This window comes from Pelagibius sp., from assembly GCF_028281305.1.
In the GTDB taxonomy this organism is placed as follows: domain Bacteria; phylum Pseudomonadota; class Alphaproteobacteria; order Kiloniellales; family Kiloniellaceae; genus Pelagibius.
Window position 1 is genome coordinate 57,672 of the sequence record NZ_JANQKD010000015.1, and the last position, 56,871, is coordinate 114,542.

The following is a 56,871-nucleotide window of genomic DNA, read 5'->3' on the forward strand; positions in this document are numbered from 1 at the left end:
CTGCTGTCCGGCAGTCCTGTCATGAACGCCGGCCGCGACTACCTGGCCAATCTGCGCATCGAGGAAGCCGTGTACGAATCCGACCGCCTGGGACGCCGCATCCCGCTTTAGCCCTGCCCGAGAGGCGGCCCGGTGGCGTTCGACCCGGCCGGTGGGCTAGACTCACGGGCGTCGCAGCAATTTGAAGGGGTCAACGCGCGCGAAAGAGATGACCAGTCTGGACAAATCCCGCCCGCCCGCCGCCAAGGCGGGCACCAAGACCGCTGCAGCCGACGGCAACCAGCGCCTCTCCCAGTCGGAGCGCGCCTATCAGGAGCTGAAACGCCGCATTCTCGATAACGAGATGCCGGCTGGGTTCCAGGCGCTGGAGCAGGAACTGGCCGAGCTGCTCGGCATGAGCCGGACCCCGGTGCGCGAAGCCCTGATCCGCCTGGCCAAGGAAGGGATCGTCGAGGTTCGCCCCCGCCATGGCATGCGCATCCTGCCGATTTCGGTCGCCGACATGCGGGAGATCTACGAGATCCTGACGGGCCTGGAATCGACCGCGGCGGAGATCGTCGCGGAGCGTGGGCTTGATCCCGACCGCCTTGCCGTCCTGCGCCAGGCGGTGGACGACATGGACAGCGCCCTGGCCACGGACGACCTGAAGGCCTGGGCCGAGGCCGACGAGCGCTTTCACAATCTGCTGGTGGAATACAGCGGCAATGAGCGGCTGCGCGTCTGGGTGAACACCTGCCGCGATCAGGCCCATCGCGCCCGCATGGCGACGCTGCGGCTCCGGCCCAAGCCGGTGGACTCAAACAAGGATCACGCTGCCGTGGTGGATGCCATTGAGCGGCAGGACGGTGAGGCCGCGCGGCGGCTGCATCATCAGCACCGCCGCCGGGCCGGCGCCATGCTGGTCGAACTGCTGGAACTGCACGGCATCACCCAGCTCTGACGCCGGGGCCGCGCCTTAGGCGGCCCAGTCCAGCACCACCTTGCCGCTCTGGCCGGAGCGCATGACCGTAAAGGCCTCCTGGAAATCGCTCACCGGGAAGCTGTGGGTGACGATGCGGTCGACCGCGAGGCCGGATTCCAACATCGCGATCATCTTGTACCAGGTCTCGAACATCTCCCGGCCGTAGATCGCCTTGATGGTCAGGGCCTTGAAGATCACGGGGTTCCAGTCGAAGGGCCGAGCCTCCGCCGGAATGCCCAGCAACGCGATCCGCCCACCCATCATCATCAGGTCGATCATCTGGTCGAAGGCAGTGGGAACGCCCGACATCTCGAACCCGACGTCGAATCCTTCCTTCATCTTCAGCTCCGCCATGACGTCGCGCAGGTCCTCCTTGGCGACGTTGACGGGCCGCAGGTCGGTGATCTGCTGCGCCAGGGAGAGCCGGTACTCGTTGACATCGGTCAGGACGACGTTGCGAGCGCCGACATGCCGCGCGATGGCAGCGGCCATGATGCCGATGGGCCCGGCGCCGGTGATCAGGACGTCCTCCCCCACCAGGTCGAAGGTCAAAGCCGTGTGTACGGCATTGCCGAGCGGGTCGAGGACGGCGCCGATGTCGTCCGAGAGGTGATCGGGCAGCGGCACCACGTTGAACGCGGGCAACACAAGATACTCGGCAAAGGCGCCCGGCAGGTTCACCCCGACGCCGCGGGTGTCGGGGTCGAGGTGAAAACGCCCGGCCCGGGCATTGCGGCTGCGCCCGCCGATGATGTGGCCTTCGCCGGAAACCCGCTGACCGATCTTGAGGTCGCGCACATTGGCGCCGAGTTCGGCGATCTCGCCGCAGTATTCGTGGCCGATGGTCAGCGGCACCGGTACCGTCTTCGCCGCCCAGGCATCCCAGTTGTAGATATGGACGTCGGTGCCGCAGATTGCGGTCTTGCGGATCTTGATCAGCACCTCGTCGGAGCCGACCTTGGGCTGAGGCTGCTCGCCCAGCCAGATGCCCGGCTCAGGCCTTTCCTTGATCAGGGCTTTCATGGACGCCTCCTTGGGCCGTCTGCTTGAATGGTGCGGCGTCTAGATCACGCCCAGCTCGCGGCCGGTCTGGGTAAAGGCATCGATTGCCCGGTCGAGCTGGTCGTCCGTCAGGCCCGCAGACATCTGGGTGCGGATGCGGGCCTGGCCCTTGGGCACCACCGGATAGAAAAACCCGGTGACGTAGATCCCACGCTCATAGAGCTTCGCCGCCATGTCCTGGGCGAGGCCGGCCTCCCCCAGCATCACCGGGATGATCGGATGCTCCCCCTTCAACAGGCGGAAGCCGGCGGCGGTCAACCCGGCGCGGAAACGCCCGGCGTTGGCGGTCAGCCGCGCCCGTAGGTCGTCGCCCTGGCGCACCAGTTCGATCGCCTTGCGCGCCGCCCCCACGATGGGCGGCGGCAGCGAGTTGGAGAAGAGGTATGGTCGCGAACGTTGGCGCAGCAGATCGACAATCGGCTGCGCGGCAGCGATGTAACCGCCCGCCGAACCGCCGAGGGCTTTGCCGAGCGTGCCGGTCAGAATGTCCACCTCAACCCCGTAGTGGGCGCCGGTGCCCCGGCCCCCCGGACCCAGCACGCCGGTCGAATGGCAGTCGTCCACCAGGACCAGGGCCTCGAACTGGTCGGCCAGGCGGCGGATGGAGGGCAGGTCGGCCAGGTAGCCGTCCATGGAGAAGACGCCGTCGGTGGCGATCAGGATGCGCCGCGCCCCGGCTTCCCGCGCCTCGCGCAGGCGGCTTTCCAGTTCGGTCATGTCGCCGTTGGCGTAGCGGTAACGCTTGGCCTTGCAGAGGCGGATACCATCGATGATGGAGGCATGGTTGAGTGCATCGGAAACCACCGCGTCCTCCGGCCCCAGCAGCGGCTCGAACACACCGCCGTTGGCATCGAAACAGGCGGCATAGAGGATCGCATCGTCATGGCCGAGGAAGGTGGCGATCTCCTGTTCCAGCAACCGGTGCTGGTCCTGGGTACCGCAGATGAAGCGGACCGAGGCCATGCCGAGGCCGTAGTGGTCAAGCGCCTCCTTCGCCGCGGCGATCAGCGCCGGGTGATTGGCCAACCCCAGATAATTGTTGGCACAGAGGTTGATTTCGCTGCGCGCCGCGCCGTTTTCCGCAACCGCGATTTCCGCGCCCTGCGGCGAAGCAATCGGCCGCTCCACCTTGTAGAGGTTGTCGGCCCGAATGGCGTCGAGTTCGGCACGGATATCGTCGAGGATCATGGCTCTGGTCCCTATCTCGCCTCGGTTTCTGGCATCCGGGGCGGCTACGTGATAATGGACATTATTCCGCTATGACGGAATTATCAACCCGATCCTGATGGTGAACAGCCCTAGCCGCTCAACACCACCAGAAGCGCGCTGGCGGGCTTGCCGTCCAGGGCGGCGATCCGGTGCGCCACGTCGGCGCGATAGCGCAGCGTATCGCCGGCTGCTCCCTCCTCCTCGCGCAGGCCGGACTGCACGGCGATGCGCCCGTCCAGAATGGTCAGATGCTCGCGGCAGCCGGGCGCATGGGCATCGCTGATCAGGGCGCCGCCGGCGTCCAGGCGCAGTTCGTACCATTCAACGCTGCCGGCCAGGTTCGGCGGGCTCAGAATCTTCAGACGGCAGCGCTCCCCGCGGCTGTCGATGGTGGGAGTACGCTCCGCCGGCAGACGCTCCACCTGGCCGCTGGCCGGCGCCGCCGCCGGCTGCTTTCCCAACAGGCCTGCGAAATCGACCCCCAAGGCCTGGGTCAGGTTCCACAGGGTTGCCAAGGTCGGATTGCTCTCGCCACGTTCGATCTGGGACAGCATGGAGCGGGACACGCCCGAGCGCTGGGCCAGGTCGTCCAGGGTAAGCTGCTGTTCCTTGCGCACCGCGCGCAACGTCTCGGCGACGCGCGAGACGATGCTTTCCGCATCCAGGGGGGCCGCGTCCAAAGGGCCTGCATCCAGGGGAACCTGATCCGTCATCGCTCCACTATAACGGAGAGATTTCCTCTAATCCAGAGCGACCCAGCGGGCCTCCTCGGCAGAGCGCAGCACGGCGTGCATGACCCGCTCGGTGGCCAGCGCGTCCTCGAAGCTCGGATAGAGCGTCTCCTCGCCCGCAAGCCCGTGCAACAGGTGCGCCACCTCGACGGTCTTCATGTCGTTAAATCCGAGGCTGTGGCCCGGCGCCGGAACGAAGAGGCCGAAGGGCGGATGGGCCGGGCCGCTGAGAATGGTCTTGAACCCCTGCTCGGCTTTCGGGTCCTGGGCCTGATAGAGCTGAAGTTCATTCATGCGCTCCTGGTCGAAGGCAATCATGCCGGCGCTGCCGTGCAGCTCCCAGGCGAAGCGCGACTTGCGGCCCCAGGCAATGCGGCTGGAGGCCAGGCTGCCGGAGAATCCGGCGCGAAAGCGCAGCAGCGCCGACACGGTATCGTCGTTCTCCACCCGCCCGGAGGCCCCCGCCGCGCCGTCCAGCAGCGGCCGCTCGGCATGCATGGTGGTGAGCTCCGCCATGACAGCCTCGATTGGGCCGCAGAGAAACTGCGCCATGTTGATGAGGTGGCTGGCCAGGTCCCCCAGAGTGCCCGATCCGGCCTTGGCCTTTTCCATGCGCCAGCTATGCGGCAGCTCCGGATCGGCCAGGTAATCCTCGTCGAAAACGCCGCGGAAATCGACGAGGCGGCCGATGGCGCCCGCCTCCACCAGGCGCCGGGCATGGGCGACGGCGGGGTTCTTTGTGTAATTGTAGCCGACCAGCGACCGGACCCCGGCATCGCGCACCGCCGCGGCCATGGCCTCGGCTTCCTCCAGGGTCAGCGCCAGAGGCTTCTCGCAGTAGACGTGTTTGCCGTTGCGCGCCGCCTCGATGGCCATGGCGGGATGCAGGGCGTTCGGCGTGGTGATGGAGACCACGTCAACCGCGGGGTCGCTGACCAGGGCGCGCCAGTCGGCGGTTGAACGGGCGAAACCGAAGGCTGCGGCCTTTTCCGCCGCCAGCGCCTCGTCGACCTCGCAGAGCAGTTCCAGGCGCGGTCGCGGCAAGCCGAAAACCGTCGCGACGGCGGTATAGGCAATGGCGTGGCACTTGCCCATGTAGCCCGTGCCGATGAGGCCGACCCCGACTGATTCCAAGCGTGTAATCCCCTGCTGCCGCCCGGACCCGCCCGGATCTGACCGGATCTGGGGGGCGACCTGAAACCCGAGGCCGCCTTCTACCCTAAACCGTGCCGCCCAAGGAAGCGGAAAGCTGCTGCAGTTCCTTGCCGCCGGCCATCAGGTTCTGCAGCTCGTCCATGGTGATCTCGTCCTTGGCGAAATTGCCCAGGGTCTTGCCGCGGTTGAGCACGGTGAAGCGGTCCCCCACCGCCATGGCATGGCGCACATTGTGGGTGATGAAGATCACGCCGAGGCCCTTGGAGCGCACCTGGTCCACGTACTTCAGCACCATGGAGGTCTGCGCCACGCCGAGCGCCGAAGTCGGCTCGTCCAGGATCAGCACCTTGGCGCCGAAGTAGACCGCCCGGGCGATGGCGACGCACTGCCGTTCGCCGCCGGAAAGCGTCCCCACCGCCTGCTGCGGATCGCGCACGTCGATGCCGATGCGGTGCATCTCTTCCCGGGTCACCCGGTCGGCTTCGTCGAAGTTGATGAAGCGGATGGGCCCGAGCTTCCTCACCGGCTCGCGGCCCATGAAGAAGTTGCGGGTCACCGACATCAGCGGGATCATCGCCAGGTCCTGATAGACCGTGGCGATACCGGCATCCAGGGCGTCGCGCGGCGAATCGAAGTCGACGTGCTCACCCTCCACCAGAAACTCGCCGTTGGTGGGCTTGTGCACGCCGGCCAGGGTCTTGATCAGGGTCGACTTGCCGGCCCCGTTATCGCCCAGCAGGCAGAGCACCTGCCCCCGTTTGACCGTCATAGAAACGCCGGCAAGGGCGATCACCGATCCGAAATGCTTCACCACGTTGCGGACATCGATGAGAACGTCAGTGCCATTGCCCGCGCCGTTGGAGCCAGAGCTTGCGCCGTTGGTACTTACGTCTGTCATCTTACCGCTCCCCCGTCGCGCGCTTGCGGATGTAATTGTTGAACAGCACCGCGGTCAGCAGCATGCCGCCCAGGAAGACGAGGTACCAGTCCTGGTCGATGGTGGTGTAGGTCAGGCCGATCAGCACCATGCCAAAGATGACGGCACCGATCGCTGCGCCGATGGCCGAGCCGTAGCCGCCGGTCAGCAGGCAGCCGCCGATGACCGCTGCGATGATCGCCTCGAACTCTTTCTGGAAGCCGCGGCGCGCATCGGTGGAGCCGGCGTCGAGCACGGTGAGAATGGCGACAAGCGCGGCGCAGCAGGCGGTCAGCATGAAGAGGATCGTCTTGACCCGGTTGACCGCGACGCCGGAGTTGCGGGCCGCGTTCGCATCGCCGCCGGAGGCGAAGATCCAGTTGCCGAAGCGGGTGCGCACCAGCACCCAGGTGGCGATCGCAGCGAAGAGGACGAACCAGATGACCTCCACCGGAACGCCCTGAACCTTGGGCAGGCCGTTCTTGAAGGTATCGATCCAGCCCATCGAGGCGAACCAGGCGAAGAGCCCCTCAAAGGCGTCGCCTGAAAACAGCCCGGCAACCCAGGATCCCTCCACTGCGTCCTTGACGCCACGCAATTGTGTCGATCCGCCGGTGGCGAGCTTCAGTCCCACCAGCGTCATGCCGCGCAGAATGAACAGGAAGGCGAGAGTGACAATGAAGGACGGCAAGCCGGTGCGCAGAACGATCTGGCCGTTCAACGCCCCCATGGCAGCCGCCAGAACAAAAGTCACCAGAATGGCGAGCGGCAGCGGCAGGCCCAGGACCACGAGACAGGCCCCGAAAATCAGGCCTGCGAAAGCGACCATGGAGCCGACCGAGAGGTCGAACTCACCGCCGACCATCAGCAGCGCGGCGCCGATCGCCAGGATGCCCAGCTGCGCGGCGGGCGCCATGAAATTCATGATCCCCGCAAGGGTGAACATGTTGGCATTGGCCGTGAAGAGGAAGAAGACGGTGACCAGGATCAGGCCGGCGACGGCGCCCAGCTCGGGCCGCCGCATCAGCTTGGTCATGGCCGACACTTCGCGCAGGCGCTCGTCGCCCTTTGCCGCTGCCGTCTCTGGAGGTTCGGCCGCAGCCTCGCTGCCACCGTCTAGCGTCTTTTCAACCATCTTCGTCCTCCCTCGCGGAACCACTTTCGGGCTTGACCGGTCTTGCGCCGGTTCGCGCTTGCCGCTCGCACAGTCCGCCGAGTGCTAGGTCAAATCGTTCCCTACCTGACGAGCGATTGGAACGGCTGATCCGGGCGCCCGAAGACGCCCGGACCCGCCTGAGATCAACGAATGCCCTGAGCCGAAAGCTCCACCACCTGGGATGCCTTGTCCTGGGTGATCAGGTTGGGTCCGGACGGCACGTTGCCGCCGGGAATCAGCCCGAACTTGGCATGGTTCGCCAGGAATACGACCGGCAGATAGCCCTGCAGATACTGCTGCTGGTCGATGGCGAAGGCCGCTTTTCCGTCGGCAATCGCCTTCAGGAAATCGGAGGAAAGATCGAAGGTGCCGATCATGACCGACTCGCCCTTGCCGGCCTCATCGGCGGCGGCCAGAGCCGGCTCACCCGCCGTGCTGGCACCCAGCGCCATGACCGTATCGACAGAATCGTCGGATTCCAGGGCGGCCTTGACCTTCGCCTTCACTTCGGACGGGTCCTGCGAGACCGGCAGCACCTTGGAAGCGCCACCGAAGCCGTCGGCAAAGCCCTGGCACCGCAGATCCAGCGCCACGTTGCCGACTTCCTGATTGATGCAGATGGCACTGCTGCCGCCAAGGGCGGCCATCTTCTCTCCGGCCGCCTTGCCGGCATCATATTCCTCCTGGCCGACGTGCAGCAGGGCGCCGAGCTTCTTGGACACGTCGGAGCCGGAGTTCATGGAGACCACCGGAATTCCGGCCGCAACAGCCTTCTCGATGGAAGGCCCAAGGGCGTCCGCATCGGGAATGGAGACGACGAGGCCGTCCGGCTCCTGGTTCACCGCCGCATCGATGAGCTGGGACATGACAACCATGTCGAAGGTCTCCGGCGCGCGGTAATCGACACTGACACCCATATCCTGTGCTGCTGCGTCGACGCCGTTCTTTACCACCGACCAGAAGGGATCGTTGGCCTGACCGTGACTGACGACGATGATGTTGACGTCCTGTGCCTGGGCGGCGCCGGCCGCGCCGAGGAACGCGGCGGCTGCCGCAAGACGATGCAAAGCTTTCATTCAATCCTCCCCTTGCAAAGGTTCTGCGCTTTGATCCAGCGACCCTTGGCAATCAGCTGTCGAAAGCGGTCACCACGCGGCAGACTTCGGCCGGCAGAACCGCGCGTCCGCCGGGCGGACCACAGCAAAAGGGAAAGGGCATCCGGGGCCGAGGCCTTCCTGACCCGGCTGCGGCTATGGCTGCTGTGATGTCTTGGGCCCACGGTCCGAAACGGAAATCCGCCGGCCTTCGTCCATCGGGGCATATCGCCTTCCCTAGGCAAGAATCCGGGCTTTGGACCCGGGTTCACTCTGATTGGCTCAGATTGTCGCTGCGCGCAGAATAAACCGACCGATCCGATTTTTCTAGAATTTTTATTCCCCTTTTGCTTCACTGTGAGAATTGGATGGAGTTCCGTGCAGCAAGAAGCGCCGGGCTTTTCGGTGCCCGGGCAGTGCTGGCGTTGCGGAACAAGGCGGGGACATGGTCAAGGTCGACAGCATGACGAAGGGGGAGTCAGGCGTGGGGGCGGAGCCGGAAAGCGACCTCCCTGCACCGCCACGCGACTTCGCCGGCTTGCGCGGTCTGCTGATGGAGCGCCACGCGAACCTGCCCAAGCGTCTCGCCCAGGTGGCCCGCTTTGCGGTTGCGCATCCGGACGAAATGGCCTTTGGCACTGCGGCGAGCATAGCCGAGCAGGCAGCCGTGCAGCCGTCGACCCTGGTGCGCTTCGCTCAGACCATCGGCTATCAGGGTTTCTCGGACCTGCAGGAGATCTTTCGGGCGCGCCTGCGCGAGCGCTGGCCGGACTATGAGGAGCGCCTCGAGAGCCTCAGCCACCAGGAACGTGGGCGGGGCGGCGTGCCGGATCTGCTCGACGGTTTTGCCCAGGCCGGCATGACATCCCTGATGCGCCTGCGCGACAGCATCGATGCGGATCACCTGAACAAGGCTTCCAAGCTTCTGGCTGCCGCCGATACGATCTATCTGCTCGGTCAGCGCCGGGCTTTTCCCATTGCCGCCTACATGGCCTATGCGCTGGGCAAGCTCGGGGTGAAAAGCCTGCTGATCGACAACGTCGGAACGCTGGGCCAAGAGCAGGTGGCCTTCGCCGGGACGGGGGACGCGCTTATATCCATCTCTTTCACTCCCTACGCACCCGCAACCATCGAGCTGACCGGGTCCACAGCCGCGCGGGGCGTCCCCCTGATCGCGATCACAGACAGCCCCTTCAGCCCTCTGACCGAGCAGGCGGAGGTGTGGTTCGAAGTCGTCGAAGCCGACTTCGCCGCCTTTCGCTCCCTCTCCGCCTCTTTCTGTCTGGCAATGGCCCTCTGCGTCTCCATCGCCGAGCAGCGCCGCGGTCGGTAGAGCGGACCGGCGGTCTCTTCCTTTATGAACACTATCCGGCCTGAAGCCGGACAGGACTGCCCGCCCTCCAGGACTCGCTGGCGGCATCGGCGAGCACCTGCGCACGGAAGCCGTCCTCGCCAGACGGCGTCAACGGCCGCCCGTTCGTGACCCCGTCCACGAAGGCGTCGAGTTCGGCCTGGTAGGCTTCCCGGTATCGTTCGAGAAAGAAGTCCAGGGCGGGGTCGCAGCGGTAGCCCTCCGCGGTTGCCGCCTCGACGGTGGTGGCGCGCCGGTTCCCCGCGCGCAGCAGACCCTTCTCGCCGTGCACTTCGATCCGCTGGTCGTAGCCGTAGGTGGCCCGGCGCGAGTTCGAGATCTGGACGATCCGCCCGCCCGCCGTTTTCAAAGTGACCGCCGCCGTATCAACATCGCCGGCCGCGCCGATCGCCGGATCGACAAGGCAGGACGCCGCGGCAAAGACCTCCACCGGTTCCTCATCCAAGAGAAAACGCGCCATGTCGAAGTCATGGATCATCATGTCGCGGAACAGACCGCCGGAGCGCTCGATGTAGGAAACCGGCGGCGGTGCGGGATCGCGGGAGAGGATGGTGATCATCTCAACCGGGCCGATCTCCCCCGCCCCCAGGCGCGCTTTCAAGGCGGCGAAGCTGGGATCGAAGCGTCGGTTGAAGCCTACCATCAACGGCCGGCCGGCCGCCGCGACCACGTCGAGGCAGCCGCGAATACGCCCGGCGTCCAGATCCACAGGCTTCTCGCAGAACACCGCTTTTCCCGCGCGGACCGCCGCTTCGATCAGATCGGCGTGCAGATCAGTCGGCGCCGCGATCACCACGGCATCGATCCCGCGGTCTTCGAGCAAGGCGTCCATCGCCTGCACCGGCGCGCCGGTTTCGGCCGCCAGAGCCTCGGCCGCCGCCGGCAGGGCATCGGCGATGCCCGCCAGTTCGGCGCCCGGGTGCGCGGCGACGTTGCGGCCGTGAATCTGGCCGATGCGGCCCGCGCCGAGCAGTCCGATGCGAAGCATTGCCTCCCCCTTCTCCAGGACCAAAATAGAACTGGAATTCCATATTGACCCATTAATAGATGTTATGTTTCATTCTTCCAAGCGCGGAACAAAGCGCGGCTCTCAATAAAATCTGACCTCGGGTCAGCACCAGGGGAGACGGCCGCATCATGGGCGAGGACTCTTTGGGCAGGGACGCTCTGGATAGCGGCGCTGCGCTCGATCTCATCACCATCGGCCGGTGCTCGGTGGACCTTTACGGGCAGCAGGTCGGTGGACGGCTGGAAGACATGGGCAGCTTCGCCAAGTACATCGGCGGCTGTCCCGCCAACATTGCCGTCGGCTCTGCGCGACTGGGCCTGAAGGCAGGTTTCCTCAGCCGCGTGGGCGACGAGCACATGGGGCGCTTCATCCGCGAAACCCTCATCGCCGAGGGGGTGGACACCAGCCGCCTGATGACGGATCCGGAGCGGCTGACGGCCCTGGTCATTCTCGGTATTCGCAACGAGGACAGCTTTCCGCTGATCTTCTACCGCGAAAACTGCGCCGACATGGCGATCAGCGAAGACGACATCGATGCCGAGTACATTGCTTCGGCCAAGGCCGTCGTCGTGACCGGCACTCATTTCTCCGCACCCGGCGTGGAAGCGGCGTCACGCAAGGCCGCACGGCTGGCGCGGGAGGCCGGGCGCAAGGTGGTGCTCGACATCGACTACCGCCCGGTGCTCTGGGGCCTCACCGGCCACGGCCTGGGCGAAGAGCGCTTTGTCGAGAACGCCGCCGTCTCCAAGCACCTGCAGACCATTCTGCCGCTCTGCGATCTGATCGTAGGCACCGAAGAAGAACTGCACATCGCCGGCGGCACCACAGACACGCTGGAGGCCATCCGCGCTGTGCGCCGCCTGAGCGACGCCACCATCGTCTGCAAACGCGGGCCCATGGGCTGCGTGGTCTTTCCCAGCGCCATTCCCGACTCTCTCGAAGACGGCGTCTCCGGCCCGGGCTTCCCGGTGGAGGTCTACAACGTGCTGGGCGCGGGCGATGCCTTCATGAGTGGCTTCCTGCGCGGCTGGCTGCGCGACGAGCCGCTGGAGACCTGCTGCAAGTTCGCCAACGCCTGCGGCGCCTTCGCCGTCTCCCGTCACGGCTGCGCGCCGGCAGTCCCCTCCTGGACCGAGCTCAGCTACTACTTCGAACACGGCAGCGACCACCACGCCCTACGGCTGGATCCGGATCTGAACCGGGTCCACTGGGCGACCACCCGTCCGCAGCGCTACGACAGTCTCTGCATCCTCGCGGTCGATCACCGCAGTCAGCTCGAAGACATGGCGCGGGACTGCGGCCGGGACCACGCGGCCATCGGGCAGTTCAAGACCCTCGCTCTCCGCGCCGCCCGGCAGGTCGCCGGCGGGCGCGGAGGGTTCGGCTTTCTCATTGACGACCGCCTGGGGCGCGAGGCGCTGCACGCAGCGGCGGAGGGCGACCTCTGGGTCGGCCGGCCCATCGAACTGCCCAGCTCCCGCCCGCTGGCCTTCGAGGAAGGGCCGGACCTGGGCGGCGCGCTCACCGAGTGGCCTCTGACCAACTGCGTGAAATGCCTGGTCTTCTATCATCCCGACGATCCCGAAGACCTGCGTCTCGCCCAGGAGCAGCAGGTGGTGCGGCTGTTCGATGCCTGCCGGCGCAGCGGCCACGAGCTGCTGCTGGAAGTGATCGCCAGCCGCCACGGCGCGGTGGACGAGACCACCCTGGCGCGGGCTATCGCGCGGTTTTATGACCTGGGCGTGGCGCCGGACTGGTGGAAGCTGGAGCCACTGGCCGACGACGCGGCCTGGCGCGCGGTCTGCGAGACCATCGAAAGGCACGATCCCTATTGCCGCGGCATTCTTCTGCTGGGGCTCGAGCGACCGCTGGATGAGCTGACCAGCTCTTTCCTGCTTGCCGCACGCCACCGGCTGGTGAAAGGCTTTGCCGTGGGCCGCAGCATCTTTGCGGAGCCGGCAAAGGCCTGGCTGAACGGCGCAATTGACGACGCGGCAGCGGTTGATGCCATGGCACAGCGCTTCGCCACCCTGGTTGCCGGCTGGCAGCAGGCCGCGGAGGAGCAGGCCGCCTGAGAAAAGCGGCGCTGCAGCGCAGGGATTACTACATAAAGAACGATCTTCGACCGAGTTACCTTAGCGAGCGAGAGCAAGCCCCATGTCCACCCTTCGCTTGACCATGGCCCAGGCGCTGGTCCGCTATCTGGCGGCCCAGAAGATCGAGACGAACGGCGAAGCGGTGCCGTTCTTCGGCGGGGTCTGGGCCATCTTCGGCCACGGCAACGTCGCCGGCCTGGGCGAAGCGCTCTACGGCGTCCAAGACCATCTGCCCACCTACCGCGCCCACAACGAGCAGGCCATGGCCCATAGCGCCATCGCCTATGCGAAGGCCAGTAACCGCCGGCGGGCGATGGTCTGCACCACTTCCATCGGCCCTGGCGCCACCAACATGGTGACCGCCGCCGCGTTGGCCCATGTCAACCGCCTGCCCCTGCTGCTGCTGCCGGGCGATGTCTTCGCCAACCGGCGCCCCGACCCGGTGCTGCAGCAGATCGAGAGCTTCCAGGACGCAACCATCAGCGCCAACGACTGCTTCCGCCCGGTCTCGCGCTTCTGGGATCGCATCACCCGGCCGGAACAGATCTTGACCGCCCTGCCCCGCGCCATGGCGGTGTTGACCGACCCGGCCGACTGCGGCCCCGTCACCCTGGCGCTCTGCCAGGACGTGCAGGCGGAGGCCTACGACTATCCAGAACACTTCTTCGCCGAGACACTCTGGCACTTCCGCCGGCCGCGGCCGGACCAGCAGGAACTGGCGCGCGCTGCCGCCCTTCTCGCCGAAGCCGAAAAGCCGATGATCGTCGCCGGCGGCGGCGTGCACTACAGCCTCGCCGGCGACAGCCTGCGTGGCTTCGCCGAGCGCCACGGCATCCCGGTCGCCGAGACCCAGGCGGGCAAGAGCGCCCTTGCCTGGGACCATCCGCTGAACCTCGGCTCTCTCGGCGTCACCGGCACCTCGGCGGCCAACGAGAGCGCCGAGGAAGCCGACGTCATCCTGGCCGTCGGCACCCGCCTGCAGGACTTCACGACGGGCTCCCGCGCACTCTTCAGGAACCCGGCGCGCCGGCTCATCCAGCTCAACACTGCAACCTTCGATGCCGCCAAGCACCAGGCTGAGCCGCTGGTCGCCGACGCCCGCGAAGGGCTGGAGACCCTGAGCGCCCAGCTCTCCCAGTACCGCAGCCCGTCCGACTGGCTGGACGCCGTCAGCGCACGCATCGGCGCCTGGAACCAGGCCGCCGATGCGGCCCGCGCCAACGAGGGTGTCGGCAACGGGCGCCTCCCCAGCGACGCGCAGGTGATCGGCGCTGTGAATCGAAACACCGATACGGACGCCATCGTTGTCTGCGCCGCCGGCGGCCTGCCGGGCGAACTGCACAAGCTGTGGCGCAGCAGCGCGCCCGGCGGCTATCACCTGGAGTACGGCTATTCCTGCATGGGTTACGAGATCGCCGGCGGGATCGGCGTCAAACTGGCTCAGCCGGACCGCGAGGTCATCGTCATGGTCGGCGACGGCAGCTATCTGATGATGAATTCGGAGATCGCCACGGCCGCCATGCTGGGCCTGCGCCTCACCATCGTGGTGCTGGACAACCGCGGCTTCGGCTGCATCAACCGGCTGCAGCGCGGCACCGGCGGCGAGTCCTTCAACAACCTGCTACAGCATGCCCGCCACGAGAAGCTGCCGGAGATCGACTTCCGCGCCCATGCCGCGAGTCTCGGCGCCCAGGCGGTGAAGGTCGACTCGATCGACGCCCTGGAAGCGGCCCTGCAGATGCATCAGGACATCGAGGGCCCGCGGGCCATCGTCATCGACACCGACCCCATGATCACAACCGAGGCCGGCGGCGCCTGGTGGGACGTGGCGGTGCCGGAGGTTTCCGAGCGCGGCCCGGTGCGCGAGGCCCATGCAGCCTACACCGCGGCCAGAGCCCGGCAGCGCCTGGCGGATTGAGACGGAGCGTGAGGCCATGACGATCAGACTCGGCACCAATCCCATCGCCTGGTCGAACGACGACCTGGAGAGCCTGGGCGGCGAAACGCCGCTGGAGACCTGCCTGCGCGAGGCCCGCGCCGCCGGCTTCGAGGGCATCGAGATGGGCAACAAGTTTCCGCGCGACGCCGCCACGCTGGCGCCCTTGCTGGAAAGCCACGAGCTCTCCCTGGTCTCCGGCTGGTATTCCGGCCACCTGCTGGAGCGGGACGCGGCGGCGGAGTTCGATGCCATGGGCCCGCACCTCGCCCTGCTGAAAGCGATGGGCTGCGAGCAAGTCATTTTCGCCGAAACCAGCAACGCCATCCATGGCCGCCAGGACATCCCGCTGTCCCGGAGCCCGAGCCTCACCCCGGCTGAGATGACGGCCTTCGCCGGCCGGGTCAGCGCGGTGGCGGAGCGCGTGCGCGATGCTGGTCTGCAGCTCGCCTATCACCACCATGCTGGGACGGTGGTCGAGACCGAAGCGGAAACCGATGCCTTCATGGAGGCCGCCGGCGATGCGGTCGGTCTGCTGCTCGATACCGGGCACGCCACCCTGGCGGGCGCCGACCCGGTGGCCCTCGCCCGCCGCTATGCGCCGCGCATCACCCATGTGCACTGCAAGGACCTGCGCCCTGAGGTGCTGGCCGAGGTGCACGCCCAGGATCTGAGCTTCCTGAACGCCGTGATCGCAGGGATCTTCACCGTGCCGGGCGACGGCTGCGTCGACTTCGCCGGCGTGCTCGGCGCCCTGCGCGCACCGCGCTACCAGGGCTGGCTGGTGGTCGAAGCCGAGCAGGACCCGGCCAAGGCCAACCCCGCCGTCTACGCCGCCCTCGGCCACAAGAACCTCGCCCGCTTCGCGGCGGAGGCGGGCCTTGCCCAGAGCCCAGCCTGATGCTCGACAACACGCATCCCTGGTTCAGGCCGCTCTATCGGCGCGTGCTGATCGTCGCGCTCTGTTTCCTCTGGCTGGTGCTGGAGACCATCGGCGAACAACCGCTCTGGCAGATCATCTCCTTCGCCGTGCTGGCCTATGCCATCTGGGCGCTGCTGTGGAAGTACGAGCCGCCGAAAGACAGTTCCTCCGGTTAAGGCAATCGCTAACCCCCTTGAGCACGAGAGACCTGTTATGCCCAATCTTCTGGTGAAACCGCGAACCCCCGATGCCGACGGCGAGGTGCTCTCCGTCTCGCCGGAATCTGCCGGCTGGCGTCATGTCGGCTTCAAGGTGTTCAAGCTGACGCCCGGCCAGAGCCTCACCCGCGAGACCGGCGATCAGGAGGTCTGCCTGGTGCTGGTGACCGGCAAAGCGGACATCGAGGCCGGCGGCCAGAGCTTTGCCGACCTCGGCGAGCGTATGTCGGTTTTCGAGGGCAAGGCCCCTTCCTCCGTCTATGTGCCGAACGGCGAGACCTACAGCGTCACCGCCAGGACCGAAGTCGAGCTTGCCGTCTGCTCGGCCCCCGGCGCCGGCAACCACCCGGTGCGCCTCATCGCGCCGGAGGACGTGGGCTTCGAGGAACGCGGCAGCGGCACCAACCGGCGCCTGATCTACAACATCCTGCCGGAGACCGAGCCCGCCGACAGCCTGCTGGTCGTGGAGGTCATCACCCCCAACGGCAACTGGTCGAGCTATCCCCCGCACAAGCACGACACCGACGACATCCCGACGGAGTCGAGCCTGGAGGAAACCTATTACCACCACCTGAACCCGCCCCAGGGCTTCGCCTTCCAGCGGGTCTACACCGACGACCGCTCCATCGACGAGACCATGGCCGTGGAAGACGGCAATTGCGTGATGGTGCCGCGCGGCTACCACCCCGTCGGCGCTCCCCACGGCTACGATCTTTACTATCTGAACGTTATGGCCGGCCCGGTCAGGCAATGGCACTTCAAGAACGACCCGGCCCACGACTGGATCATGAAGAAGTAGGGCTGGACCGGCTCAATCGTAGTATCCGTCGCGAAAGACGATTGCCGTCTCGATCGGCGCGTCCGGGTCGTCCTTGGCGAGCGACGCCCAGACAGCAACGCCCAGCCGACAGGCCGTCAGGGCATCGACCTCAACAGCCAAGCCGGCATCCAAACCGGTCAGGAATGCCTTGGCTTCCGCAAAGGTCATCTTGAGCAGGTCCCGGCCTTGCAGAACTGCCTGTGCCGGCGCCGCTAGCTCTATCGCTTCGACGACTTCCGCATCGTCATAGTAGGCAAAGGCCCCCACACCAACGAAGAAATCTGTTTCCTTGGGGTCCTGCCCGCGGTGGAACGTCTCCGGCTTCTCATGGAAGCACGTCCGGGCCTCCCCGCGCGTCATCCCAAGACGCAAATCCCCGGCCCCGATTCTGGGATTGATGTCGAACTTCATAGCATTGGGAGGCTAGACCGCAGTCGGTCCGGTGTACAGGATGCTGCCCACAGGATCGCGGGAGCACTGTCCCCATCACCCCAGCCGATCCGGCCCATCGGAAATCGCGATGGGGCGGGCGCTTTCTGGACGGCGGCGGTCGCGCCGGTGCAAATGGGTCCGGGAGAACAGCCCTAGTCTGGAGCCATGGTGCGCTATTCGATCTTTTCCCTGCTCGGCAACGCCTTGACGGGCAACCGCAAATGGCAGCGGGTCTGGCGTTCGCCGGAGCCGAAGCCGGCCTACGACGTGGTCATCGTCGGCGGCGGCGGCCACGGGCTGGCAACGGCCTACTACCTGGCCAAGGAGCACGGCATCACCAACGTGGCGGTGCTGGAAAAGGGCTGGCTCGGCAGCGGCAACATCGGCCGCAACACCACCATCGTGCGCTCCAACTATCTGCTGGAGCCCAACGCCCGCTTCTACGAACACTCCATGAGGCTCTGGGAGGGTCTCTCCCAGGATCTGAACTACAACGTCATGTTCTCCCAGCGCGGGGTGCTGAACCTCGCCCATACGCCGGGCCAGATGGACAGCTACGCCCAGCGCGGTAACGCCATGCGCCTGCACGGCATCGACGCTGAATTGCTGGGCCGTGAAGAGGTCGCAAAGTTCGTCCCCGGACTGGACATGTCCCGCAGCGCACGCTTTCCCATCGAGGGCGGTCTGCTGCAGCCGCGCGGCGGCACCGCGCGCCACGACGCGGTCGCCTGGGGCTACGCTTACGGCGCCGACAGCCGCGGCGTCGACATCATCGAGAACTGCGAGGTCACCGGCTTCCTGCGCGAAGGCGGCGCCATCGTCGGGGTCGAGACCAGCCGCGGCATCATCCGCGCCGGCAAGGTGGGGGTGGCCGTCGCCGGCAACTCCTCGGTGGTGCTGGAAAAGGCGGGGCTCAACGGCCTACCCATCGAGAGCCATGTGCTGCAGGCTTTCGTCTCGGAGCCGCTGAAGCCCCTCATCGACAGCGTCGTCACCTACGGCGCCGGGCACCTCTACATCTCCCAGTCCGACAAGGGCGGGCTGGTCTTCGGCGGCGACATCGACGGCTACAACTCCTACGCCCAGCGCGGCAACCTGCCGATCATCAAGCACGTGGCCGCCGCCGCAGTCACCATGTTCCCCAACCTGGCGCGCCTGCGCCTCGTGCGCCACTGGGGCGGCATCATGGACATGTCCATGGACGGCAGCCCGATCATCTGCAAGGGGCCCATCGAGGGGCTCTATATCAACGCCGGCTGGTGCTACGGCGGCTTCAAGGCGACCCCGGCCTCGGGCTGGTGCTTCGCCTCGACCATCGCCAACGGCCAGGCCCACGCCCTGAACGCGGCCTTCACCCTGGAGCGCTTCTGCCAGGGCCGCGTGATCGACGAGCGCGGCGCCGGCCCACAGCCGCGGCTGCACTGAGGGACAATTGGCGAAAGTCATTACGTCATCCACCCTTCGAGACGGCGCTTCGCGCCTCCTCAGGGTGAGGACTGGAATCCAAGAAACCAACCTCATGGTGAGGAGCCCCGCAGGGGCGTCTCGAACCATGCCGAGGGCCGAAGGAACGAAAAGATGCTGATCCCCTGCCCCCACTGCGGCCCGCGCGACGTGAGCGAGTTCACCTACGGCGGCGACGCCACCAAGGAACGGCCCGATCCGGGAAGCACTTCGGCAGCGGAGTGGTGCGACTATGTCTTCGCGCGGGAAAATCCGCGCGGCCCCCATCTGGAGTACTGGCACCATACCCAGGGCTGCCGGCTTTGGCTGAAGGTGCGCCGAAACACCGCGACTCACACAATCGAAAGCGCAGAGGTGGTCGGCCCCTGGGCCGGGGCGGAGGAGCGTCGGCGCGACAAAGGACAAGACGTGGCATGAGCGGCTACCGCCTGGCCTCCGGCGGCCTGATCGACCGCAGCCGCCCGCTCAGCTTCACCTTCGACGGCAAGCGCTACCAGGGCTTCGCCGGCGACAGCCTGGCCTCGGCGCTGCTGGCCAACGGGGTCGAACTCTACGGCCGCAGCTTCAAGTATCATCGCCCGCGCGGCCTCTTCTCCGCCGGGGTGGAGGAGCCCAACGCGCTGGTCACCCTGCGCAGCGGCGCGCGCAGCGAGCCCAACTGCAAGGCACCCGTCGTGGAACTCTTCGAGGGGCTGGAGGCGCGCAGCCAGAACCGCTGGCCCTCCCTCGGCCTCGACGTGATGGCGGTCAACGGTCTGGCCGGACCGCTGCTCTCCGCCGGCTTCTACTATAAGACCTTCATGGGCCCGACCCGCAAAGCCTGGATGCTTTACGAGCACTTCATCCGCAAGGCCGCCGGTATGGGTGCCGGGACGCTGTTGGCGGACCCGGATCGCTACGAGGACATGAACGCCTTCGCAGACGTGCTGATCGCAGGCGCCGGGCCGGCGGGCCTGATGGCGGCCCTGGCCGCCGCCGGCAGCGGCGCGCGGGTCATCCTCGCCGACGAACAGGCGGAGATGGGCGGCAGCCTGCTCGGCAGCGGCCTTCCGGTCGGCGAGGTCGGGGGCGAGGTCGGGGGCGATGCCTGGTGCCGCTCGGCGCTTGCTGTGCTGGCCGCCCTGCCGAACGTCACCCTGCTGCCGCGCACGACGGTTTACGGCTATTACGACGACAACGCCTTCGGTGCGGTGGAGCGGGTCGCCGACCATCTGGCCGCGCCGCCGGAGGGCGCGCCGCGCCAGCGCCACTGGACCATCCGCGCCCAGCGGCTGGTGATCGCCGCCGGCGCCATCGAGCGCCCCCTGGTCTTCGCCGACAACGACCGCCCGGGGGTGATGCTGGCCGACGCGGCACGGGTCTACATCGAGCGCTACGGCGTCGCGCCGGGCCGCCGGGTCGCCCTCTTCGCCAACCATGACGGCGCCTATCGCACCCTGCACGCCCTTGCCGCCGCCGATGTTCCGGTCGTGGCTGTGATCGACCCGCGCCGGTCCATCGGCACAGCCGCCCGCGCCGCCGCCGAAGCGGCCGGCGCCGAACTGTTGACCGGCCATGTTGTCACGCGGGCCCTCGGCGGACGTCGGCTGACCGGGATCGAACTGGCCGCCTACGACCCCGATGCGGGCGTCAAGGGCCCGGCCGCCCGAACCCTCGCCGTCGACTGCCTGGCGGTCAGCGGCGGCTGGACGCCGACCATCCACCTGGCCAGCCAGGCCAGCGGCCCGGCGCGTTGGGACGACACCCTGGCCGCCTTCCTGCCCGGCGAGCCGGCCCAGCCCTGGATCGCCGCCGGCGCCTGCAACGGCGAGATGGCGACAGCGGCCTGCCTGGCCGCCGGCGCCCGCGCCGGTGCCGAGGCGGCGCGCGCCTGCGGCTTCTCGCCTTCGCCGGTCTCGATCCCGGCGGTGACGGAGCAGTTGGTCTGCGACGGCATCCTGCCGCTCTGGGATGCCCGCCTGCCGAAGGGCGGGGGCAAGGCCTTCGTCGACCTGCAGCACGACGTCACGGCCTCGGATGTCAGCCTCGCCCACCGGGAGGGCTTCCGCTCCGTCGAACACCTGAAGCGCTACACCACCCTCGGCATGGCGACCGACCAGGGCAAAACCTCCAACATGGCGGGCCTGGCGCTGATGGCCCACGAGCGCGGCCTGACCATTCCGGAAGTGGGCACCACCCGCTTCCGCCCGCCCTACACGCCGGTCAGCCTCGGGGCCCTGGCGGGCCAGGCGCGCGGCGCCCACTTCCGCCCGCTGAGGCGCACGCCGCTGCACGACTGGCACGTGGCCGAGGGCGCCGACATGATGGAGGTCGGCCTCTGGCAACGCCCGCGGGTCTACCGCCGCGAAGGCGAGTCCGTGGAGCAGGCCTACATCCGCGAGGCCCGCCAGGTGCGGGAGAGCGTGGGTATCGTGGACGTCTCCACCCTCGGCAAGATCGACGTGCAGGGGCCGGACGCGGCGGAGTTCCTCAACCGCGTCTATTCCAACGGCTTCCTGAAGCTGCCGGAGGGCAAGGCGCGCTATGGCCTGATGCTGCGGGAGGACGGCTTCCTCTGGGACGACGGTACCACCTGGCGCCTCGGCGAACACCGCTTCCTCATGACCACCACAACAGCCAACGCCGCCCCGGTGCTGGCCCAACTCGAATTCCTGCTGGCGGCGGTCTGGCCGGAGCTGAAGGTGGCGGTCACCTCGGTCACCGAGCAGTGGGCCGCCATGGCGGTCTCCGGCCCGCGCACCCGCGACGTTCTGGCGGCCGTCCTCGACGACATCGACATGACCAACGCGGCCTTCCCCTTCATGGGCGTGCGCGCGGGGCACCTGGACGGCATCCCGGTGATCGTGGCGCGGCTCAGCTTCTCCGGCGAGCTGGCCTACGAGGTCTACTGCGGCGCGCACTCTGGCGAGGCTGTCTGGCGGAAAATCCTGGCGGCCGGCCGGGACCACGACATCGTCGCCTACGGCCTCGAGGCGCTGGGAACGCTGCGCATCGAGAAGGGTCACGTGGCCGGCCCGGAACTGGACGGCCGCACCACGGCGGAAGACCTGGGCCTCGCGGCCATGACCTCGCGCAAGAAAGACTACATCGGCAGCGCCATGCTGGACCGCGAAGGCTTGACCGAGCCCAAGCGCCTGAAGCTCGTCGGCTTCGTCTCCCGCGACGGCCAGCCGGTGCGTTCAGGCTCCCATCTCGTCTCCGCGGACGACAGCGAAAGCCCGCCGCGCAGCCTGGGTCACGTCACGTCTTCGACCTACAGCCCGGCGCTGGAGAAGTACATCGCCCTTGGCCTTCTGGAGGACGGGCGCGAGCGCATCGGCCAGGAACTGATCGCCAGCTATCCCCTGAAAGGCCACAGAGTCGAAGTGGAGGTCGTCTCCTCCCACTTCTTCGATCCCGAGGGGAGCCGGATGCATGTCTGATCTGTTGTCTCCCCTGCAGGGCCACAGCGAGCCCCGGGTCGTGGGCGCCGGCCAGGGCGAGGCGGGCGTGGTGCTGACCGAGCGGCGCATCGTCAGCCTGGTGCAGGTCGCCGCCTGGCCGGAGACCCTGGCACAGGTTGAGGATGCGATCGCCTCCCTCACCCACTGCGCCCCGCCGCAGCGCGCCACCGGCTCCAGCGCCCGGGAGGGCACGGTGATCATGGCCATCGGACCCGGTCGCTTCCTGATCGAAAGCACGGACCCGGCACTCGCCGCCAAGCTCGCCGAGGGGGTTCCCGCACCGCTGGGCGCGGTCACCGACCTCAGCCATGCCCGCAGCGTGGTGCGCATCGCCGGGCCGCAGGCGGCCTGGGTGCTCGCCAAGGGTCTCGCCATCGACCTGGACCCGGCGCGATTCCCGCCTCTGGAGGTGGCCCAGTCGGCGATCCACGAAGTGGGCGTGCTGGTGCGGCGGGTTTCGCCAGACAGCTTCGACCTTTATGTCTTCCGCGGCTTCGCGCTATCGTTCTGGGACTGGCTGACCGAGGCGGCGGCCGAGACCGGCTATCGCGTCGATCCGCCCGCCAAGGTCTAGGAGCCAGCGTGTAACCGCATGGCCGCGAAGCGGCGCGAAGACCCGGGAACCGCTTCGACTGTTTTCTCATGGATCTTCCACAAGGCTTTGATCTAAAGGCCATCCGTGTCTTCGTGATGGTGGCGGAAACCGGCGGCATGACGCCGGCGGCCAAGCAGCTTGGCCTGACCCAGTCCACCGTCTCCCAGATCGTCGGCAATCTTGAAGACGCGCTGGGGACTCCGCTCTTCGACCGCGCCGTCCGGCCGCTGGCGCTGACCGCCGCCGGCACCACCTTCTACGAACGCGGGCGGGTGATGCTGGCCGAGGCCGGCGACCTGCTGCGCAGCCTGCGCGCGGGCCAGTCGGAACCGCTCAGCAGCCTCACCCTTGCCATGGCCGACAGCCTCGCCAATGCGGTGGGCCCGGCGCTGGTGGCTGAGCAGCGTGCTCTCGCCAGGCGCTGGCGCATCTGGGCCGGCATCTCGCCCGACAACCACGCAGCACTTATGAACCGCACGGTGGACGCCGTGGTCACCACCACCGACGAGCTGGACGGGATCGAGGGCCTGGAGTCCCTGCCGATCCTGACCGAGCCCTTCGTGCTGGTGCTGCCGGCAAGCTACCAGGGCCCGGTGGAGCCGCTGGAAGCGATGACCGATCTGCCCTTCGTGCGCTACTCCCTGCGCTCGGCCATCGGCCGCCAGATCGAAGGGCAGTTGAACCGCCTGCGTCTTTCCGTGCCCATCGGCGCCGAGTTCGACACGGCGGCGAGCCAGCTCACCGCCGTCGGCGACGGCATGGGCTGGTCACTCTCGACGCCGCTCTGCCTCTTGCAGGAACGCGGCCGGCTGGAGCGCCTGAGGGTCGAGCCCATGACCCGCGGGCGCTTCTCCCGCCCCATTGCGCTGGTCGCCCGGCGCGGCGATCTCGGCACCACCACCGAGGTCCTGGCCGCCGCCATCCGCCGCATCCTGAAAGAGCGCTGCCTGCCGGAGCTCTTCGCCGCCCTGCCCTGGCTGGCCGAGGATATCGTCTGGCCGGAAGAGCCGGCTGCCGCCGCCCAACCGTATTCATAGAGAGACGTAGCAAAGCATGGGAAGCCTAGACGGAAAGCGCGCGATCATCACCGGCGGCGGCAACGGCATCGGCGCGGCGGCTGCGATCCTCTTCGCCCAGGAAGGTGCCGAGGTAGCCATCCTGGAGATTGACCGCGCGGCGGGGGAGCGCAGCGCTGCGGCAGCAGAGGCCGCGGGCGGCACGTGCCTCTTCATCGAATGCGACATCGCCCAGCCGGAGGCGGTCGAAGCGGCGGTCGGGCAGGCGGTGGAGCGCTTCGGCGGGCTGAACGTGCTCTACAACAACGCCGGCGGCGCCACCGCGCACGACGGCAGCCTCGTCGATATGCCGCTGGAGGAGTTCTGGCGCACGATCTCGGTCGATCTCTACGGCAGTTTCCTCACCGGCCGCTTCGCCCTGCCGCACATCAAGGCCTCCGGCGGCGGATCGATCATCAACACGACGTCCATCCGCGCGATGAAGGGCACCTCCGGTGCGGATGCCTACTCCGCCGCCAAGGGCGGGATCGTCGCCCTCACCAAGGCGATGGCCCTGCAGTGGGGACCGCAGGGCATCCGCGTCAACGCCATCGCGCCGGGCCCGGTGCTGACCGAACGCACCCGCGGGCTCGGCATGACCGAGGAACCGGGCGCGCAGTGGGGCGGCGTGCGTCCGGGCCAGCCCGAGGAAGTGGCGGCCATGGCGCTCTTCCTGGCCTCCGACGCCGCCGCCTACGTGAACGGCGCCATCATCCCGGTCGACGGCGGCGCCGCGGCCTTCTGAGGAGCAATACAGGAGCAATCGCCGTGTCCGGTCTTTCCCACCCCACCCCGGTCCTGCGCATCTTCGACGAAGCGAAAGCGCGGGAGTTCTATGTCGATTGGCTGGACTTCGCCGTCGACTGGGAGCATCGCTTCGGCGACGATTTCCCGATCTACCTGCAGGTCTCCCGCGGCGACTGCGTGCTGCATCTTTCGGAGCATCATGGCGATGCGACGCCCGGCAGCCACCTGCGCATCGTCTGCGACGACATCGACGGCTTCGCCGCCGCGCTGCGCGCCAAGGACTACAAATACGGCAAGCCGGGTGCACCGGAGGAAAAGCCCTGGGGCACGCGGGAGATCCTGCTCACCGACCCCTTCGGCAACCGCCTCGCTTTCTCCAGCCCGCCGCAGTAGGGCAATCCGCCTGCACAGTCCGTCGCGCTCGAACCTGTTTCAATGCGATCCGGTTGAGCCTGTTGCCACTTGCCGAAGTGGCGTGCTTTGTAGTGCTCGCGTCAAGGGTTCTGGTGATAGACCGGAAAGCGGAAGTGTAGCGGCGGTCGGCTCGCCGTGGCGACACTGTCACCCCCACCCCAGCCCTCCCCCGTCGAAGGGGGAGGGGGACCTAATTGAAGCCGCATACAAATTCCCCTCCCCCCTTGATGGGGGGAGGTCGGGAGGGGGGTGACATCGTTTCCGCCGGAAGCCGTCTGCCATCAAGGAACGGGCTGCCTTCCACGGCACCGAGCGCAGCCTAAGCGGCCCCATGGATCCCCGTGACGGGCCCGAGGATGACAGCGGGGCTAGGTATCCGGCTCCTCAGCCGCCGCGCAGCTTGGCGATCGCGTTCAGCAGGCCGAGGGTCGAGGCGTCGCGGCCCTCTATGGCGGCCTCGCCTTTGACCATGGGCAGCAGTTCGCCGGCCAGTTGCTTGCCCAGTTCCACGCCCCACTGGTCGAAGGAATTGATGTCCCAGATGCGGCCCTGGACGAAGACCTTGTGTTCGTAGAGGGCAATCAGGCGGCCCAGGGTGCGGGGATCGAGAGTCTTGTAAAGCAGCGTGTTGCTGGGGCGGTTGCCGGGGAAGACCTTGTGGGGCGTGAGCGCCGCAACCGCCTCGGCGGCGAGACCAGCCGCCCTCAGTTCGGCGCCGGCTTCCTCCGCCGTACGGCCGCGCATCATGGCTTCGCTCTGGGCCAGGCAGTTGGCGAGCAGCATGGGGTGATGGACGCCGAAGGTGCCCTCCACCGCCTCCTGCGCCTCGGCCGCCGCCAGGAAGTCGCAGGGGATGATGTCGCTGCCCTGGTGTAGCAGCTGATAGAAGGCGTGCTGTCCGTTGGTGCCGGGCTCGCCCCAGACCACCGGGCCGGTTGCCTGGGCGACCGCCTCCCCGCCCCGGGTCACGCGCTTGCCGTTGGATTCCATGTCGAGCTGCTGCAGGTAGGCGGCAAAGCGTTCCAGGCGCTGGTCGTAGGCCAACACAGCCTGGGCGCCGAAGCCCCAGAGGTTGCGGTACCAGACCCCCAGCAGCGCCATCACCACAGGCAGGTTCTCGGCCAGCGGCGCCCTGCGGAAGTGCTCGTCCATCTCATAAGCGCCCTGCAGAAACTCGGCGAAGCGGGTCGGCCCGATGGCGATCATCACCGGCAGGCCGATGGCCGACCAGACCGAATAGCGCCCGCCGACCCAGTCCCAGAACCCGAAGGCCCGGGCCGGATCGATGCCGAAGGCGGCGACGGCTTCAAGGTTCGTGGAGAGCGCGGCGAAGTGCTGCGCCACGGCCGCTTCGCCGAGATCGGCCACCAGCCAGGCACGCGCCGAGCGGGCGTTGGTCATGGTCTCCTGGGTGGTGAAGGTCTTGGAGGCGACCAGGATCAGGGTACGCCGGGGATCGAGGCCCCGCAGCGTGTCCGCCAGGTGGGCCCCGTCGACGTTGGAGACGAAGTGACAGGTGATGTCCTCGTGGCCGTAGGGCTTGAGCGCCCGGTAGACCATGGCCGGCCCCAGGTCGGAACCGCCGATGCCGATATTGACCACGTCGGTAAAGCGCCCGCCGCCGGCCGGGGCGATGCCGCCGTCGCGAACGCCGTTCGCGAACTCCGCCATGGCGCCCAGCACGGCGCGGACGTCGCCCATCACGTCGCGTCCGTCCACCATCACTGCTCGGTCGCTGCGGTTGCGCAGGGCCGTGTGCAGAACCGCCCGCCCCTCCGTCAGATTGATCTTGTCACCGGCGAACATGGCGTCGCGGGCGGCCTCGATCCCTGCCACTTCCGCCAGTGCCAGCAGTTTCTCCATCGTCGCCGGGACGATGCGGTTCTTGGAATAGTCGAGCAGCAGATCGTCGAGGCGCAGGGAAAAGCGGTCAAAGCGCTCCGGGTCCTCGGCGAAGAGATCGCGCATATGGCGGTCCTTCATCTGCGCCTGATGGCCGCGCAGATCGTCCCAGGCCGCGGCAAGGGCTGCTGTCGTCATGGGGGGATCCTTCTGTTTGGAAGTGTCAGGCCGAGAGGCCGGCAGCGTCGCGCGCCAGGGCTTCGATGGCCGCCCAGTCGCCCGCCGCCACCTTGTCGCCGGGCGCCACCCAGGACCCGCCGACGCAGACCACGTTCGGCAGGGCCAGATAGCTCCCGGCACTGTCCCGCGCGATGCCGCCGGTCGGGCAGAAGCGGATGGCCGACAGCGGCGAAGCCAGGGACTTCAGGTAAGCAACGCCGCCCGCCGGCTCGGCGGGAAAGAACTTCTGAAAGCGATAACCGTGCTCCAGCAGGGCCATGGCTTCGCTGGCCGAGGCCGCGCCCGGCAGCAGAGGGACCTCGCAGTCCGCCGCTGCGGCCAGCAGGCGCGGCGCGGCGCCGGGGGAAACCATGAAGCGGGCACCGGCATCCACCGCCTGGGCCAACTGATCGGCGTTGAGGACGGTCCCCGCACCGACCACCGCGCCTTCGACCTCCTGCGCCACCGCCTTGACCGCATCGACCGCAGCCGGCGTGCGGAAGGTGATCTCGATGGCTTTCAACCCACCGGCCACCAGCGCCCGCGCCAAAGGCACGGCAGAGGCCGCATCGTCGATCACCAGCACCGGCACCACCGGCGCCAGCTTCAGAACCGCCTCGATCCCCCCCTGGTTCCCGGTCATAGGCCCGCTCCAAAAACATGGGCGCCCAGATCGGCCGGGCCCGCGGCCGCGCGGAAAGGCGCAAAGAGTTCCCGGCCCAAGCCGACATGGCTGGCGGAGAGATCCTCGCTCGCCAGCTCGCGCGCGCTCCATTCCTCTGCCGGCACGTCGACCGTCAGGGTCCCGGCCACGGCATCGAGTTTCACGACGTCACCGTCACGCAGCCTTGCGATGGGGCCGCCGGAGGCAGCCTCCGGCGTCACGTGGATCGCCGCCGGCACCTTGCCGGAGGCCCCGGACATGCGCCCGTCTGTCACCAGCGCGACCTTGAAGCCACGGTCCTGCAGGACGCCCAGCGGCGGGGTGAGCTTGTGCAGCTCCGGCATACCGATGGCCTGCGGTCCCTGGAAACGCACCACGGCCACGAAGTCCTTCTCCAGCGCGCCGGCCTTGAAGGCAGCCATGAGGGCGTCCTGGGAATGGAAGATCACTGCCGGTGCCTCGATCACGTGGCGTTCCGGCTTCACCGCGGAGACCTTGATGACGGCCCTTCCAAGATCGCCGTCCAGCACCTTCAGGCCGCCGTTGGGCGAGAAAGCCTTGGCGACCGGCGCCAGGACCGCTTCGTCATGGCTGGCGGTGGCGGCAGGCTGCCAGGTGACGCTGCCGTCGTCGCCGAGCCTGGGCTCCTGGCGGTAGAGATCGAGCCCCTGCCCCCAGACGGTGGTGACATCGCCGTGCAGCAGCCCGGCGTCCAGCAGTTCGGAGATCAGGAAGCCCATCCCGCCCGCGGCGTGGAAGTGATTCACATCGGCCAGGCCGTTGGGGTAGATCCGCGCCATCAGCGGCACGACGTCGGAAAGCTCCGAGAGGTCGTCCCAGGTGAGATCGATGCCCGCCGCAGCCGCCATGGCCACCAGGTGCATGGCGTGATTGGTGGAACCGCCGGTGGCATGCAGACCGACGACGCCGTTCACCACCGCGCGCTCGTCGATCACCTCGCCGGCGGGCGTGTAGGCATTGCCGAGGGCCGTGATGGACAGCGCCCGCTTGGTGGCCTCGGCTGTCAGTGCGTCGCGCAGCGGCGTGTTGGGGTTGACGAAGGAAGCGCCGGGCAGATGGAGCCCCATGATCTCCATCAGCATCTGGTTGGAGTTGGCTGTGCCGTAGAAGGTGCAGGTGCCGGGGCCGTGGTAGGATTTGGACTCCGCTTCCAGCAGCTCGTCGCGGCCGACCTTGCCCTCGGCATAGAGCTGGCGGATACGCGCCTTCTCATCGTTGGGCATGCCGGAGGGCATGGGCCCGGCGGGCACGAAGATCGCCGGCAGATGCCCGAAGGACAGCGCGGCGATCACCAGCCCCGGGACGATCTTGTCGCAGACCCCCAGGAAGACCGCAGCGTCGAACATGTTGTGCGACAGGCCGACGGCGGCGGAGAGTGCGATCACGTCGCGGGAAAACAGCGACAGCTCCATGCCCGGCTGGCCCTGGGTGACGCCGTCGCACATCGCCGGCACGCCGGCGGCCACCTGGGCGACGCCGCCGGCCTCCCGCGCCGCCTCTTTGATCAATTCAGGGAAACGCTCGAAGGGCTGGTGGGCGGAGAGCATGTCGTTGTAGGCGGTGACGATCCCCAGGTTCGGGACGACGTCATCCTTCAGCGCCGCCTTGTCGGACAGGCCGCAGGCGGCAAAGCCGTGGGCCAGGTTGCCGCAGGACAGCGTGGTGCGCCGCGGCCCACCCTCGCCGGCACGGCGGATGCGGTCCAGGTAGGCCGACCGTTTGGGCCTGCTGCGCTTCTGAATGCGCGCGGTCACCGCGGCAACGCGATCGTGCAGGGTCATCGACGCTCTCCTTGTTGTCTCACGAACCGCTCACCGCCGCTTCACCGGCGGCTTCATCAGCGGCTTCAGGGGCACCAGAACACCTCCGGCGCGGCGGCCGGATGGCGCAGCACGGCGCGGACCGGCAGGTCTTCCGCGGGCCCGCTTCCCAGCGCCGTCTCCAGCACCACCGCCTTTTCCGCCCCCTCGATATGAAGATAGACCGCCCGGGCGGCAGCCACCACGGGCAAAGTCAGGGTGATCCGCGGCTCGCCGGCACCTTCGGCCCGCATCGGCAAGACCAGCGCCTTGGTGTCGGGGTCGAGCGCTTCGGCCAGCCGGTCGCCGCCGGGAAAGAAAGAGGCCGTATGCCCGTCGCCGCCCATGCCCAGCACCACGGCATCGAAGGGCAGCGGCAGCGCGGCGATGCGGGCAGCGATGGCGGGCGCGCCGTCCTCCGGCGTGGCGGCTTCGTTCACAAGGCCGATGAAGGCCGCGGCAGCCGCCTTGTTCTGAAGCAAACCGCGGCGCAGAAAACCTTCATTGGAGCGCTCGTGATCCGCCGGCACCCAGCGTTCGTCCACCAGCGTGACCGAGACCCTGGCCCAGTCCAGCTCGGCCCCGGAGAGCGCGGCGAAGAAACGCCCCGGCGTGCGCCCGCCCGAAAGGGCCAGGGACGCGGCCCCACGCGCGTCGATTCCAGATCTCAGCCGCATAGCCACGGCATCGGCCAGAGCGGCGGCCAGGGCCTCCGCATCCGCATAGTCATGGCGCGTGGGGAACGGCTCGGCCACTAGGCTTCCTCGTGCCAGGTGCGCCCGTCGCGCTCGATCAGGGCGACGGAGGCGCTGGGGCCCCAAGTACCCGCGGTATAGGCCTTGGGCTTGTCCCCGGCGGAACGCCAGGCGGCAAGGATGGGATCGACCCAGTGCCAGGCGGCGTCGACCTCGTCGCGGCGCATAAAGAGCGTCGGGTTGCCGCGGATCACATCCATCAACAGGCGCTCGTAGGCATCCGGATTGCGCCCGCCGAAGGCCTGGGCGAAGGACATGTCGAGCGGCACGTGACGCAGGCGCATGCCGCCGGGGCCCGGGTCCTTGATCATCAGCCAGAGCTTCACGCCCTCGTCGGGCTGCAGGCGGATGACCAGGCGGTTGGCCACGATGCCGCCCGCGCCGCCGTCGAAAATCGAATGGGGAATCGGACGAAAGGCGACGACGATCTCCGACACCCGCTCCGCCAACCGCTTCCCGGTACGCAGATAAAATGGCACCCCGGACCAGCGCCAGTTGGCGATCTCGGCCTTTACGGCGACGAAGGTTTCGGTCGCCGAACCCTCGCTGCCGATCTCTTCCGCGTAGGACGGTACGGCCCCGCCGGCGGAGGCGCCGGCGCCGTATTGGCCGCGCACGGTCATGCGGTCGACATTGCCGCCGTCGATGGGCTCCAGCGCCTTCAGCACCTTCAGCTTTTCGTCGCGCACCGCGTCGGCGTCCATGGACATCGGCGGCTCCATGGCGACCAGGCAGAGAAGCTGCAGAATGTGGTTCTGCACCATGTCGCGCAGCGCGCCGGCGGTGTCGTAGTAGCCGCCGCGGCCTTCGACACCGATGCTCTCGGCCACGGTGATCTGTACGTGGTCGATATGGGCGGCATTCCAAAGCGGCTCAAAAAGCGCGTTGGCGAAGCGCAGCGCCATCAGGTTCTGCACCGTCTCCTTGCCCAGGTAGTGGTCGATGCGGAAGATCTGATGTTCGTCGAAGACCGCGCCCACCGCGCCGTTCACCACCTGGGCAGTGTCGAAATTCTTGCCGATGGGTTTTTCGATCACCGCGCGGGTGTTGCCGTGAATCAAACCGGCCTTGCCGATGTTCTGACAGATCGGCCCGAAGAGATCGGGGTTCACCGCCAGGTAGAAGGCCCGCACCAGATCGGAATCGCCGTTCAGGCGCGCCTTGAGGTCGGACCATCCGGCCTCCCCGGTCCCGTCGACCGGGGCATAGGCGACCCGCCCCAGAAAGCGCGCTACCTCGTCTTCCGTGCGGTCTTCCGGGGCAACGAAACGCTCAATGGCCTCCCGGGTCGCCGCCTTGAAGGCCTCGTCGGTCATCTCCCGGCGCGAGACGGCGAGGATGCGGCTCGGGCCGACGATCTGTCCGGCCCGGTCGCGTTGAAAAAGGGCCGGCAGCAATTTGCGGTAAGCCAGGTCGCCGGTGCCGCCGAAGACGATCAGCTCAAAGGGGTCGACGGGGATGGTCTGTGCGGTCAAGGCGCGCTCCCGAGAGGCAGAGAGGCTGAGGATTCCGGTCCTCACCGAGGCATCTGGAGCCGTTGCAGGCGAAACACGGTCGCACAACGCCCAAGCGACTAACTCAACCTAGTTGAGGAATGTGCCGTTCATACCCGATTGGGACCCCGCTTGCCAATGGCCGATTTCCGCGCTGCACAAGAAAACCTGGCCGCAGGGCCGTTGATGCAGCGCGGGTCTGGCCCCATGTCATGCAGCAACAGGCTTTCGCGCGAGCACACAACATAACAGGAGGCAGGCATGCGGCGGATCAAGGCAGCAACGCTTCGGTGGGACGAACTGGCCCTGGTTTCGGCCGGCCTCCTGGCCCTCACGGCAGTAGCGGCGGTCCCAGCTCAGTCCGCCGAGATGACCGAGCAGTCGGAGCAGGCGGACTTCAAGGTCGTCCCGCTGACCGAGGGTCTGGACCATCCCTGGGGCCTCGCCTTCCTGCCCGATGGCGGCATGCTGATCACCGAGCGCAGCGGCGACCTGCGCCTCTTCAAGTACGGCAGGCTGGAATCCGGCCCCGTTGCCGGCGTGCCCGAAGTGGCCGCGCGCGGCCAGGGCGGCCTGCTGGATGTCGCGGTCCACCCGGATTTCGCGGAAAACGGCCTCATCTACCTCTCCTACGCCGGCCCCGGGGAGGGCGGTGCCAGCACCGAAGTCGCGCGCGGGCGGCTCGACGGCATGGCCCTGCAGGATGTCGAGGTGATTTTCCGCGCCACGCCCAAGTCCGGCGGCACCGGCCACTTCGGCTCGCGCCTGGTCTTCGACCGTGACGGCAAGCTGTTCATCAGCCTCGGCGACCGCCGCCAGATCCGGGAATCCCAGAACCTCGAGAATCATATCGGCACCGTCATCCGCCTGAACGACGACGGCAGCGTGCCGGAGGACAACCCCTTCCTCAGCCAGGCGGGTGCGCTCCCGGAGATTTTCTCCTACGGCCACCGCAACGTGCAGGGCATGACCCTGCACCCTGAGAGCGGCGAGATCTGGTCCCATGAGCACGGGCCGCGCGGTGGCGACGAACTGAACCTCGTGAAGGCCGGCGCCAACTACGGCTGGCCGGTGATCACCTACGGCATCGACTACAGCGGCGCCATCATCACCGACAAGACCGAAGCGCCGGGCATGGAGCAGCCGGTCGTCTACTGGGACCCCTCCATCGCCCCCAGCGGCATGGCCTTTTACGACGGCGACAAGTTCCCGCAGTGGCAGGGCGACCTCTTCATCGGCGCCCTGGCGCACCTGCACCTGCGACGCCTGGAAATGGAAGGCGGCCAGGTGGTCGGCCAGGAAAGCCTGCTGACCGGGCTGAACGAGCGCATCCGCGACGTCCGCAACGGTCCGGACGGCTACCTCTATGTCCTGACCGACAGCTCCAACGGACAACTGCTGCGCCTGGAGCCGGCAAGCTGAAGAGCGGTCGACCGTAATCCGGCGACAACGAGGGCGCTGCGCGGACGCCGCAGCGTCCCTTTCCCTCTGCGTCCGTGCACCAAGGCCGCGCTACGCGAAGGCTGCCAGCACCGCGGCCAGGTTTCGGCCGAGCACCGGCGACAGGTAACCGCCCTCCTGCACCAGCACAGTGGGCAGGCCGAGGCCGTCGATGGCGGCGCCGATGCGGGCAAAGCCGTCGGTGGTGATAGCCAGCCCGCCGAAGGGGTCGTCCTCCGACGCATCGAGCCCGAGCGCGACGACAAGGTAGGAGGGGGCGAAACCGTGCAAGGCCTCGGCCGCGACCTCCAACGCGGTCAGGAAACCCTCGTCGCCGGTGCCGAGCGCCAAAGGCAGGTTCAGGTTGGCGCCCTCGCCCTCCCCCGAGCCGCGCTCCCCCGCATAGCCCCAGAAAAAAGGGTAGAACTGCGCCGGGTCGGCATGAACGGAAATGGTCATCACGTCGCCGCGCTGCCAGAAGATGCCCTGCGTGCCGTTGCCGTGATGCAGGTCGACGTCGAGCACCGCCACCCGCTTGCTGTGCCGGCTGAGGTACTGCGCGGCGACGGCCGAGTTGTTGACAAAGCAGAAACCGCCGGCCATGTCGGCATAGGCATGATGACCCGGCGGGCGGCAGAGGGCATAGGCAGCCCGCTCGCCGGACAACACGGCATCGGCCGCGGTCAGGGCGACATCGGCGGCGCTGAGCGCGGCGGCGTAGGTCTCCGGCCCCAGGGGGCAGGCGGTGTCGGCCATGTGCCAGCCGGCCCGTCCGATAATGGAGTCCGGATAGCCGCCGGCCTCATGCCGGTTCGGGTGCACGTTGGAGATGATCTCCGCCGAGGCATCGCCCAAGGCGGCCCAAGCGGCCGGCGCCTCTTCGAGAAAGCGCAGATACTCGGCGGTGTGCACCGCGCGCACCGGATCGAGGCCGAAGCGCCGCGGCGGGCGCAGCTTGTGGCCGGCCTGTTCCAGGCCCTCCCGAAGCTGGTCGGCCCGCGCCGGTACCTCCGTACTGTTGCGCAGCTGGCCGCGCACCAGGAAGAATTGCGGATGATGATCCGCGTGCCGCGGATCGTAAAAAGCCTTCATCGACAGCCCCCCAAAGTCCTCCCCCGGGCGATTCCCCTGATATGATTGCGCCCGGACCGTAGAGACAGTGGTGGGAGCGCTTGGCAAGCGTCAAGCCGAAACCGCCCGGGCAAACGCAAGGGACGCCGCCATGGCAGCATCTTTGGAGATCCGGCCGATCAGCCGGCAGGAGTTCGAAACCGCGGTTTCCTGGGCGCGGGCGGAAGGCTGGAACCCGGGGCTCGCCGACGGCGATTGCTTCTATGCCTGCGATCCCGCGGGCTATCTGATGGCCTTCGAGGACGGCCAGCCCCTCGCCTCCATCTCGGTCGTCGCCTACGGCGAGGCCTTCGGCTTCCTGGGATTCTACATCTGCCGCCCGGAGCGTCGCGGGGAAGGCATCGGCTACCGGCTCTGGCAGGCCGGCCTCGCACGCCTGGGAGAGCGGACCATCGGGCTCGACGGCGTGGTCGACCAGCAGGAGAACTACCGCAAGGAAGGCTTCGTTCTGGAGCATCGCAACGTGCGCTATGGGGGCCGGGTCGACTGCGCAGCCCCGGAAGACCCGCGCCTGCGGACCATCGGGCCCGAAGAGGTCGAGGCCATCATGACCTACGACCAACCCTTCTTCCCGGCACCGCGCGCGGACTTCCTGAGGAACTGGCTTCAGCGCAGTGATGTGCGCTTCGGTTCGGTTCTGGTCGAGGACGGCGCGGTGCGCGGCTACGGCGTGCTGCGCCGTTGCCACGAGGGCTTCAAGGTCGGGCCGCTCTTTGCCGACGACCGGGAACGCGCGGACCTGCTGTTTCGCAGCCTGGCAGCGGAGACCAAGGGAGAACCCGTTTTTCTCGACCCGCCTCAACCCAATGGCGCGGCGGTTCGCCTGGCCGAAAGCTACAGCATGACGCCGGTCTTCGAGACCGCCCGGATGTACCGCGGCCCCGCCCCCAAGCTGCCGCTGGAGCGCACCTTCGGAATCACGACCTTCGAGCTCGGCTGAGGGGGAAGCGGACAACGCGGCCTTCGAGGCGTTTTTCCAGCGCACGGTCCTCCAGCGACGGACTGGCCGCCAGAGCGCGGGCGTAGATCTCCGCCGCCTCGTCCACCCGCCCGAGATCCAGCAGAAGGCGGGCCCGCAGCAGGGCGGCTTCCGGCGTCTCGGTCCCGAAAACCCAGTCGAGCGCGGCCTCGGAACAGCCTTCGTCCAACAGGAATTCGGCCACGAAGACCCGGTCCTCCAGCTTTTCGACCTGTTCGGGGGAAAGCGGCTCCAGGCTGGCGAGGGCCAGCTCGACCTCGCCAAGATCCGCGGCCGCCCGCACCAGGATCAGGCGCAGAGCCGGGTCCTCCGGAGTATCCTGGAGCGCCGTCTGCAAAGCCTTCAGTGTAGCGTGATCCCCGGACATCCTGCCGCCGGCCCCTTCCGGGCCGCCTCGCTAGTGGGATACGGCGTTGACGAGCTGCCCGGGCGTGATGCCGTAGACCCGCTTGAAGTGGCGGGTCAGGGCCGACTGGTCATAGAACCCGGTCATCGCCGCGGTGTCGGCAATGCCGGCGCCCTCCGACAACAGACGCCGGGCTTCCTGCAGGCGCAACTGGGTCAGATAGACATGGGGCGGCAGCCCCATTTCCTTCTTGAAACTGCGCACCAGATGAAAGGCGCTCATCTCCGCCACGACTGCCAACTGTTCCAGCTTCACCGAGTCGCCATAGTTGGCGCGCAGGAACTCCACGACGCGCCCGATCCGGCTGCGCTCGTCGGCGAGCCGCTGCTCCTGCGCAGAGGGACTGCCGTGGCGCCGGTAAAGCGTGGCCATGGCATCGAGCAGGCCGGACTCGCGCTCCAGCACCGAGGCCTCTCCCTCCGAGGCAGCATGGACGCGGCGGAAAGCGGCGAAGAGGTTGCGGTCCTGCAGTTTGTTGGTGAGGAAGGCCGGAAACCTGCCCGGCGCGAGTTCCAGATCCGCGCCGACACGGTCCAGAGCCTGGCGGTTCAGATAGAAGGCCCGGTACCGCCAGCGATCGCTGCGCCCCATACGCCCCGCATGCGGCTCACCCGGATTGAACACCAGCAGCGTTCCCTCCTCCGCCTGATCCGACACGCCACGGCTGTCGAAGACGGCGCCGCCCCGCTCGGTCGCCGCGATGACGAGTTCATCGTGCACATGGGGGGTGAACTCGTGGCTGGTGAAGTCGGCCTGCATCAGCAGCATGCCGGGAACCGCTGCATCGCCCCAGAGGCGGCAACGGTTGGCGTCTGTCCTGCGTGTCCTTGTCCGTGCCATGACTTCCCTACTGTGCCCCTTCGCTAGGCGGAAAGAAAGCCGCCATCAACGCAGAGATTGTGGCCGCAGACGAAGGCCGCCTGCCCGGACGCCAGCCACAGCACCGCCTCGGCCACCTCCTCAGGCCGGCCCAGACGCCCGGCCGGCAGCCCCGCCGCCACCGTCGCCCGGTCGCCGACGCCGGCCGCCAGCATCATCGGCGTCTCGACCCGCCCGGGCGAGACCGCGTTGATGCGGATGCCCTCACCGGCATACTCCATGGCCGCCGAGCGCGTGAGCGAAAGCACCGCCGCCTTGGAGGCACTGTAGAGCGCCAGCCCCGGGTTCGGGTTGCGCAGACCGCTGACCGAGGCGTTGTTGACGATGACGCCGCCGCCCGCGGCCAGCATGATGCGGATTTCCGCCTGCATGGCCAGAAAGACGGCACGCAGGTTAGTGTCGAAAACGGTGTCGTAGGTCTCCGCCGGCTGATCCGCCAGCAGGGCGCGGCGCTCCTGAAAACCAGCATTGTTGAAGGCAATGTCGAGTCCGCCAAGATGGTCGGCAGCCGAGTCCACGAGAGCCGTCACCGCCGCGGCTTCGCTCAGGTCCGCGGCCAGAAAGGTCAGCGCTCCCTCGGCAGCGGCGACGACCTCCGCCCCCCGCGCGGCATCGCGGCCAGAGATCAGCACTGCCGCGCCGGCCCGCGCAAAGGCCAGCGCCGTCGCCCGGCCGATGCCGGAGGTGGCACCGGTGACCAGCACCCGCTTTCCCGAGAATGACCCAGCGGTCATAGATCGGCGAGGCCGAGCTTGACGCGGCGGTTGTGTCGCCCCTTGTTCTCGACCTTCAGGATGCGCAGTGGCCGGGACTCACCGGTCGAAGACAGATGGGTCCCACCACAGGCCTGGCGGTCAAGCCCGGCAATCTCGACGATGCGCACCGTGCCATCCGGCTGGGCGGGGGGTGTCACCGCCTTGGAGCGCAAGGTGCCCGGCTCCTGCGCCGCCTGGGCCATCGGCAGGGAGAAGGTGTTCACCGGCAGGTCCTGGGCGATGATGTCGTTGATGGTCGCCTCCATTTCCCGCAGGCGCTGATTGTCGGCGCCGGGCAGGTCGAGATCGATGCGCGCCGTGCCGCCCCCGCTGACGGGGTCGCCCGTCATGTTTGCGCCGGTGACCAGGGCACCGTCGAAGGCCTGAAACGCCAGGGCGTTGACGATGTGAAGCCCGGTGTGGAGTTGCTGCATCAGAAACCGGAAGTCGGGATCGACCCGCAGTTCCACCGGCCCGCTGATCTCGACCGATTCCGCCAAGAGGTGCCAGAGCCGGCTGCCCTGCTGTTCGACGCCGGTGATGGCCGTCTCTCCGCCCTTCCAGGCGAGCGTTCCGCGGTCGGTCGGCTGCCCGCCGCCACCGGGGTAGAGGGCGGATCGGCTGAGCACGACCGCTCCTGGGCGGCTGTCCACCACCTCGGCCTCATGGGTCAGGAGATCGGGCGCCTCGTGGCAGAGGTAAGCTGCCATATGTTCTTCCTAAGGTGTTGCTGAGCACGACTATGCAGCAGCACACCATGGAGGTCCGCGGCGATCTTGGCGAATCTTGCCGTCCCGATAAATGAGGCCGGCCTGCACAAGGCCTCCATGGTGGAGACCGTTGTCCCAACCATGCTTCGAGACGGGCCCGTCGGCCCTCCTCAGCATGAGGCCTGACCCAATGTCGGACGCTGACCTCATCCTGAGGTGCGCAGCGCAGCGAAGCCCCGAAGGATGCGCCGTGGGCCTCCGGCTGACCGCCCGCCGCTACTCCGCGGCGACGAAGGCCTCGATCTTCTCGACCCTGGCGGCGCAGAACTTGAACTCCGGAATCTTGCCGAAGGGGTCAAGCTGCGGATTGGTCAGCATGTTGGCCGCCGCCTCGTTGAAGCAGAAGGGGATGAAGACCATGCCCTCCGGCACGTCGCGGTCGGCACGCACGGTGAGCGCGATCTCGCCGCGCCGCGTGCTGACCTTCACCGTATCGCCGGCGTTCAGCGCCATGGCCGAAAGCTGGCGCGGGTGCAGGCTGGCCACCGCCTCCGGCTCCAGGCTGTCGAGCACGCTGGCCCGGCGGGTCATGGCGCCGGTGTGCCAGTGCTCCAGCATTCGCCCGGTGGTCAGCACCAGGGGGTAGTCGGCGTCCGGCAGCTCGTCCGGCGGCACCAGCCCCGCCGGCACGATCTTGGCGCGGCCATCGCTGGTCGGGAACCCTTCGGCGAAGAGGATCTCGTTGCCGGGCTTGTCCGGCGCGTCCACCGGATAGGTGACCGCATCCTCGCGCACCAGCCGGTCCCAGGTGATGTTGGCCAGCGACGGCATGACCTCGGTCATCTCGGCGAAGACATCACTCGGGTGCGTGTAGGACCAGTCCAGCCCCAGGCGGGTTGCCAGTTCCTGGATCAGCTCCCAGTCCTGACGCGCTTCGCCCGGCGGCGCTGCGACCGGGCGGGCGACCTGGACCTCACGGTTGGTGTTGGTGAAGCTGCCCCACTTCTCGGCATGGGCCGAGGCCGGCAGGATGACGTCGGCGTGCCAGGCGGTCTCCGTCAGGAAGATGTCCTGCACCACCAGATGCTCCAGCTTGGCGAGGGCCTGGCGGGCATGGGCCTGGTCGGGATCCGACATCGCCGGGTTTTCGCCCATGATGTACATGCCCGTGATCTGATCGGCGATGATGGCATCGACGATTTCCACCACCGTCAGCCCGCGCTTGGGATCGAGCTTTGTGTCCCAGAACGCCTCGTACTCCTTGCGCACCTCCTCCAATTCCACCGACCGATAGTCGGGGTAGACCATGGGGATGAGGCCGGCGTCGGAAGCACCCTGGACGTTGTTCTGGCCACGCAGGGGATGCAGGCCGGTGCCCGGGCGGCCGACATGGCCGGTGATCATGGTAAGCGCGATCAGGCAGCGGGAGTTGTCGGTGCCGTGGACGTGCTGGGAGATGCCCATGCCCCAGAAGATGATGGAGCGCTCGCTGCGGGCGTAGAGCCGCGCCACCTCGCGGATGGTCGCCGCGTCGATGCCGCAGACCTCTGCCATGGCCTCCGGCGAGAAGTCCTGCACCATGGTCTTCAGGTCTTCAAAGCCGCTGGTATGGGCCTGGATGTATTGCTGGTCGGTCAAGCCCTCCTCGATGATGGTGTGGATCATCGCGTTGAGGAGCGCCACGTCCTGTCCGGGCTTGAACTGCAGATGCGTATGGGCGTAGCGGTCGATCTGCTGTTTGCGCGGGTCCATGACGATGATATTGGCACCGCGCCTGGCCGCGTTCTTCAGGAAGGTGGCGGCCACCGGATGGTTCTGCTCCGGCCGCGCCCCGATAATGATCATGCAGTCGCTGTCCTTGGCCGCCGTAAAGGGCGCGGTGACGGCGCCGGAGCCGATGCCCTCCATCAGCGCCGCCACCGAAGAGGCGTGGCAGAGCCGGGTGCAGTGGTCGACGTTGTTGGTATGGAAGGCGGTGCGGATCAGCTTCTGGAAGAGGTAGGCTTCCTCGTTGGAGCCCTTGGCCGAGCCGAAGCCGGCAAGGCCGGACGGGCCCTTCGCCTCATAGACCGTCTTCAAGCCGTCGGCGGCCCGGTCCAGGGCCTCCTCCCAGCTCGCCTCGCGGAAATGAGTCCAGGGGTTCGCCGGATCGACCTGATCGTCCCATTTCTTGGGCACGTCGTCGCGGCGGATCAGCGGCTTGGTCAGGCGGTGCGGGCTGTAGATGTAGTCCCAGCCGAAGCGGCCCTTCACACAGAGCCGGTTCTGGTTGGCCGGCCCGTCGCGCCCGTCGATGTAGAGAATCTTGTCGTCCTTCACGTGGACCTTGGTCTGGCAGCCCACCCCGCAGTAGGGGCAGAGCGTGTCCACCGAGCGGTCCTCGAAGTGGACCCGGGTCCCCTTCTCGTCCAGCAGGCTGGATTCCATCAGCGCGCCGGTGGGGCAGGCCTGAACGCACTCGCCGCAGGCCACACAGGTCGACTCGCCCATGGCGTCGTCGAAGTCGAAGATCACCTTGGAGCCATGGCCGCGGTAGGCCATCCCGATGACGTCGTTGACCTGGACCTCACGGCAGGCGCGCACACAGAGATTACAGTTGATGCAGGCGTCCAGATGCACCGCCATGGCCGGATGGCTGACATCGGGCGCCCAGGTCTCGCGGGCCGGAAAGCGGCTTTCGGTTACGTCCAGGTCGGCGGCCCAGTGCCAGAACTTGCTCTCCGGATCGTGGGAGGTCTCGCGCGCCGGCTGGTCGGCGACCAGCAGCTCGAAGACCATGGCCCGGGCCTTCTCCGCCCGTTCGCTGGCCGAAGTCACCACCATGCCGTCGCGCGGCTCGCGGATGCAGGAGGCTGCGAGGACCCGCTCGCCCTCGATCTCCACCATGCAGGCGCGGCAGTTGCCGTCAGAGCGGTAGCCCGGCTCCGGGCTGTAGCAGAGGTGCGGCAGGCGCGTGCCGGCACGCTCCGCGGCCTGCCAGATGGTCTCCCCGGGAAAGGCCTCGACCTCTCGTCCGTCGAGGGTGAATTGGATGGTCTGGCTCGCTTCCTGCAGGCTCATTTCAGTTCCTCCGGGAAATACTTGAGGACACAGGACAGAGGATTGGGCGCCGCCTGGCCGAGGCCGCAGATGGAGGCATCGCGCATCACCACTGCGAGTTCCTCAAGCAAGGGCACGTCCCAACGCTCCTCGCGCATCAGCTTCACCGCCTTTTCGGTGCCGTTGCGGCAGGGCGTGCACTGACCGCAGGACTCGTCCTCGAAGAAGCGCATGAGGTTCAGCGCTGCTGCTTTCACATCGTCCTTGTCGGAGAGCACGACCACGGCATGGGAACCGACGAAGCAGCCGAATTTGTCCAGCGCCCCGAACTCTAGAGGCGCATCACCCATAGAGGCCGGCAGGATGCCGCCGGACGCACCGCCCGGCAGGTAGGCATGGAAGGCATGCCCCTCCGCCATGCCGTCGCAGAACTCCTCGATCAATTCCTGGACCGAGATCCCGGCGGGCGCCAGCTTCACGCCCGGCGACTTGACTCGGCCGGAAACGGAGTAGGAGCGCAGCCCCTTGCCGCCGTTGCGGCCATGCCCGGCGAACCACTCGGCGCCCTTCTCCACGATGTCCCGCACCCAGTACACGGTCTCGACATTCTGGTTCAGGGTCGGCTTGCCGAAGAGCCCGACCTCGGCGATGTAGGGCGGGCGGTGGCGCGGCAGACCGCGCTTGCCTTCGATGGACTCGATCATCGCCGACTCTTCGCCGCAGATGTAGGCCCCGGCGCCGCGCCGCAGCTCGAGCGGGCAATGCTCGGTGAGACCCGCCGCGTCCAGCTTTGCCATCTCCCGCCGCAGGATCTCCAGCACCGCCGGATACTCGTCGCGCATGTAGATGTAGCAGCGCTCGCAGCCCACCGCCCAGGCGGCGATCAGGGCGCCCTCCAGGAAGCGGTGCGGATCGGTTTCCAGATAGTGCCGGTCCTTGAAGGTGCCGGGCTCGCCCTCGTCGCCGTTGATGGTCATCAGGCGCGGGCCGAGGTAGCCGCGCACGATCTCCCACTTCTTGCCGGTGGGAAAACCGGCGCCGCCGAGGCCGCGCAGACCGGCGTGGGACAGCGCTTCGACCAGCTCTTCCGGCGTCCGCTTGCCCGCCAGGCAGGCGCGCAGGAGGGCGTAGCCGCCTTCCGCGGTATAGCCGTCGTAATCCGTGTAGTCCGGGATGACGGGATGGTGGTCGTCCTGCACCGCCGCCGAGAGGTTCTCCAAGGTCGCGTGATCGATGTGACGGTGGCCGACCTCGGCCACCGGAGCGCAATGGCACCGTCCCATGCAAGGGGCCGGAACGACGCGCACCTGCTCACCCACTTCCTGGGGCAGCGCCTGCAGCAGGTCCTGGGCGCCCATCATCTCGCAGGTGATGGACTCGCAGACCCGGATCGTCAGCGGCGGCGGTGGCGCCTCGCCGTCCAGCACGATGTCGAAGTGGGCATAGAAGGAAGCCACCTCGTAAACGGCCGCCATGGGCAGGTTCATCTCCTCCGCCAAAGCGCGCAGATGACGCGCCGAGAGATGACCGTGGGCGTCCTGGATCAGGTGGAGGTGTTCGATCAGCAGGTCGGCCCGGCGCGGGCGCTCGCCCAGCAACGCCTGAACCTCGGCCAGCGCTTCGATGTCGAGCTGGCGACCTTTGGGCGTCAGGGGGGCTTTGCGCCGGCCCGAGCCCGGGTGTATCTGCCGCTCAAACGGGCGCGGCGTTCCCTCTGGCATCGATCTGCCTCCGAACCAATAAATAAGCCGCCGTTGCCCTGGGCTCGGCGACCCTTGTTTTAGGTGGCTTCGTGCTCCCCGACGGCCGGGAGGGCAGCCAAGGACCAGAATAGATCGGATTCCAGCGTTTTCTAAACGGAATCAACCTGCTTAGAGCGGCTAAAAGTTGACCAGAACCGACCTTTTCCGCGACGAAACTGCGGAGAAGCGACGCGCAACCGCGCGACTGTTCGAACCAGAGCTGATGGCGCTCTCCTGGCCGCGCCATCAGGCCGCCTTCAGGGCCTGGCGGACCGTCTGTCCGATCTCCGCGACGGACTCGGCCACAGTCACACCGGCGCCGCGCAGGGACTCGATCTTCTCCGCCGCGCCGCCCTGGCCGAAGACGTTCACCGTCCCCGCATGACCCATGCGCCGCTCGGTCGGTGCGGCGAGGCCGGCCACGTAGGCCACAACCGGCTTGGGCACCCGCTGGGAGCGGAGAAAGGCCGCCGCCTCCTCTTCTTCGCTGCCGCCGATCTCTCCCAGCAGAACGACACAATCGGTGTCCGGGTCGCGGAAGAAGAGCTCCAGGCAGTCGACGAAGCCCAGGCCATGGACGGGATCGCCGCCGATGCCGACGGAAGTCGACTGGCCGAGACGCTGGGCCGAGACCTGCTCCACCACTTCCGAGGTGAGCGAGGCGGAACGCGAGACGATGCCCACCCGCCCGGGCCGTTCCAGATGCGCCGGCATGACGCCGATCTTACAGCGCCCCGGATTGAGGATGCCCTGCGAGTTGGGGCCGATGAGCCGGCTGGCGGAGCCTTCGAGACGGCGCTTCACCCGCACCATGTCGAGCACCGGAATACGCTCGGTCACGCAGACGATCAGCGGCAGTTCGGCATCGATGGCCTCAATGATCGCCTCGGCGGCCGAGGCCGGCGGCACAAAGACCGCAGAGGCAGTGGCGCCGGTGGCCGCGACCGCATCGGCCACGCGGTCGAAGACCGGCAGACCGAGGTGGCGGCTGCCCCCCTTGCCGGGCACAACGCCGCCCACCACCTGGGTCCCGTAGGCGATCGCCCGTTCCATGTGGTAGCTGGCCTGACGGCCGGTGAAGCCCTGGCAAATGACCTTGGTGGCGCTGTCGACGAGAATGGCCATCACGCCGCCTCCCGGCCCGCGGCCTCAACGGCCGAAGCCACCGCTGCACCGATGGAACTCGCCGGCGTGAAGGCAACGCCCTGGGCCATCAGAGTCTTGCGGGCCAGTTCGCCGTTGGTCCCAGCGGCCCTGACGATGAGCGGCACACGCAGCCCCTCCGACCTGCAGGCCGCGGCAATTCCCTCCGCCACCGTGTCACAGCGCAGAATGCCGCCGCCGTAAACGTTCACCAGGATGGCGTCGATGTCCTGGTTGCGCAGCAGCAGACGGAAGCCTTCGGCCACCTGGTCGCGGCTGGCCTCCGGCCGGATGTCCATGAAGTCTGCCGGCGCGCCGCCCCGCTGTTTCAGCAGGTCCAGGGTCGCCAGCGCCAGGCCGGCGCCGTTCACCATGACGCCGATGTTGCCGTCGAGGTGGACGTAGTTCAGGGCGAAACGCTGGGCTTCCAGCTCCGTCGGATCCAGTTCCTCAACGTCGCGCAGGGCCGCCAGATCCTTGTGGCGGAAGAGTGCGTTGTCGTCGAGGACCATCTTGACATCGAGCGCGGTCAGGCTGCCTTCGTGAGTCAGTGCCAGCGGGTTGATCTCGATAAGGCTGGCATCCAGTTCCAGAAACGCCTTGTAGAGGGCCGCCATGATCTCCACCGCCTGGGATGCGGCCCGGCCTTCAAGGCCCAGATCCGCGGCCAGGCCGGCAGCGGCCTGCAGGTCGAAACCGTGATCGCCGTCGACCGCCAGGTGCCGCAGCGACCCCGGCTCCGCCTGGGCGCGCTGTTCGATGTCGCTGCCGCCTGTGCGCGAGGCCAGAAAGGCCACCCGCCCCTGGCTGCGGTCGATGAGGATCGCGAGGTAGAGTTCGCGCGCGGCGCCCACCGCCTGCTCGATGTAGACCGAGCGCACCAGCTTGCCGCTTGGGCCGGTCTGCGGCGTTACCAGACGCTTGCCGAGGAGCTCACTCGCCGCAGTCGCTGCGGCCTCTGTACCGGACACCAGGCGAACGCCGCCGGCATCGTGCCGGAGCCCGGCATGGATCTGGGCCTTGACCGCCCAACTCGACCCGCCGAGCGACTTGGCCGCCGCCGCCGCGGCGTCGGCCCGGGAGACCAGACTGCCGGCCGGGCTTGGAACGCCGTAGCGCCCAAGGATCTCTTTTGCCTGATGTTCGTGAAGGTTCATGGTCCGCCCGCCCTATCCGATTTATCTTTGGATAATAACGCTGTAAGCAAAGTCTCTTAGCTTACGCGCCAAGCATCTCATTTTCTGGCATATGGTATACCAGAAGCCCGGCAACGGCAATCCCTTTCTCCCCCGCCCGCCTTTGCTTGACGGGCCTTCGGGAACCGTTCAGCCGAGCCAGCCGCCCTCAGGTTCCAGCTGCCTGGGGCCGTTTGGACAAAATGCGGCGAATGATCGGCACCATCACCAGCGCGAAGGCGCAGAAGAAGATGGTCGCCGACAAGGGACGTTCCAGGAAGGTCATCGGATCGCCCTGCGACGACAGCAGCGACTGACGCAGCGACCGCTCGGCAAGGCCGCCCAGGACGATGGCCAGCACGGCCGGCGCCACCGGGTAGTCCAGCTTGCGCAGGATGTAACCGCAGACCCCGAAGAGCACCATCAGCCAGACGTCGTGCAGCGACGAATTCGGCGAGTAGCCGCCGACCAGGCAGAGCACGAAGATAATCGGCGCCAGAATGGTGAAAGGCATGACCAGAACCCGCACAAAGAGCGGGATGAACGCAATGTTGATGATCACCGTGAAGAGATTGGCCATGTACATCGAGCCGATCAGCCCCCAGACGAAGTCCGGATGCTCCACGAACAGCAGCGGGCCGGGCCGCAGCCCCCAGATGATCATGCCGCCCAGAAGGATCGCGGTGGTGGGCGAACCGGGGATGCCGAGGGTCAGCATCGGCAGCATGGACCCGGTGGAAGCGGCGTTGTTGGCCGACTCGGGTGCTGCCACACCGACCACATTGCCCTTGCCGAACGACTCCGGGTCTTTCGAGAAGGTCTTGGACAAGCCATAGGCCATCAGCGAAGCCGGTGTGGCGCCGGCTGCGGGCAGGATGCCGACGAAGTAGCCGAGCACGCCGCTGAACACCGTCTGCGTGAGGTAGTTTTTGACCTTCTTCATGTTCTCGACGACGGAACGGAAGGACGACTTCACATAGTGCACCTGCATCTTTCCGCCGGACTGTTCCATGGTCCAGAGGATCTCGCCGATGCCGTAGATACCGATCGCCAGCACCAGGAAGCTGACGCCGCGCAGGAAACCGTCGATGTCGAAGAACACCAGACGCGGATTGCCCGAAATGATGTCGTAGCCGACCGCCGCCAGCACCAGCCCGATGAAGATCGAGAACATGGTCTTCGGAATGTCGTCGCCGCCCAGACCGATGAAGGTGGCGAAGGCCAGCACCATGAGGGCGAACTCTTCCTGGGGCCCGAAGGACAGTGCGAAATTGGCCAGCGGCGGTGCCGCGATGGTGAACAGCACGGCGGCGATCGTGCCGCCGATGAAGGACGCGAGGGCGGCAGCCATCAGCGCCTGATCGCCACGGCCCGTCATGGCCAGTGGCCGGCCGTCGAAGACGGTGGCGACAGCGGTCGAGGCCCCTGGTATCCCCAGCGTGATCGACGAAACGGCACCGCCGTACATGGCCCCGTAGTAGATCGCCGCCAGGAAGATGATCGCCGCGTTCGGCGGCACGAGGAACGTGATCGGCAGCAGGATCGCAACGCCGTTGACCGACCCGAGGCCGGGCATCGCGCCGACGAACAGCCCGATGATGCAGCCGATCACCATCATCATGAGGTTGACCGGTTGAATGGCTTCGAGCAGCCCGCCAAGGAGAGGATCGATGATGGTTTCCATGTCCGTCTACCGCCTGCTTTGCCTGTTGCCTGGTTTCACGCCGCGGCCCCGGACGGGCCACGTCCCGGCGTGCCGTATGGTTTTCGGGATCAGTAGATGAGATCGTAGATCGGATAGAACGCCGGCTCAGTGATGCCCTTGGGCAGCGGTGTCGTCAGTGCCCATTCGAACAGCAGGAACATCGCCACCGGTGCCGCCACCGCCAGGGCGAGCGTGACGAACCAGGAATGCCGGCCAAGGAATCGCACGAAGGCGATCATGAACAGGAAGACCGCGGCGTACATGCCGATGAGATGGGTGCCGGCCAGCAGCAGCAGCAACCCGACCACCACCGGACCGACGATGGCCAGGGTGTCGGCGCTCATGAAGATCTCTTTGGAGCGAGACTGCGGCGTCACGCGGCGGAACCAGCGCAGGATGGTCCACAGCGAAGTGACCAGCATGCCGACGGACAGCCAGAAGGGCCAGGCGCCACCGCCCGGTCCCGCCCCCGCGACCCAGCCGATGTTGAGCTCTGTGCTCTTCCACATCAGACCGAGGGACAAGAGCGCGAGGATCACCGCAACCAACAACTCGGCAGTACGGACCGTCATACCGGCGCCTCCCTGACAACGCGCAGCTTCAGCGGATGAATCTATGCTTTTTTATGATTCCGGAGTCGGCCAGGCGGCCGTGACCAAGGCGGCGGGGTTAGGGGGGCGCTCCGAACGTCACCCCCCTGCCCCATAACGGTTACTCGCCGGTGATCGCTTCAGCACCGACCTTTTCGATCAGAGCCTGGTGACGCGCCAGTTGCTGATCGTGGAAGGCGGCCAGATCGGCGCCGGCAACCCAGCTCTCGCACATCAGGCCTTCTTCCTTGCAGTAGCTCTGCCACTGCTCGGAATTGAAGACTTTCTCGAACAGGCTGATGTACCACTCCTGGGCTTCGCTCGACATGCCCGGAGGCGCGTTGAAGGAGCGCTGCATGAAGTAGACGATGTCATGCCCCAGCTCCTTGCTGGTCGGCACGTCCGGGAAAGCCCCCAGCCGCTCGTCGGTAAACTGGACCAAAGGACGGCTCTGGCCGGCACGGTAGAACTGCATCTGCTCCGATGGATTGTTCACCGTCGAGGCAATGTGCTTGCCGATCAGGTTCTTGGCAACAGTGCCCCCGCCCGGGAAGGGAATGTAGGTGATGTTGTCGATGCCGAACTCGGCCTGGAGCATGGCGAAGAGGATGGAGTCCTCCTGCCCCTTGCCGGTGCCGCCGACGTTCCAGTTGTCCGCCGCCTTGACCGTTTGGACCCAGTTGTCCAGCGAATCGATACCGCTGTCCGAGGTGACCCAAAGCTGGAACGTATCCAGCGCCATAAGACCGATCGGCGTGAACTTGGTCACGTCGACGCCCAGGCCCTGGTTGATGATCGGTGTGGTGTAGTAGCTGTTGAGCGTCACCAAGACGGTGTGATCGTCGCCGGCCTTGTCCTGCAGGTAGCGCAGAGCCTCGGCGCCCGAGCCACCCGGCTTGTTGATCGGGATGAAAGGTCTCGGGGACAGGTCGTTCTGGTCGATGATGCCCTGGATCAGCCGCGCCAGCTGGTCGGCACCGCCACCGGTGCCTGCCATGATGATCATCTCGACGGGCTTCCTGGGCTCCCACGCCTGGGCTTCGGAGATCGTTGCACCTGACACTGCGACGCCCATTGTCAAAGCCAGCACGCCGCCAGCTAGAATTCCTCTGGTAACTCTCATGTTTGATTACCTCCCGGTATTCTTGTCGGACAGGCCGCCAGGGTATTCCCCATTAGGTTGAAAACCCAGCAATAAATGTCGTTGAGCCTTATCCTTTTTTTAATCTTCACAAATCACCGCTCTTGCAGCGCAAACACATGGTGTGTGGTATACAAAATACCGCGGGTTAGGCGTCAGGTCCACTGTTCTCATCGCTGCAATAAAGTTTCAGTGGAATTGCTGCAGCGCAATATTGACGAATGCGTCAGCAATCGCTGTGCAAAGTCTCTTCTTTTCAAAACATTACCAATAGATGTCTTGTTCATTGCTTCACCTCCTAATTTCGACTACCCGGCCTTCCTCGAATGACTTTCCCAAGCAAAGCGGGATGCTAGGCCCTTTGGGAGATCGGCATCAAGCGTGACGCTGCCGGCCAGCGGGATGCCGCCGAAGCCCTGCCAAAACTATACTGCTGGTTGATAAGACTGCGCCGGCTCTTACAACTTAAAGGTGAAGCACAGCACAGCGATGGGCGTAAGCGGATGCTGCGAAAGCCCGGTCAATGCATAAACAGAATGGGCAGATCTGTGTGGTCGACAACGTACTGGGTCACCCCGCCGAGGATCAACTCGCGCTGCCGGCTCTGTCCATAGGCGCCCATCAGCAGGCAGTCGCAGCCAAGTCGGCGCGCCGAATCGAGCAGCGTCTGGGCAACCGCCGCGGACTTGGCGGTGAACCGCTCGCAAGCGGACGTCACGCCGTGCGTGTCGAGATAGATCTTTGCTTCCTCGACCGCGACCGGAAGCTTCGAGTCTTCGGGCGCCAGCAAGGTGACCGCCTCGGCCTCTCTCAGAATCGGCAGGGCCGTGGTCATCGCACGTGCCGCCTCCCCGCTGCCGTTCCAGGCAATGGCCACCCGCGCGCCCAGGGATTCGACGGGACGCGGGGGGCACATGAGGACCAGCTTGCCGGATTCGAGCAGCGCCGCCTGCAGGGTGTTGAGCCCGAGATTCCGGTCCCGGTCCGGCTGGGCGACCGCGATGAGGTCGGCCAACCGGCCGCGCCGGCCGATGATGTTCGCCTGCTTGCCGGTCGCCTCGCGCCAGGTGGCCGAGACGCGGTCCGCCGGCCAGGGAAAGCCATCGACTTCCGCAATGTCCCGCCTGGAGCAGTAGTCGTCGAACAGCTTACGGATCTGGCCTTCCTCCTCATCCGCCAGGGCCGTGGCCGACGTCGTGATGGTCTTCATCAGGCTGGCTGGAATCGGTACGCCGTAGGGGATCATGTCTTGTGGCTTGGGGCGGCAGTGCAGCACTTCCAGATGAGCGACATGACGCTTGGCCAAAGCCCAGGCATGATCCAGTACTCCCTCGCCCAGGCCATCGCCACGCACCGGCACCAGGATTGTTCGGACAGTCATTTCGCACCTCTCCCTGCCAGCAGGTCCCGGGGGCTCACACATCCGCCGAGACATTTAACACCGACAGTGAGCGGTCTTAACGACTTCTGCCCGCCGACGGCGCGAACTGCAAAGCTCCTTGGCTCTTTCTAACAGGCCCTAGAACAGACCTTGAATCAATCCCGCCTTGTCGAGCGCAATGCTGTTGGCAGCAGGCACCCGCGGCAGGCCCGGCATAGTCATGATTTCGCCGCAGATGACGACGATGAAGCCGGCGCCGGCGGACAGGCGAACCTCGCGGATCGGCACCGCATGGCCGCTGGGCGCGCCGCGCAGGTTCGGGTCGGTCGAGAAGCTGTACTGGGTCTTGGCCATGCAGACCGGCAGATCGCCGTAGCCCGCATCCTCCCACTGCTTCAACTGATCGCGGATCTTCTTGTCGGCGATGGCCTCCTCGGCGCCGTAGATCTCATTGGCGATGGTATTGATCTTCTGGAACAGGGGCATGCCGTCTTCGTAAAGCGGCTTGAAGGCGGCCTTGCCGCCGTCGAGCAGGCCGACCACCTTGTTCGCCAGCTCCTCGGTGCCTTCCGAGCCCTTGCCCCAGTGTTCGCAGACCACCGCGTCGACGCCGAGCGTCTGGGTGAACGCCTGGATCGCCGCCAGTTCGGCCTCGCTGTCCTTCACGAAGCGGTTGATGGCCACCACAGCGGGCACACCGAACTTGGCCACGTTGGCAATGTGCCGGCCGAGGTTCTCCAACCCCTTCTTCACCGCTTCGACGTTCTCGTCGCCGAGGGCGTCCTTGGCGACGCCGCCGTGCATCTTCAGCGCCCGCACGGTGGCGACGATGACAACCGCTTCCGGATTGAGCCCGGCCTTACGGCACTTGATGTCGAAGAACTTCTCGGCGCCAAGGTCGGCGCCGAAGCCGGCCTCGGTCACCACATAATCGGCCAGCTTGAGGGCCGACTTGGTGGCCGAGACCGAGTTGCAGCCATGGGCGATGTTGGCGAAAGGACCGCCATGGATGAAGGCCGGGTTGTTCTCCAGCGTCTGCACCAGGTTGGGCATCAGCGCATCCTTCAGCAGAACGGTCATCGGGCCTTCGGCTTTCAGATCGCGCGCATAGATCGGCTTGCGGTCGCGGGTGTAGGCAACCACGATGTTGCCCAGGCGCGTCTGCAGATCCTCCAGTCCGTCGGCCAGGCAGAAGATCGCCATGACCTCCGAGGCCACGGTGATGTCGAAGCCGGTCTGGCGCGGAAAGCCGTTGGCGACCCCGCCGAGCGACGTCACTGTGTCGCGCAGCGCCCGGTCGTTCATGTCCAGCACTCGGCGCCAGGAGACCCGGCGCTCGTCGATGCCCAGCTCATTGCCCCAGTAGATGTGGTTGTCGATCAGCGCCGAGAGCAGATTGTGCGCGGAGGTGATGGCGTGAAAGTCGCCGGTGAAATGGAGGTTGATGTCCTCCATCGGGACCACCTGGGCGTAGCCGCCGCCGGCTGCCCCGCCCTTCATGCCAAAGCAGGGTCCCAGCGAAGGCTCGCGCAGGCAGATCATGGCCTTCTTGCCGATCCGGTTGAGACCGTCGCCCAGACCCACGGTGGTGGTGGTTTTGCCCTCGCCGGCCGGCGTCGGCGAGATCGCGGTCACCAGGATCAGCCGCCCGTCCCCCTTGGACTTCAGGGACTCCAGATAGTCGAAGCTGACCTTCGCCTTGCTGGGACCGTACTGCATCAGAGCGTCGGCGGGCATGTCGAGCTTGGCACCGATCTCGGTGATCGGCTTCATACTGGCTTCGCGGGCAATTTCGATATCGGACTTGGCCATCGTTTTTTCTGCCTGATTTCAATTGATTGCTGTCTGTAACGGTTCCCCGCGCCGCGCCAAGACGGGCCGGGGCAAGGCGCTGGATAGTGTTGGCTAGGTCCCGAGCTTGGCGCCGACGCTGAGGCCGGCCTTGGCCGCATAGTCCCCGGCGGAGATCTTCTTGTCGTCGTGCGGGCGCACCCGATCGACACGGATGGCGCCGCCGCCGGCGGCCACTGTGAAGCTGCCGTCCTCGGCGGCGATAACGCTGCCCGGATCGCCCGCACCTTCGACCTTGCCGGAGTCGAAGATCTTCACCTCGTTGCCGTTGAAGGTGGTCCAGGCGCCCGGTTGGGGGTTGGTCCCGCGTATCAGGTTGTAGACCTCGTCCACCGGCTTCGACCAGTCGATCTGGGCGTCCGCCTTGCGGCACCAGCTCTCGTAGGTCTTCTTGCTGTGATCCTGAGGGATCGACGGTGCCTTGCCGTCGCGCACCAGATCGACAGCCTCGACCATGGCGTCCACACCCATGGGGAAGAGCTGGTTGAAGTAGAGCGTGCCCAGCGTGTCGTCGGGACCGATCTCGACCGTCTTCTGCAGCAGCACCGGGCCCTCGTCGAGCCCTTCGTCGGGCCAGAAGATCGTCAGGCCGGTTTCCTTGCGGCCCATGATGATCGGCCAGTTGATCGAGCTTGGGCCGCGGTGCAAAGGCAGCAGCGAGGGGTGGTACTGGATCGTGCCCTTCTCCGGAACGTCGAGCACCGGCTGGGGCACGAAAAGCGTCACATAGGCCATGACGCAGAGGTCCGGCGCGAAGGAGCGCATCAGTTCCTCGGCCTCCGGCGTCTTCCAGGACGCGGGCTGGTGCAGCGGCAGGCCCTTCTCCAGGGCGAACTCCTTCAGGGGATCGGTCGGCCGCCCCTCCTTATCGGGGGCGCAGAACACCCCAACCACATTCTCCCCACGCTCCAGAAGCTTCTCGAGCACGGCCTTGCCAAAGGCCTGCTGGCCATGGACGACAATCCGCATGCCTGCCTGTTTCCCCCGTGTATTGGCCGTGCCTCAGAAAGGACGGTGTGATCAACGACGATTCCCGCCGGATCGGCTGATCCGGCGGCGACACTCTTCGGTCATTCAGCGGCGGCCTGCTCCGGCAGATCGCCCAGGGCCCCGCTGGCCCAGGTCTCCTGGATCTCGTCCTCGGAAAGCCCAAGGACCTGGCTCAGGATCTCGTTGGTGTGCTCGCCCAGCAGCGGCGAGCGGGTCACCTCGGCAGGCGAGTCCGACAGTTTGACGGGATTGCCCACAGTCAGGTACTTGCCGCGCTCCGGGTGGTCGACCTCGACGATGGTGCCGGTTTCCCGAAGGCTCGGCTCCTCCGCCAGCTCCTGCATCGAGAGGATCGGCCCGCAGGGAATGTTCAGCGGGTTGCAGGCCTCCATGACCTCGAACTTGGTCTTGGTCTTGGTCCAACCCTCGATGGTGTCGAAGATCTGCGGGATCTTGTCGAGCCGGGCCTCCGGCTTCGCATAGCCCGGGTCTTCCTTCCACTCCGGCTTGCCGATCAGATCGCAGATGTTGCCCCAGACGGCGGCCTGGGTGATGAAGTAGACATAGGCGTTGGGGTCGGTCTCCCAGCCCTTGCACTTGACGATCCAGCCGGGCTGACCGCCGCCGGAATCGTTGCCGGCCCGCGGCGTCGCTTCGCCGAAGGGAATGCCCTGGCCGAACTGGCTGTATTCCTTCAGAGGCCCATGCTGGAGGCGCTGCTGATCGCGCAGCTTCACCCGGCAGAGGTTCAACACCCCGTCCTGCATGGCGGCCAGCACACGCTGACCCTTGCCCGACGTCTCGCGATGGAACAGCGCCGTGACGATGCCCAGAGCCAGGTGGAGGCCGGTGCCGGAATCGCCGATCTGCGCGCCGGTCACGGTCGGCGGCCCGTCCAGGAAGCCGGTGGTCGAAGCGGCGCCGCCGGTGCATTGGGCAACGTTCTCGTAGACCTTGCAGTCCTCGTAAGGCCCGGGGCCGAAGCCCTTGACGGAGGCGTAGATCATCCGCGGATTGATCTTCTGCACCTGCTCCCAGCCGAAGCCCATGCGGTCCAGCGCACCGGGGGCGAAGTTCTCCACCAGCACATCGCAGGACTGTACCAGCTTGGTCAGAACCTCCTTGCCCTTCTCGCTCTTGGTGTTGAGCGTGATGGAGCGCTTGTTGTGGTTCAGCATGGTGAAGTAGAGGCTGTCGACGTCCGGGATGTCGCGCAACTGGCCGCGGGTGGCATCCCCCACACCAGGCCGTTCCACCTTGATGACGTCGGCGCCGAACCAGGCCAGAAGCTGGGTGCAGGTCGGCCCGGACTGAACATGGGTGAAGTCCAGGATGCGTACGCCTTCGAGAGCTTTCATACCGTGCTCCTGTATTCTGAAGTTTGACTCGTTGGAGCTGGGCTACTTCTTGGCAACCACGCTCTGCGGATTGAGATTGCCGATGCGGCCGCTTTCCGTGCCTGCCGCTTCGTCGATGACCGCGTTCACCAGGGCCGGCCGGCCGGAGTCCATGGCCTCGTTGACCGCGCGGCGCAGTTCATCGGGCGAGGTCGCGTAGTACCCGGCGCCGCCGAAGGCCTCCATCATCTTGTCGTAGCGCGCATCCTTGACGAAGACAGTGGTCGCCGCGTCCGCGCCGCCGGTCGGGTTGACGTCGGTCCCGCGATAGATGCCGCCATTGTTGAAGACCACCACGCAGATGGGCAGGTTGTAGCGGCAGATCGTCTCGATCTCCATGCCCGAGAAGCCGAAGGCGCTGTCGCCCTCGCCGGCCAGCACCGGCAGCCCGGTCTCAACCGCCGCCGCGATGGCCTGGCCCATGCCGATGCCCATGACGCCCCAGGTTCCGACGTCCAGGCGCTTGCGGGGCTTGTACATGTCGATGATGCTGCGCGCGAAATCGAGGGTATTGGCCCCTTCGTTCACGAGAACGGCGTCCGGCCGCTCGGCGATGATGGTCCGCAGCACGCCCAGGGCGCCGTGAAAGTCCATCGGCACGTTGTTGTTCTGCAGCCGCGGCGCCATGCGCTCGATGTTGGCGTCCTTCTTCGCCCTGACGGCCTCGGTCCAGTCGGCGGGCGGCGGGGTCCAGCCATCGCCCATCGCCTCAAGCAGGGCGGAGACGCAGGAGCCGATGTCGCCCACCAGCGGCGCGGCGATCTCGACGTTGCTGTCCATCTCCTTCGGCTCGATGTCGATCTGGACGAACTTCTTCGGCGCGTTCCCCCAGGTCTTGCCCTTGCCGTGGGAGAGCAGCCAGTTGAGCCGCGCACCGATCATCAGGACGACATCGGCCTCCTTCAGCACCAGGGAGCGGGCCGGGCCGGCCGACTGGGGATGGGTGTCGGGCAGCAGGCCCTTGGCCATGCTCATCGGCAGATAGGGAAAGCCGCTTTTCTCGACCAGGGCGCGGATCTCTTCGTCGGCCTGGGCGTAGGCAGCCCCCTTGCCAAGGACGATCAGGGGCCGCTTGGCGCCCTTCAGCACCTCCAGCGCCCGCGCGACGGCCTCCGGCGCCGGCAACTGGCGCGGCGCGGCGTCGACGACCTTCACGAGGGACTGTTGACCGGCTTCCGCGTTCATGACCTGACCCAGCAGATTGGCCGGCAGGTCAAGATAGACACCGCCGGGCCGCCCGGACACCGCCGAGCGGATGGCCCGGGCAATGCCGATACCGATGTCCTCGGCATGCAGCACGCGGTAGGCCGCCTTGCAGAGCGGCTTGGCAATGGCGAGCTGATCCATCTCCTCGTAGTCTCCCTGCTGCAGGTCGACGATCTCCCGCTCGGAAGACCCGCTGATGAGGATCATGGGGAAGCAGTTGGTGGTGGCGTGGGCCAGGGCCGTCAGGCCGTTGAGAAAGCCCGGCGCGGAGACCGTCAGGCAGACCCCGGGCTTCTTGGTCAGAAAGCCGGCGATGGCAGCGGCGTAGCCGGCATGCTGCTCGTGGCGGAACGACAGGACCCGCATGCCCTCGGCCTGCATGTAGCGGCCAAGGTCCGTGATCGGGATGCCCGGGACGTTATAGATGGTGTTGATGCCGTTGAGCTTCAGCGCGTCGATGACGAGGTGAAAACCGTCGGTCAGGGCCTCTGACTCGGCGGCTTGTTCCACGGTGGCATCAAGGCTCTGTACGGATGCTGACATCTTTGATTGCTCCCAAAAAAGAACGCTTCGCCTTGGCGACTTGGTTTCTGTATGGACCTTGTTCGGCTCCGCCCCTGTGACGCGACGACTGCCTTACCCAGTCGAGGGCTCACTCAGTCGAGGCCTCATTCAATCGAGATAATCGACGTGCGCCTCGATGTGCGCCGCCAGATTCAAAGTGTGTTCGCGCACTAGGCGCTCCGCGAGTTCAGTATCGCGGGCTTCCAGCGCCTCGATAATGTGCAGATGGTCGATGATCGACCGCTTGGCCCGGTCCTGTTCCGAAATCGTCCGGGCCCGGATACCCTTCATGTGAATGAACAGGCGATCGGCGGTTTCCTTCAACAGAGCGCAGCCGCTGAGCTCCAGGATCGACTGATGAAACTCGATGTTGCGGTCCGAGTACTCGTCGATGTGCGCCTGGACCTGCCCGTTCTCGAAAGAGGTGAAAAGCTTGCGCAAGGAGGCGATGCCCTCGTCGGAGGCATTCTGGGTGATCAGCCGGGCGGCCATGCTTTCCAGCGCCGCCCAGACCGTGATCATCTCCAGGATCTCCTTGCGCGACTTGCGGACGATAAAGACGCCGCGGCGCGGAATGACGGTAACCAGCCCTTCCTGCTCCAGGCGCGCCAGAGCTTCACGGATCGGCGTACGGCTGATGCCGAGCTGCTCGGAGAGCTGCCGCTCGTCCAGCTTCAACTGGGCGTCGTCGGCATAGATGTTCATGGAGGTTATGCCGTCACGCAGCGTCTCGTAGATGTGCTCCTTCAAGCTGAAGGTCGTCTCGATCGGCTTGACTTCGAGCTTGTTCGGCAGCATCGGCGGGGTCGGTCCGTTCCGTCGTGGCAAGGGCCAGACGCTGCAGCGGGCTTTGGCGCTCGGCGTCTGGTTCTTGGTATACAATAGCCCACAAACCAGCCGCCGACAATATCATTCCCGCCCCGTTCCGGGGACAAAAGCGTTATGAATTCCTAACAGGAAATCTTGGAAATACCCCGCATATCATTGATCTCAATATCACAAACCCCAGCGCAGTGCAGGGGTGTGCACCGGTGCATCCCAGAGCCT

51 protein-coding genes (2 of these 51 running past the window's edge) are annotated in these 56,871 nt (G+C 66.8%); 18 read left to right on the plus strand and 33 right to left on the minus strand.

From position 1 onward, the window contains the following. Positions 1-111: the 3' end of a Gfo/Idh/MocA family protein gene (locus Q0982_RS03540; protein WP_299391755.1), read on the plus strand. It extends 921 nt beyond the left edge of the window; the window shows 111 of its 1,032 coding nt (coding positions 922-1,032); its start codon lies off the left edge, out of view; its stop codon occupies positions 109-111. A gap of 97 nt (positions 112-208) precedes the next feature. Next, positions 209-940: a GntR family transcriptional regulator gene (locus Q0982_RS03545; protein ID WP_299391758.1), complete on the plus strand. Its 732-nt coding sequence runs from the start codon at positions 209-211 to the stop codon at positions 938-940. 15 nt (positions 941-955) lie between these two features. On the opposite strand, the gene tdh is transcribed toward Q0982_RS03545, so the two are convergent. The 7 genes from tdh to Q0982_RS03580 form a co-directional block, all read right to left on the minus strand. Beyond that, on the minus strand, positions 956-1,984 hold the full coding sequence (gene tdh, locus Q0982_RS03550) for an L-threonine 3-dehydrogenase (RefSeq protein ID WP_299391761.1): 1,029 nt from the start codon (positions 1,982-1,984) through the stop codon (positions 956-958). Between the two features lie 39 nt (positions 1,985-2,023). Further along, on the minus strand, positions 2,024-3,211 hold the full coding sequence (locus Q0982_RS03555; protein WP_299391764.1) for a glycine C-acetyltransferase: 1,188 nt from the start codon (positions 3,209-3,211) through the stop codon (positions 2,024-2,026). A 110-nt stretch (positions 3,212-3,321) separates the two neighbouring features. Then, positions 3,322-3,945, minus strand: a complete 624-nt coding sequence (locus Q0982_RS03560; protein ID WP_299391766.1) for a helix-turn-helix domain-containing protein — start codon at positions 3,943-3,945, stop codon at positions 3,322-3,324. Between the two features lie 27 nt (positions 3,946-3,972). Beyond that, complete coding sequence (locus Q0982_RS03565) at positions 3,973-5,097, minus strand: Gfo/Idh/MocA family protein (RefSeq protein ID WP_299391769.1); 1,125 nt, start codon at positions 5,095-5,097, stop codon at positions 3,973-3,975. A gap of 85 nt (positions 5,098-5,182) precedes the next feature. After that, positions 5,183-6,016, minus strand: a complete 834-nt coding sequence (locus tag Q0982_RS03570) for an ATP-binding cassette domain-containing protein (protein ID WP_299391771.1) — start codon at positions 6,014-6,016, stop codon at positions 5,183-5,185. 1 nt (position 6,017) lies between these two features. Next, positions 6,018-7,169: an ABC transporter permease gene (locus Q0982_RS03575; protein WP_299391774.1), complete on the minus strand. Its 1,152-nt coding sequence runs from the start codon at positions 7,167-7,169 to the stop codon at positions 6,018-6,020. 164 nt (positions 7,170-7,333) lie between these two features. Beyond that, complete coding sequence (locus Q0982_RS03580; protein WP_299391776.1) at positions 7,334-8,266, minus strand: sugar ABC transporter substrate-binding protein; 933 nt, start codon at positions 8,264-8,266, stop codon at positions 7,334-7,336. Positions 8,267-8,729: 463 nt separating this feature from the next. Between Q0982_RS03580 and Q0982_RS03585 the strand changes: the two genes are divergently transcribed. Continuing rightward, entirely contained in the window at positions 8,730-9,617 is an 888-nt protein-coding gene (locus tag Q0982_RS03585; protein WP_322096941.1) for a MurR/RpiR family transcriptional regulator, read from the plus strand. A gap of 31 nt (positions 9,618-9,648) precedes the next feature. Here Q0982_RS03585 and iolG read toward each other — a convergent pair whose 3' ends face one another. Further along, on the minus strand, positions 9,649-10,644 hold the full coding sequence (gene iolG / locus Q0982_RS03590) for an inositol 2-dehydrogenase (protein ID WP_299391778.1): 996 nt from the start codon (positions 10,642-10,644) through the stop codon (positions 9,649-9,651). A gap of 149 nt (positions 10,645-10,793) precedes the next feature. Between iolG and iolC the strand changes: the two genes are divergently transcribed. The 5 genes from iolC (at position 10,794) to iolB (ending at position 16,636) form a co-directional block, all read left to right on the plus strand. Then, positions 10,794-12,740: a 5-dehydro-2-deoxygluconokinase gene (gene iolC / locus Q0982_RS03595; protein WP_299391781.1), complete on the plus strand. Its 1,947-nt coding sequence runs from the start codon at positions 10,794-10,796 to the stop codon at positions 12,738-12,740. Positions 12,741-12,822: 82 nt separating this feature from the next. Then, the gene (gene iolD, locus Q0982_RS03600; protein ID WP_299391784.1) at positions 12,823-14,679 is read left to right on the plus strand and encodes a 3D-(3,5/4)-trihydroxycyclohexane-1,2-dione acylhydrolase (decyclizing); all 1,857 of its coding nucleotides are present in this window, start codon (positions 12,823-12,825) and stop codon (positions 14,677-14,679) included. Between the two features lie 16 nt (positions 14,680-14,695). Beyond that, positions 14,696-15,598: a myo-inosose-2 dehydratase gene (gene iolE, locus Q0982_RS03605; RefSeq protein WP_299391786.1), complete on the plus strand. Its 903-nt coding sequence runs from the start codon at positions 14,696-14,698 to the stop codon at positions 15,596-15,598. Beyond that, positions 15,598-15,795 (plus strand): DUF3329 domain-containing protein, encoded by a 198-nt coding sequence (locus Q0982_RS03610; protein ID WP_299391788.1) that lies wholly within the window; start codon positions 15,598-15,600, stop codon positions 15,793-15,795. Before iolE ends, Q0982_RS03610 begins: the two co-directional genes overlap by 1 nt. A gap of 37 nt (positions 15,796-15,832) precedes the next feature. Beyond that, complete coding sequence (gene iolB / locus Q0982_RS03615; protein WP_299391790.1) at positions 15,833-16,636, plus strand: 5-deoxy-glucuronate isomerase; 804 nt, start codon at positions 15,833-15,835, stop codon at positions 16,634-16,636. 12 nt (positions 16,637-16,648) lie between these two features. On the opposite strand, the gene Q0982_RS03620 is transcribed toward iolB, so the two are convergent. After that, complete coding sequence (locus tag Q0982_RS03620) at positions 16,649-17,068, minus strand: hypothetical protein (protein ID WP_299391793.1); 420 nt, start codon at positions 17,066-17,068, stop codon at positions 16,649-16,651. Between the two features lie 186 nt (positions 17,069-17,254). Between Q0982_RS03620 and Q0982_RS03625 the strand changes: the two genes are divergently transcribed. From Q0982_RS03625 to Q0982_RS03655, 7 genes are all read left to right on the plus strand, one after another. Next, on the plus strand, positions 17,255-18,514 hold the full coding sequence (locus tag Q0982_RS03625) for a sarcosine oxidase subunit beta family protein (protein ID WP_299391796.1): 1,260 nt from the start codon (positions 17,255-17,257) through the stop codon (positions 18,512-18,514). A gap of 153 nt (positions 18,515-18,667) precedes the next feature. Beyond that, the gene (locus Q0982_RS03630) at positions 18,668-18,970 is read left to right on the plus strand and encodes a sarcosine oxidase subunit delta (RefSeq protein WP_299391798.1); all 303 of its coding nucleotides are present in this window, start codon (positions 18,668-18,670) and stop codon (positions 18,968-18,970) included. Then, positions 18,967-21,975 (plus strand): sarcosine oxidase subunit alpha family protein, encoded by a 3,009-nt coding sequence (locus Q0982_RS03635; protein WP_299391801.1) that lies wholly within the window; start codon positions 18,967-18,969, stop codon positions 21,973-21,975. Before Q0982_RS03630 ends, Q0982_RS03635 begins: the two co-directional genes overlap by 4 nt. Further along, on the plus strand, positions 21,968-22,570 hold the full coding sequence (locus Q0982_RS03640; RefSeq protein WP_299391803.1) for a sarcosine oxidase subunit gamma: 603 nt from the start codon (positions 21,968-21,970) through the stop codon (positions 22,568-22,570). The genes Q0982_RS03635 and Q0982_RS03640 overlap by 8 nt, the downstream gene beginning before the upstream one ends. Before the next feature lie 68 nt (positions 22,571-22,638). Further along, positions 22,639-23,628, plus strand: coding sequence for a LysR family transcriptional regulator (locus Q0982_RS03645; protein WP_299391806.1), 990 nt, complete (start codon positions 22,639-22,641; stop codon positions 23,626-23,628). A 16-nt stretch (positions 23,629-23,644) separates the two neighbouring features. Beyond that, on the plus strand, positions 23,645-24,391 hold the full coding sequence (locus Q0982_RS03650) for an SDR family NAD(P)-dependent oxidoreductase (protein ID WP_299391808.1): 747 nt from the start codon (positions 23,645-23,647) through the stop codon (positions 24,389-24,391). A gap of 23 nt (positions 24,392-24,414) precedes the next feature. Next, positions 24,415-24,786: a glyoxalase superfamily protein gene (locus Q0982_RS03655; protein WP_299391811.1), complete on the plus strand. Its 372-nt coding sequence runs from the start codon at positions 24,415-24,417 to the stop codon at positions 24,784-24,786. Between the two features lie 405 nt (positions 24,787-25,191). Here the strand turns inward: Q0982_RS03655 and pgi are convergent, their stop codons facing one another. From pgi to zwf, 5 genes are all read right to left on the minus strand, one after another. Beyond that, the gene (gene pgi / locus Q0982_RS03660; RefSeq protein WP_299391813.1) at positions 25,192-26,847 is read right to left on the minus strand and encodes a glucose-6-phosphate isomerase; all 1,656 of its coding nucleotides are present in this window, start codon (positions 26,845-26,847) and stop codon (positions 25,192-25,194) included. A 25-nt stretch (positions 26,848-26,872) separates the two neighbouring features. Next, positions 26,873-27,511, minus strand: coding sequence for a bifunctional 4-hydroxy-2-oxoglutarate aldolase/2-dehydro-3-deoxy-phosphogluconate aldolase (gene eda / locus Q0982_RS03665; protein ID WP_299391815.1), 639 nt, complete (start codon positions 27,509-27,511; stop codon positions 26,873-26,875). After that, positions 27,508-29,334 (minus strand): phosphogluconate dehydratase, encoded by a 1,827-nt coding sequence (edd, locus tag Q0982_RS03670; RefSeq protein ID WP_299391817.1) that lies wholly within the window; start codon positions 29,332-29,334, stop codon positions 27,508-27,510. Before edd ends, eda begins: the two co-directional genes overlap by 4 nt. A 65-nt stretch (positions 29,335-29,399) precedes the next feature. Next, positions 29,400-30,107, minus strand: coding sequence for a 6-phosphogluconolactonase (pgl, locus tag Q0982_RS03675; protein ID WP_299391819.1), 708 nt, complete (start codon positions 30,105-30,107; stop codon positions 29,400-29,402). After that, positions 30,107-31,582: a glucose-6-phosphate dehydrogenase gene (zwf, locus tag Q0982_RS03680; protein ID WP_299391822.1), complete on the minus strand. Its 1,476-nt coding sequence runs from the start codon at positions 31,580-31,582 to the stop codon at positions 30,107-30,109. Before zwf ends, pgl begins: the two co-directional genes overlap by 1 nt. 279 nt (positions 31,583-31,861) lie before the next feature. Here zwf and Q0982_RS03685 point away from each other — a divergent pair, with 279 nt between their 5' ends. After that, on the plus strand, positions 31,862-33,022 hold the full coding sequence (locus Q0982_RS03685) for a PQQ-dependent sugar dehydrogenase (RefSeq protein WP_299391825.1): 1,161 nt from the start codon (positions 31,862-31,864) through the stop codon (positions 33,020-33,022). 90 nt (positions 33,023-33,112) lie between these two features. On the opposite strand, the gene Q0982_RS03690 is transcribed toward Q0982_RS03685, so the two are convergent. Next, a complete protein-coding gene (locus tag Q0982_RS03690; protein ID WP_299391826.1) occupies positions 33,113-34,132 on the minus strand; it encodes a histone deacetylase family protein in 1,020 nt (339 codons plus the stop codon). Between the two features lie 130 nt (positions 34,133-34,262). Here Q0982_RS03690 and Q0982_RS03695 point away from each other — a divergent pair, with 130 nt between their 5' ends. Next, entirely contained in the window at positions 34,263-35,111 is an 849-nt protein-coding gene (locus tag Q0982_RS03695; protein WP_299391828.1) for a GNAT family N-acetyltransferase, read from the plus strand. Here Q0982_RS03695 and Q0982_RS03700 read toward each other — a convergent pair. The 11 genes from Q0982_RS03700 to Q0982_RS03750 form a co-directional block, all read right to left on the minus strand. Next, entirely contained in the window at positions 35,089-35,517 is a 429-nt protein-coding gene (locus Q0982_RS03700) for a tetratricopeptide repeat protein (protein WP_299391829.1), read from the minus strand. The genes Q0982_RS03695 and Q0982_RS03700 overlap by 23 nt on opposite strands. A gap of 30 nt (positions 35,518-35,547) precedes the next feature. After that, positions 35,548-36,396: an AraC family transcriptional regulator gene (locus Q0982_RS03705; protein WP_299391832.1), complete on the minus strand. Its 849-nt coding sequence runs from the start codon at positions 36,394-36,396 to the stop codon at positions 35,548-35,550. Positions 36,397-36,419: 23 nt separating this feature from the next. Further along, complete coding sequence (locus Q0982_RS03710) at positions 36,420-37,169, minus strand: SDR family NAD(P)-dependent oxidoreductase (RefSeq protein ID WP_299391833.1); 750 nt, start codon at positions 37,167-37,169, stop codon at positions 36,420-36,422. Next, positions 37,166-37,900 carry an alanyl-tRNA editing protein gene (locus Q0982_RS03715; RefSeq protein ID WP_299391836.1) on the minus strand — a complete coding sequence of 245 codons (735 nt, stop codon included), beginning with the start codon at positions 37,898-37,900 and terminating at the stop codon, positions 37,166-37,168. Before Q0982_RS03715 ends, Q0982_RS03710 begins: the two co-directional genes overlap by 4 nt. A 276-nt stretch (positions 37,901-38,176) precedes the next feature. Then, positions 38,177-40,960, minus strand: a complete 2,784-nt coding sequence (gene fdhF, locus Q0982_RS03720; protein ID WP_299391838.1) for a formate dehydrogenase subunit alpha — start codon at positions 40,958-40,960, stop codon at positions 38,177-38,179. Further along, positions 40,957-42,660 (minus strand): NAD(P)H-dependent oxidoreductase subunit E, encoded by a 1,704-nt coding sequence (locus Q0982_RS03725; RefSeq protein ID WP_299391841.1) that lies wholly within the window; start codon positions 42,658-42,660, stop codon positions 40,957-40,959. Before Q0982_RS03725 ends, fdhF begins: the two co-directional genes overlap by 4 nt. A gap of 267 nt (positions 42,661-42,927) precedes the next feature. Then, positions 42,928-43,806: a succinate--CoA ligase subunit alpha gene (gene sucD, locus Q0982_RS03730; RefSeq protein WP_299391843.1), complete on the minus strand. Its 879-nt coding sequence runs from the start codon at positions 43,804-43,806 to the stop codon at positions 42,928-42,930. After that, positions 43,806-44,981, minus strand: a complete 1,176-nt coding sequence (gene sucC, locus Q0982_RS03735; RefSeq protein WP_299391846.1) for an ADP-forming succinate--CoA ligase subunit beta — start codon at positions 44,979-44,981, stop codon at positions 43,806-43,808. The genes sucD and sucC overlap by 1 nt, the downstream gene beginning before the upstream one ends. Positions 44,982-45,168: 187 nt before the next feature. Further along, positions 45,169-46,683, minus strand: coding sequence for a tripartite tricarboxylate transporter permease (locus Q0982_RS03740; protein ID WP_299391847.1), 1,515 nt, complete (start codon positions 46,681-46,683; stop codon positions 45,169-45,171). Positions 46,684-46,772: 89 nt separating this feature from the next. Next, positions 46,773-47,276 (minus strand): tripartite tricarboxylate transporter TctB family protein, encoded by a 504-nt coding sequence (locus Q0982_RS03745; RefSeq protein ID WP_299391850.1) that lies wholly within the window; start codon positions 47,274-47,276, stop codon positions 46,773-46,775. 139 nt (positions 47,277-47,415) lie between these two features. Then, positions 47,416-48,300 (minus strand): tripartite tricarboxylate transporter substrate binding protein, encoded by an 885-nt coding sequence (locus tag Q0982_RS03750; RefSeq protein WP_299391852.1) that lies wholly within the window; start codon positions 48,298-48,300, stop codon positions 47,416-47,418. A 259-nt stretch (positions 48,301-48,559) separates the two neighbouring features. Between Q0982_RS03750 and Q0982_RS23835 the strand changes: the two genes are divergently transcribed. Beyond that, positions 48,560-48,709 (plus strand): hypothetical protein, encoded by a 150-nt coding sequence (locus Q0982_RS23835; RefSeq protein ID WP_367575444.1) that lies wholly within the window; start codon positions 48,560-48,562, stop codon positions 48,707-48,709. Positions 48,710-48,955: 246 nt separating this feature from the next. Here the strand turns inward: Q0982_RS23835 and Q0982_RS03755 are convergent, their stop codons facing one another. The 7 genes from Q0982_RS03755 to dhaK form a co-directional block, all read right to left on the minus strand. Further along, positions 48,956-49,816 carry a universal stress protein gene (locus Q0982_RS03755; protein ID WP_299391855.1) on the minus strand — a complete coding sequence of 287 codons (861 nt, stop codon included), beginning with the start codon at positions 49,814-49,816 and terminating at the stop codon, positions 48,956-48,958. A gap of 138 nt (positions 49,817-49,954) precedes the next feature. After that, positions 49,955-51,628 carry a formate--tetrahydrofolate ligase gene (locus tag Q0982_RS03760; protein ID WP_299391857.1) on the minus strand — a complete coding sequence of 558 codons (1,674 nt, stop codon included), beginning with the start codon at positions 51,626-51,628 and terminating at the stop codon, positions 49,955-49,957. Positions 51,629-51,721: 93 nt separating this feature from the next. Then, positions 51,722-52,636 carry a methionyl-tRNA formyltransferase gene (locus Q0982_RS03765; RefSeq protein WP_299391859.1) on the minus strand — a complete coding sequence of 305 codons (915 nt, stop codon included), beginning with the start codon at positions 52,634-52,636 and terminating at the stop codon, positions 51,722-51,724. A 101-nt stretch (positions 52,637-52,737) separates the two neighbouring features. Continuing rightward, positions 52,738-54,015 (minus strand): formyl-CoA transferase, encoded by a 1,278-nt coding sequence (gene frc / locus Q0982_RS03770; protein WP_299391861.1) that lies wholly within the window; start codon positions 54,013-54,015, stop codon positions 52,738-52,740. A 42-nt stretch (positions 54,016-54,057) separates the two neighbouring features. Next, complete coding sequence (gene oxc / locus Q0982_RS03775; RefSeq protein ID WP_299391863.1) at positions 54,058-55,803, minus strand: oxalyl-CoA decarboxylase; 1,746 nt, start codon at positions 55,801-55,803, stop codon at positions 54,058-54,060. Positions 55,804-55,932: 129 nt separating this feature from the next. After that, positions 55,933-56,622: a GntR family transcriptional regulator gene (locus Q0982_RS03780; RefSeq protein WP_299391865.1), complete on the minus strand. Its 690-nt coding sequence runs from the start codon at positions 56,620-56,622 to the stop codon at positions 55,933-55,935. A 198-nt stretch (positions 56,623-56,820) separates the two neighbouring features. After that, positions 56,821-56,871, minus strand: partial view of a dihydroxyacetone kinase subunit DhaK gene (dhaK, locus tag Q0982_RS03785; RefSeq protein WP_299391868.1) — the final stretch only. The gene runs 954 nt beyond the window's last position; only the last 51 of its 1,005 coding nucleotides appear in the window; its start codon lies off the right edge, out of view; the stop codon is at positions 56,821-56,823.

What these genes read in the sequence shown, in the direction of transcription:
- sucD (WP_299391843.1), bottom strand. Translation starts at nt 43,806, where the DNA reads ATGGCCATTCTCGTCGACAGCGCCACCAAGGTCATTTGCCAGGGCTTC.
- iolB (WP_299391790.1), top strand. Translation starts at nt 15,833, where the DNA reads ATGCCCAATCTTCTGGTGAAACCGCGAACCCCCGATGCCGACGGCGAG.
- Q0982_RS03705 (WP_299391832.1), bottom strand. Translation starts at nt 36,396, where the DNA reads ATGGCACGGACAAGGACACGCAGGACAGACGCCAACCGTTGCCGCCTC.
- iolD (WP_299391784.1), top strand. Translation starts at nt 12,823, where the DNA reads ATGTCCACCCTTCGCTTGACCATGGCCCAGGCGCTGGTCCGCTATCTG.
- Q0982_RS03760 (WP_299391857.1), bottom strand. Translation starts at nt 51,628, where the DNA reads ATGGCCAAGTCCGATATCGAAATTGCCCGCGAAGCCAGTATGAAGCCG.
- Q0982_RS03780 (WP_299391865.1), bottom strand. Translation starts at nt 56,622, where the DNA reads ATGCTGCCGAACAAGCTCGAAGTCAAGCCGATCGAGACGACCTTCAGC.
- Q0982_RS03715 (WP_299391836.1), bottom strand. Translation starts at nt 37,900, where the DNA reads ATGGCAGCTTACCTCTGCCACGAGGCGCCCGATCTCCTGACCCATGAG.
- Q0982_RS03740 (WP_299391847.1), bottom strand. Translation starts at nt 46,683, where the DNA reads ATGGAAACCATCATCGATCCTCTCCTTGGCGGGCTGCTCGAAGCCATT.
- Q0982_RS03555 (WP_299391764.1), bottom strand. Translation starts at nt 3,211, where the DNA reads ATGATCCTCGACGATATCCGTGCCGAACTCGACGCCATTCGGGCCGAC.
- Q0982_RS03725 (WP_299391841.1), bottom strand. Translation starts at nt 42,660, where the DNA reads ATGCCAGAGGGAACGCCGCGCCCGTTTGAGCGGCAGATACACCCGGGC.
- Q0982_RS03710 (WP_299391833.1), bottom strand. Translation starts at nt 37,169, where the DNA reads ATGACCGCTGGGTCATTCTCGGGAAAGCGGGTGCTGGTCACCGGTGCC.
- Q0982_RS03765 (WP_299391859.1), bottom strand. Translation starts at nt 52,636, where the DNA reads ATGCGGATTGTCGTCCATGGCCAGCAGGCCTTTGGCAAGGCCGTGCTC.
- iolE (WP_299391786.1), top strand. Translation starts at nt 14,696, where the DNA reads ATGACGATCAGACTCGGCACCAATCCCATCGCCTGGTCGAACGACGAC.
- Q0982_RS03570 (WP_299391771.1), bottom strand. Translation starts at nt 6,016, where the DNA reads ATGACAGACGTAAGTACCAACGGCGCAAGCTCTGGCTCCAACGGCGCG.
- Q0982_RS03635 (WP_299391801.1), top strand. Translation starts at nt 18,967, where the DNA reads ATGAGCGGCTACCGCCTGGCCTCCGGCGGCCTGATCGACCGCAGCCGC.
- Q0982_RS03750 (WP_299391852.1), bottom strand. Translation starts at nt 48,300, where the DNA reads ATGATCATCATGGCAGGCACCGGTGGCGGTGCCGACCAGCTGGCGCGG.
- Q0982_RS03610 (WP_299391788.1), top strand. Translation starts at nt 15,598, where the DNA reads ATGCTCGACAACACGCATCCCTGGTTCAGGCCGCTCTATCGGCGCGTG.
- sucC (WP_299391846.1), bottom strand. Translation starts at nt 44,981, where the DNA reads ATGAACCTTCACGAACATCAGGCAAAAGAGATCCTTGGGCGCTACGGC.
- Q0982_RS03755 (WP_299391855.1), bottom strand. Translation starts at nt 49,816, where the DNA reads ATGACTGTCCGAACAATCCTGGTGCCGGTGCGTGGCGATGGCCTGGGC.
- Q0982_RS03545 (WP_299391758.1), top strand. Translation starts at nt 209, where the DNA reads ATGACCAGTCTGGACAAATCCCGCCCGCCCGCCGCCAAGGCGGGCACC.
- Q0982_RS03745 (WP_299391850.1), bottom strand. Translation starts at nt 47,276, where the DNA reads ATGACGGTCCGTACTGCCGAGTTGTTGGTTGCGGTGATCCTCGCGCTC.
- Q0982_RS03700 (WP_299391829.1), bottom strand. Translation starts at nt 35,517, where the DNA reads ATGTCCGGGGATCACGCTACACTGAAGGCTTTGCAGACGGCGCTCCAG.
- Q0982_RS03640 (WP_299391803.1), top strand. Translation starts at nt 21,968, where the DNA reads ATGTCTGATCTGTTGTCTCCCCTGCAGGGCCACAGCGAGCCCCGGGTC.
- pgi (WP_299391813.1), bottom strand. Translation starts at nt 26,847, where the DNA reads ATGACGACAGCAGCCCTTGCCGCGGCCTGGGACGATCTGCGCGGCCAT.
- tdh (WP_299391761.1), bottom strand. Translation starts at nt 1,984, where the DNA reads ATGAAAGCCCTGATCAAGGAAAGGCCTGAGCCGGGCATCTGGCTGGGC.
- Q0982_RS03685 (WP_299391825.1), top strand. Translation starts at nt 31,862, where the DNA reads ATGCGGCGGATCAAGGCAGCAACGCTTCGGTGGGACGAACTGGCCCTG.
- iolG (WP_299391778.1), bottom strand. Translation starts at nt 10,644, where the DNA reads ATGCTTCGCATCGGACTGCTCGGCGCGGGCCGCATCGGCCAGATTCAC.
- Q0982_RS03625 (WP_299391796.1), top strand. Translation starts at nt 17,255, where the DNA reads ATGGTGCGCTATTCGATCTTTTCCCTGCTCGGCAACGCCTTGACGGGC.
- Q0982_RS03575 (WP_299391774.1), bottom strand. Translation starts at nt 7,169, where the DNA reads ATGGTTGAAAAGACGCTAGACGGTGGCAGCGAGGCTGCGGCCGAACCT.
- eda (WP_299391815.1), bottom strand. Translation starts at nt 27,511, where the DNA reads ATGACCGGGAACCAGGGGGGGATCGAGGCGGTTCTGAAGCTGGCGCCG.
- Q0982_RS03650 (WP_299391808.1), top strand. Translation starts at nt 23,645, where the DNA reads ATGGGAAGCCTAGACGGAAAGCGCGCGATCATCACCGGCGGCGGCAAC.
- Q0982_RS03695 (WP_299391828.1), top strand. Translation starts at nt 34,263, where the DNA reads ATGGCAGCATCTTTGGAGATCCGGCCGATCAGCCGGCAGGAGTTCGAA.
- Q0982_RS03580 (WP_299391776.1), bottom strand. Translation starts at nt 8,266, where the DNA reads ATGAAAGCTTTGCATCGTCTTGCGGCAGCCGCCGCGTTCCTCGGCGCG.
- Q0982_RS03645 (WP_299391806.1), top strand. Translation starts at nt 22,639, where the DNA reads ATGGATCTTCCACAAGGCTTTGATCTAAAGGCCATCCGTGTCTTCGTG.
- iolC (WP_299391781.1), top strand. Translation starts at nt 10,794, where the DNA reads ATGGGCGAGGACTCTTTGGGCAGGGACGCTCTGGATAGCGGCGCTGCG.
- Q0982_RS03690 (WP_299391826.1), bottom strand. Translation starts at nt 34,132, where the DNA reads ATGAAGGCTTTTTACGATCCGCGGCACGCGGATCATCATCCGCAATTC.
- Q0982_RS03620 (WP_299391793.1), bottom strand. Translation starts at nt 17,068, where the DNA reads ATGAAGTTCGACATCAATCCCAGAATCGGGGCCGGGGATTTGCGTCTT.
- edd (WP_299391817.1), bottom strand. Translation starts at nt 29,334, where the DNA reads ATGACCCTGCACGATCGCGTTGCCGCGGTGACCGCGCGCATTCAGAAG.
- Q0982_RS03630 (WP_299391798.1), top strand. Translation starts at nt 18,668, where the DNA reads ATGCTGATCCCCTGCCCCCACTGCGGCCCGCGCGACGTGAGCGAGTTC.
- fdhF (WP_299391838.1), bottom strand. Translation starts at nt 40,960, where the DNA reads ATGAGCCTGCAGGAAGCGAGCCAGACCATCCAATTCACCCTCGACGGA.
- oxc (WP_299391863.1), bottom strand. Translation starts at nt 55,803, where the DNA reads ATGTCAGCATCCGTACAGAGCCTTGATGCCACCGTGGAACAAGCCGCC.
- Q0982_RS03585 (WP_322096941.1), top strand. Translation starts at nt 8,730, where the DNA reads ATGGTCAAGGTCGACAGCATGACGAAGGGGGAGTCAGGCGTGGGGGCG.
- Q0982_RS03560 (WP_299391766.1), bottom strand. Translation starts at nt 3,945, where the DNA reads ATGACGGATCAGGTTCCCCTGGATGCAGGCCCTTTGGACGCGGCCCCC.
- frc (WP_299391861.1), bottom strand. Translation starts at nt 54,015, where the DNA reads ATGAAAGCTCTCGAAGGCGTACGCATCCTGGACTTCACCCATGTTCAG.